We start from the raw sequence: 56799 nt of genomic DNA, 5'->3' as shown, positions 1-56799 counted from the left end.
GTCAGCCTGATGATCGAGCACTATACGGGATCGCCGCCTTCCTTTGATCCTTTTGTAAGCGACATCTCGCTGGTGGTGGCGATGCTGCTGGCGCTGTTTGCGGTCCTGTTCGGCACCCGCCACGCCGACGCCACCGAGCACCAGGACGGGCTGGTGCTGGCGGTCGCGGTCGAGACGGTGGTCAAGCTCGCCGCCTTCCTCGCCATCGGCCTTATGGTCACGTTTCTCATCTTCGGCGGCCCCGGCGACATGCTGGCGACGCTCGGGGCGAATGCCGAGGTGCGCCAGGCGATGGGCTACAACACGTCCTTGGTCACCTGGCTTGTGCTGACGACCTTGAGCGGCTTCGCCATCCTGATGCTGCCGCGCCAATTCTACGTCACCATCGTCGAGAATCGCAGCGAGGCCGAGCTGCGCACCGCGACCTGGGTGTTTCCGCTCTATCTCGTGGCGATCAACCTGTTCGTCCTGCCGATCGCCTTTGCCGGGCTGTCGCTGGTCGGCGCAAGGACCAGCAGCGACCTCTACGTCCTGTCGCTGCCGCTATTCAGCGGCCACGACGTGCTGGCGATGATCGCCTTCATCGGCGGCCTGTCGGCGGCCACCGCCATGGTCATCGTCGAGAGCGTGGCGCTGTCGATCATGATTTCCAACGACCTCGTCATCCCGCTGTTCGTGCGTCGATTGCTCAAGACCACTTCTTCGGAGAACGAAGACTGGTCGACGCTGATCCTGAACGTTCGGCGAGCGTCGATTTTCATCATGTTGTTCATCGCCTTCCTCTATTACCGGGAGAGCACCAACAGCGCGCGGCTGTCCTCGATCGGGCTGATGTCCTTCGCAGCGATCGCGCAATTCGCGCCCGCCCTGATCGGCGGGCTGATCTGGCGCCGCGCCAATGGCCGGGGCGCCGCGCTCGGCATGGTCGCCGGCATCGCGGTCTGGGGCTACACGCTGCTGCTCCCTTCGCTTGTCGGTCCCGGCTCCGACTTTGTCGTCCATGGACTGTTCGGCTTCGAGGCGCTGAGACCCCAGGCGCTGTTCGGCACCGTCGGCGAGCCGCTGAACCACGGCGTGCTGTGGAGCCTGTCAGTCAACACGCTGTTCTTCGTGATGGGTTCGCTGTCCCGCGCATCGGTGCCGCTGGAGCGCATCCAGGCGGCGATCTTCGTGCCGCGCGAGGCGGGGCCGATGCCAAGCCTGCGCCGCTTCCGCACCGCGGTCACGGTCAACGACCTCAAGGATACGATTTCCCGCTATCTCGGCGTCGAGCGCACCGAGCGCTCCTTCCAGTCCTTCGAGAAGAACGCGAACGTCTCCCTGCACGGCAAGGAACAGGCCAGCATGGACGTCATCCGTTTCTCGGAGCAGTTGCTGGCGAGCGCCGTGGGCTCGTCGTCGGCGCGGCTTATCCTGTCGCTGCTGTTCCGCCGCAACGACCGCGACTCCAAGGACGCCTTCCGGCTGCTCGACGACGCCACCGAGGCGCTGCAGCACAACCGCGACCTGCTGCAGATCGCGCTCGACCAGATGGAGCAGGGCATCACCGTCTTCGACCGGGATTTGCGGCTGATCTGCTGGAACCGGCAATACAGGGCGCTGTTCGATCTGCCTGACGAGATGGGCCAAGTGGGCGTGTCGCTCGACCAGATCCTGCGGCATCTGGCCGAGCGCGGCGATATCGCCGCCGACCAGCGGGTTACGATGCTCAACCGGCTGACCAGCTTCGTCGGTCCTTGGCAGATGGAGCTCAGGACCAGCGGCCGCATCCTGGAGCTGCGTTCCAACCCGATGCCCGACGGCGGCATCGTCGCCACCTATGCCGACATTTCCGGCCGCGTCGAGCAGGACCTGGCGCTGAAGCGGGCCAATGAATCGCTGGAGCAGCGGGTCAGGAGCCGCACCGCCGAGCTCACCCGCGTCAACGAGGAGCTGGCGCAGGCGCAGATGCTTGCCGAGGAAGCCAATCTCAGCAAGACGCGCTTCCTCGCCTCCGCGGGCCACGACATCCTGCAGCCGCTCAACGCCGCCAGGCTCTATTGCTCCTCGCTGATCGAGAAGGCCGGCAAGGGGCCGGCCGGCAGGGCCGCGACCAACATCGAATCCTCACTGGAATCGGTCGAGACCATCCTCGGCGCGGTGCTCGACATATCGCGGCTCGACGCCGGCGCGTTGAAGCCCGAGGACACCGCCTTCAGCCTCGGCGGGCTGCTTGGCCAGATCGGCAACGATTTTCGCCCGCTCGCCGCCGAAAAGAAGCTCGGCCTGAAAATCATGCCGTCGTCGCTCGGCGTGATGACCGACCGCAATTTGCTTCGCCGGCTGATCCAGAACCTCGTTTCCAATGCGATCAAATACACGCGCGAAGGCCGCATATTGGTCGGCGTGAGAAGGCGCGGCGAGCTGGCCGAGATCCAGGTGATCGACACCGGCATCGGCATTGCCGCCGACAAGCTCAACACCGTCTTCCACGAATTCACCCGGTTGGACGAGGGCGCGCGCGAAGCCGAAGGCCTTGGCCTTGGCCTTTCCATCGTCGACCGCATCGCCAGGGTTCTCAGGCTCGAAATCCGCATCTTCTCCAACCCCGGCAAGGGCACGCGTTTTTCCGTCATCCTGCCGGTCGCCGCGATCGCGGCGCCGCCGCGCGAGACGGGAAAGGCCCCCGCCCGCGCGCCATCCTCACTTGCCGGACTCAATGTGCTGTGCATCGACAATGACGCGCGCATCCTCGACGGCATGCGCCTGCTGCTCGAAGGCTGGGGCTGCAGCGTCGAGACCGCTTCGGGATCGCAGGACCTGATGCGCCCGGGTGCGGCAAGGCCGGATGTGGTGCTCGCCGACTATCATCTCGACGGCGGTACCGGGCTCGACGCCATCGCCAGGCTGCGCGCCGCCTACGGCAAGGATCTGCCCTGCGTGCTGGTCACCGCAGACCGCTCCAGCGAGGTGCGCACTGCTGCTGGTCTGCTTGATGTGCCGGTGATCAACAAGCCGCTGAAGCCTGCCGTGCTGCGCTCGATGATGGCAAGGGTCAGGGCACTGGCGCCCGCGGCGGAATGATCAGCTCACCGGCTGCAGCGGATCGCCGCCGATCTTGGAAAGCTGGATGACCGCCTGGGTGCGGCTGTCGACGCCGAGCTTCTGCAATATAGCCGAGACATGCGCCTTGATGGTGGCTTCGGAGACGCCGAGCTCATAGGCGATCTGCTTGTTGAGCAGGCCTTCGGCCAACATGCCGAGCACCCTCGTCTGCTGCGGCGTCAGCGCCTGCAGGCGCTTGATCAGATCGGAAATCTCCGGGTCGCGCTCGACGCCGAGCTCGATGCCGGCGGGTGCTGCGATATCGCCGGCAAGCACAGTCAGGACGGCGCTGCGTATCTCCTCCATGCTTGCCGATTTGGAGATGAAGCCGGACGCGCCGAGATCGAGCGCGCGGCGGATGGTGGCTGGATCGTCATGAGCCGACACCACCACCAGCGGCACCGAGGCATGGATGCCGCGCAGCGAGATCAGTCCGGACAGGCCGCTGGCGCCGGGCATCGACAGGTCGAGCAGCACCATGTCGATGTCTTCATTGGCGACGACCAGCGCCTTGGCGCTTTCGAAATCGCCGGCCTCATGGATGGCGGCAACGTCGCCTATGCCGGCCAGCGCTTCCTTTAGCGCGCCGCGAAACAGCGGATGGTCGTCGGCAATGACGAAAGTGTGGCCCGACGGCAAATACTCCTCCCCGTCCCATTTGCTGATTTATGTGCTTTCTTACGGGATCGGAACGATTATGCGGCGGCGCGGCGCGTTTTCAAGCAGCAAAGGCCGCGCGCGCGGGCTTTTTCCCGGGAGCTCAGGTCTTTTGCGGGCTGGGCTTCGTGCCACCGTCGCCTTCTTGCCTGTCGATGTCCTTGACGATATCCATGAAGCTGCGGAAGAAGCGCTCCATGTAGCTCATCGTCTTGTTGAAATCCTCCTCGCTCGGCAGTTGGGACTCCAGCCGGGCCGAGAGCGAGTTCTCAAGCTTCGCGACGCGCTCGTCGAGTGCCTTCACCGTGCTCTGCAGCCGGTCGATCTCGTCCTGGAAGGCGGAGCGCTCGTCGGCGGCCAACTTGCAGACGAGCTGGCCGGAGCGCTCCTCGCAGATCGACATGGCGCCGGTCTGGGTGTCCATGCGGACATAGCCGTTGGCGGACTTTTCGAGCCGATAGCGGTCGGTCTCCTCGGAATAGGCCGATGCGGCGACCAGCGAGCAAAGCGCCGCCGGGATTAGAATGTGCTGCAGACGCATGTTATCCTCCATGAGCCGTTGTGCGAACAATATCACAGGTTTGCGCCTGAAATGGGGAAGAGTTCGCAAGCACCCTTTCCCCCATGGATCGTTCGGACTATAGCGCGCCAATGTCTCAGTTTATCTACAAGATCGCGCCTGAAGCCATGTGGCGCGAAGCGGAACGGAACGGCCGCTTCACCGGGGCGCCGATCGACATCGCCGACGGCTTCATCCATTTCTCCACCGCTGCCCAGGTGCGCGAGACGGCGGCCAAGCATTTCGCCGGCCAGGCGGACCTGCTTCTCATCGCTGTCGACGCGGCAAAGCTGGGCAACGCGCTGAAATACGAGGTGTCGCGCGGCGGCGCCCTGTTCCCGCATCTCCACGCCGCACTCGCCCTCGACGCCGTGCTCTGGGTGAAGCCATTGCCGCTCGGCGCCGACGGCCACGAATTCCCGCTGCTGGAGGGCGAATGAGCGTGCTCGACCGGATCGGCCAAAAGTTGCTTTTCTCGTTCGACCCGGAAACGGCGCATGGCCTGTCGATCGCGGCTTTGCGCTGCGGCCTGCCGGCCGCCTCGCCTCCCCCGCGCGACGCGCGGCTCGAGGTCAGCGTCTGCGGGCTCGATTTTCCGAACCCGCTCGGCATGGCGGCCGGCTACGACAAGAACGCCGAAGTGCCGGACGCGCTGCTTGGGCTTGGCTTCGGCTTCGCCGAGGTCGGCACCATCACGCCGCTGCCGCAATCGGGCAATCCCCGGCCGCGCATCTTCCGGCTGACCGCGGACGAAGCGGTGATTAACCGGCTCGGCTTCAACAATGAAGGGCATGCGGCCGCCGAAAGACGGCTTGGCGCGCGCAAAGGGCGGCCGGGTATTGTCGGCGTCAACATCGGCGCCAACAAGGACAGCGCCGACCGCATTGCCGACTATGAGCGCGGCGTCGCCCGCTTCGCGGCTCATGCCAGTTATCTGACGGTCAACATCTCCTCGCCCAACACGCCGGGCCTGCGCAACATGCAGGCGCGCGAGCAACTGGGCGAACTCGTGTCGCGCGTGATTGCTGAACGCGCCAAGGCTTCGGCGCAGCCGCCCATCTTCCTCAAGATCGCGCCGGACCTCGTCGAAGCGGAACTGGAAGACATCGCCGCCGAAGTCATCGAGAAAAGGATCGACGGGGTCATCGTCTCCAACACGACGCTTGCCCGGGTCGGGTTGCGCAGCGCAAGTCTGGCCGGCGAAGCCGGCGGGCTGTCAGGCAAGCCGCTTTTCGAGCGCTCGACGGCGGTACTCGCCCGGATGCGCAAGCTGCTCGGCCCACAAGTGACGATCGTCGGGGTCGGCGGCGTCGACTCGGCGGAAACCGCGCTGGAGAAGATCCGCGCCGGCGCCGATCTCGTCCAGCTCTATACCGGCATGATCTATGCCGGCCCGGCGCTGCCTGGCCGCATCGTTGCCGGCATGGCGCGGTTTGTGGAGCGCGAGCGGCTTGGCTCGATCCAGGATTTGCGCGACTCGGCTTGCGAGCGCTGGGCTTCAAAGCCGATCAGCTGAACGCCGTGCGCATCCTGAGCCTCAGCACCGCAAGCAGGCTGAAACCCCGCACCAGCAAAAAGACGTGCAGTGCGGCCCATAGGCCGTTGTTGCCGAAGGCGGGCGCCAGCGTGATCAGCGCCGCGGCGAAGGCCAGGAAGGACAGGAGCATCATGTTGCGCATGTCGCGCGACCAGGTGGCGCCGATGAAGACGCCGTCCATCTGGAAGGCAAGCACGCCGCTCAGCGCGGTGAAGGCGGCCCAGGGCAGATAAATGTCGGCGACCGCGCGGACCTCCGGAGCGGTCGTCACCATCGCCACCAGCTGTGCGCCCGCCGTCAGCAGGGTAAGACTGGCGACCGCCGCCAGGCCAAAGCCCCAGATCAGCGTCAGCCGTACGGCTTGCCGGAAAGGGGCGGCCGCATGCGCGCCGATGGCGCGGCCGGCCAATTGCTCGGCCGCGGTGGCGAAGCCGTCCAGGAAATAGCCGGCGACGAGGAAGAAGTTCATCAGCACGGCATTGGCGGCGAGCGTCACCGTGCCGAACTGGGCGCCCTGCCTAGTGAACAGCGCGAAGGCGGCAAGCAGCGAGAAGGAGCGGATCATGATATCGCGGTTGAGCGACAGCATGCGTCGGTAGGCCGGCAGGTCGAGGATGCGCCGGCGCGACGGCCGCTCCAGCTTGCGGAACCGCCTCAGCACGATGGCAAGGCCGAGCAGCATGGCCAGGAACTCGCCGGTGACGGTCGCCCAGGCAACGCCCGCCACGCCCCAGCCGAGCTCGAGGCCGAGCAGGAAGCAGAGCAGGATGTTGATGCCGTTGAGCACGGCCTGCAGCATCAGCCCTATCCCGCCCTCGCCACGCCCCAGCACGTAGCCCAAGATGGCGTAGTTGATGAGCGAGAAGGGCGCGGCAATGAGCCTGATGCGGATATAGACCGACATCGCCGCGCTGACACGCGGCTCGGCGCCCATGAACCACTGGCCGCCTACCGCAAACAGCGGCGCAAGTGCTGCAAGCACCACGCCGGCGACGACCGCGATCAGCACGGCCCGCCAGAGCACCGCCTGCTCCTCCAGCGGATCGCCGCGTCCGAAAGCCTGGGCGACGAGGCCGGTGGTGCCGGAGCGCAGGAAGTTGAAGGTGGTGAAGACGACGTCGAAGACCAGCGCGCCTGCCGCCAGTCCGCCGAGAAGAGCCGCATCGCCGAACTGCCCGATCACCGCGGTGTCGACGATGCCGAGCAGCGGCGTCGTCAGATAGGCAAGCGTCATCGGCACCGCGATCGCCAGCACCGACCGGTTGGTGACGATGAAGGTCCCGGCGTTGATGTGGGTCGCACCCTTGTCCAAGGATTGCTGCCTTGCTCATTGCGGCTTGCTAGAATGGCCGATGTGCCCCAGTTTGCCGCTGCCGCGCAATCGCCATCGGGTGACGGCTAACCGAATTCCAGCTCTGGCGCAGGCCGCCCCATCATGCCTTTGCAGATCGTCCACCATCCCGACTATGACGCCGGCTTTGCCGTCAATCACCGCTTTCCGATGAGCAAATATCCGTTGCTAATGGAGGCTTTGCACAGCCGCGGGCTGGCAGCAGCGGGAGCGCTTTCGATGCCGGAACGGGCGCCGGCGGCGTGGCTCAAGCTCGCGCACGAGGCCGGCTATGTCGACCAGGTGCTCACTTGCGAGGTGCCTGAAAAGATCGAGCGCGAGATCGGCTTCCCGGTCAGCCAGCGCGTGTCATTGAGAGCGCAGCTAGCAACGGCAGGCACGGTGCTGGCGGCGCGGCTGGCGCTGAAACACGGCATAGCCTGCAACGCCGCCGGCGGTAGCCACCATGCCAGGCGTGCCCAAGGCGCGGGCTTCTGCACCTTCAACGACGTGGCCGTGGCTTCCCTGGTCCTGCTTGCGGAGGGCGCCGTCGAAAACATCCTGGTCGTCGATCTCGACGTGCATCAGGGCGACGGCACGGCGGACATTTTGAAGGATGAGCCGCGCGCCTTCACCTTTTCCATGCATGGCGAACGCAATTATCCGGCGCGCAAGATCGCCTCCGATGTCGATATCGCGCTGCCGGACGGCACCGGCGACGCTGCCTATCTCGACCGGCTCGGCGCCATTCTTCCAGAGCTTTGCGCAAGGCGGCGCTGGGACATCGTGTTCTACAATGCCGGCGTGGATGTCCATGCCGAGGACCGGCTTGGCCGGCTGACATTGACCGACAACGGCCTGCGCAGCCGAGAGGAGCTGGTCATCAGCTATTTCCGCAAGGCCGGCATCCCGCTATGCGGCGTCATCGGCGGCGGCTATTCGAGCGACGTGCCGGCGCTTGCCGCGCGCCACGCCATTCTGTTCGAGGTCGCGGCCGCGTATGCTGACGCTCGCCAGGCTACTTCCTGTAGCTCGCAATCCTGAGCAGGATAAAGGCGGGCACGACGATCGCGGCGCCGAGCAGGATATAGCCCAGGAAGCGGTCGAGAGTATGGAAGCCGAGGTTCCACAGGTCGATGAAGAACTGGCGGATGCCGTAGAGCACGTCCATCGGCGACCAGCCGAAAGCGTGCATGACGAGGCCGACGAGAAAGGAAACCACCAGCAGCTTTACAAGCACCCTGAGTGGCGTATCGCCGAGAAAGCGTGTCAGTGCGGACAAGGCCGTTCTCCGGTTCGAGCTGCCCGATTCGGGGCGCGACCTCAGAAATACGCACTCGGATACCCGGCATCAAGCCGAAGCCCGCAGCGCAAAGCTATCCTGCTGGCGGCCTTGATAGCCCAATCCGGCCGGCACACGTGGCTCGCACGGTCAGATTCGCCATCGGAAGATGCGGGCCCAAAGCGGCCGGTCGCGGTAGACTTCCCTGGAGCGCCACAGCCTGTTGTAGCGGTTGCCGCCGCCGATACCGAGGTGCGATATCGGCTTGCCGCCCCGCTTGCGCTTGATCGCGACCGGCTCGCCATCATGGCTGAGGCAATGGCCAAAATCCGCGGACGGCTGAAGAGGCGCGGCAGACGGCACCGACCTGAGGGCTTCGCCGACGATGAGGTCTTCCGGCTCGCAGGTCAGCGCGACGGCCTTGCCGAACAAGGTCGGGCCTGTGGGGCAGAGCGCGGTCGGCCCGTAATATTCCCGTTTCACATTGGCGCAGACAAGCTCGATCGCCTTGGCGAGCGCCTTGTGGCGAGGCGGCGCGGCAACAACCCCGATGCTGGTGTCCCACGGGGTCGAGCTGAGGAAATCGCGAAAGATCGACAATTTTCCATCAGCGCGAGGCACTCCGCGCAGGAAGAAATAGGAAAGATCGGCATAAAGGCCGCCTTGCTCATAAAGCAGACAATATTTGGCGAGGTCCGCCTTGTATGAATAAGGTCGCAGCGTCCTGAAAGCCGAAAGCACCTCTGCTCCGAAATGCGTCGAAATGAACTCCGCCAACGCCGCTTCCCGGAAAAGGCGGTGCTCTTCGCCAGGATGAGCAGCCGTGAGCGAGTGGATGTTTTCGGCAACGAGCCCGGAAAGGTGCTCGCTGCCGTCGTCGGTGATCAGAATGCTGAAGAGAGGCATCCGGCTTCCGTCTCGATCAGGGTGCCTTGGTGAGCCTTCAACTTGCCCCAGTCGCGCCACTGGTGGGGACTGGCCTTCAGATAGGCCAGGTGCCGATCGGCGAAGTCTTGCGCGGCGCTCTGGATCAGTTCGGCCTTGTCCTGGCCGCGATCAAGATCGATCGGATTTTCCACAGTCACCCGTATCTTGCCTGTGCTGTCGTCACGAACGACGAAGACCGGCAGCAGGGGAGCGCCGGCGATCCTGGCCAAGCGGGGCGCGCCGCCGGCAAATTCAATGGCCGACTGGCCGATCCGCGCGCGCACCAGCAGCTCACCCTCCCAGGCGCCAGCGGTGATGGACGCAAACTTGCCCTGGCGAAGCAACCGCCTCGCCTCGTTCATGCTGGCGGCGGGATTGGCGCGGTCTATCACGATACGGCCCGCCGCATATCTGAGCTCGACGCAGGTTCTGATCGGGTTGAGGAACCGGATGCCGAAGCGCGATTTCGAGAAACCATGCTCCGGCCTGCTGACGTGAGAGACGTCGAAGCCGGCTTTGGCGAAAACCATCTTCGCCGCAAGCGCGTTGAAGGCGAAATGCGCAATCCACAGGACGGCGCCACGGCCCTGTTCGCGCGCCGCATCGAGATGCTCGGCGCCGAGGAGTTCGATCTCGGGTCGCCAGCCGACGAGCCACTCGCGGACGATCTGGATGTTGTGTTCACTGCGCATCGCGTCGACTCGGAGCCGGTCTTCCCGGCCGGCTATGCCAAAGGCGGCAAGATCCGATTGCGCACCGACGTCGCGCTGAGACTCAGGCGCCCGTTTCAGCCGCTCCAGCCAAAGGCAGACACTGCGCCATCTCTTCTCAGGCATGAAAAGAGAGACGAATACAAAAACAGGAAGCCTCAGCAGGAATCCGAGATCTTCCACAGCATCGCCGATTGCTAGATGCGGGGCCATCATGGTAACGAGGCTGTTGCGCGGGTATGATGTAATGGTAGCCTGTCAGCTTCCCAAGCTGAACGCGCGGGTTCGATTCCCGCTACCCGCTCCATCCCTCGCTACAGTGCCACCCGGCCCGCTGCGATCAGGCAGAGCGTCCTCAAGCGGCCGAAGGCGAATGCGATCGTTGCCGTTAGCGGTCATGCCAGCACGCCGCAGAGGGGAAGATGCTTTGCGGCCTCGGCGGCTTCCATCCGCACGATGGTGTGCGACAGGCCGCCGTGTTCCTCGATCCACAGGCGAACCCAGTCGGGATATTGCGAGATCAGGTAACCGGCGGCGATTGCGTTCTCATGGGCGCCGACGCCGTAAGGCAGATGGAAGCCGAAGGATGCACGCGGCGTGATGCAAAGCTGCTCGGCGGGCAAAGACAGATAGAGCGTGCAGGCGCTGTCGCAGGCACCGTCAAATTCCACAGGCTCGTTCGCGGCGCGCAGCTCGGCGACGTGCAAAGCGAAGATCACGATCTGACCGCCGGGATTTTCCTGCACCGTTTCGGCATCTGCGGGCAGCGTTGTCAGGGCGGCGGCGAGGAACGCTAGCGCCTTGGCTATCAGCCTCCGCTTAACCCGCGCGCGCGGCAGATCGGCGTGCATGTTGGTGACCTCGCTCATCCGGCGAGACCAAGGCTAACATTGCGATGGTTAACAACAGGCAGCTTTGAAAACATCGAACATCCAGATCGCCCAACTGCCCGCATCCTCTCAACAGCAGGGGGACTGGAAAATCAACGTGCTTTTTGACCGCACTCCGAAGGGAGCCACCTCGTTCGGCGAAAGCGCGCAAACGAAAGAGCCGCTCGAAAGGCGAGGGGCTTGGGCCCTAGAAGAGGATCGCCGCGCGATCTATGGCGAAAAAGAAGCCAGCCACCTTGCGGCGGCCGGCTCTGGACCGGTTGAGCAATCCAGGACCACGTCTCGGTCCGGAATTCCGTAAAAACAGTTCTTTACTGCGGGTGAGCGGCTCTTATCCAAAGCTGAACCGCTATGGACCCCTAAAGCCAAAAGCCAATCCAAACACGTTCGCGCCAGCAGCGGCGACGCCAGCGGCCACGACGCCAGTAGCGGCGGCAAACACGTCTCCAAACGCGGCGCCGTCTGCGGCGGCGACGGCCGTGATGCCAATGACGATGGTAAACCTGCTCCACTTCAGCCCGTTCGTCTCCATCCTCGAAGACGGCGGTATCGGGCTTATCGAGTTCATCGAGAATTCCGTTGCCGCTTGGAATTCCGGCAACCGCCCTACTGGGGCCAGCCAGGGTTGCAATTGCCGCTGCCCCCGCAACGCCAAGGATTCCAGTTAGAAACAAGCGACGTTCCATCAAAGACCTCCCGATAGTTCAGCATCGGCAGGTGGTTCCCTCACCCAAACGGGCTCCAGCGAACTGCCGATCTGTTTGAACGCACAGGTAGCATTCTCGTTCCATTACCCCACTTCGCGCAGGATGAAGTCGTGCAGCATCTTGGCGGCGGGCGAGAGCGCCCGGTTCCTGACCGTGATCAGGCTGTAGGGCCGGACCTCGATGTCGAACTCGGTCTGAACGACATCGATCGCTCCGGACAGCCCGTCGCCGCTCTGGATGAACTTGGCCACCTGTACTGAAACGGGGGCGATGGCGTCAGATTGCGCCACCATTACCAGCGTCAAGAGCAGCGACGAGGTGTTGAGGATGCGGTCGGGAAGCGGGATGCTGCGGTTCAAGAAATTGCTTTCCATCGCCTGGCGCAGGGGCGAGCCGCCGGACTGGAAGACCCAATCATAGGCAGCCGTCTCCTCCAGGCCGACCATCCCGCCGCCGGCAAGCGGATGGCCGCGGCGCACGATCAGGCAGGCCTTCTCGATGCCGATGACGCGCGATTCGAACAGCCGCGGATTGAGGTCGTCGGGGATGCGGGCGATGATAAAGTCGTGGCGGGAGGCGATCAGCTCGCGGGCGAGCACGTTCGAGGTCTCGACCTGCATGGTGATCTCGATGCGCGGATAGATGCGGCGGATCTCGCGAATCGCCGGCACCGCCAGCTCGATCGCCGGCGCGGTCACGGCGCCGAGAAACACCGAGCCGCCTTTGCCTGCCTTGAGCTCCGAAATCTCCCGGTCGGCTTCGCGCATTTCGAGCAGGATGGAGCGGGCGCGCCTGGCGAGCGCCTGACCGTAAGGGGTCAGCGTCACGCCGCGCGGCAGCCGCTCGCATAATTTCACGTCGAGCACCGCCTCCATCTCGGCAATCATGCGCGAGGCCGCCGGCTGGGAAATATTCATAACCTGGGCGGCGGCGCTCACCCGTCCGTGATCGTCGAGCGCGGCGATCATCCGCATATGGCGCAGGCTCAGGCCGCTGCGCAGCAGCGTTTCACCGTCCCCCGGAAGCTTCTCGTAATTTCCTGAAATCGTATCAGGATCGCGCAGCGCCGCCATGATTTCCCAGCCTCTCCGGCAGTTCTCTGCGCTACGCTAAATCATACCAGTTTCGGTATAGCAACCAGCAAAGATCGCATTTGACAGTTATGTCAAAGGGACACACCCTTCGCGCGTTCCGAGACGCAGCGATCGGCAACGAGCAAAATCGTATCGATTGAAACTGCGTCGCGGGGCCGATTGGGAGGATACCGGAGATCGATAAAGCCGACAGAGGCGCGATTGCGCTCCTGTTCGACTGCGCGGCCCGCGAAGCCCCGAGGTGTCGCGTCCATCAACCAGGGAGAGTAAATGTGAAGATCATCAAGACGCTGGCCGCCGTCGCGGCCCTTGGCATTGCCGCCACGACCTATTCGGCGCACGCCGCCGACAAGGGTCTCGTCGGCGTGCTGATGCCGACCAAGACCTCGCAGCGCTGGATCAACGACGGCGACGCCGTCAAGTCCCAGCTCGAAGCGCTCGGCTACACGGTCGACCTGCAATACGCGCAGGACGACATCCCGAACCAGCTCAGCCAGCTGGAAAACGAGATCACGAAAGGCCCGAAAGCGCTGATCATCGCTTCGATCGACGGCACCACCATGGCCGATGCGCTGCAGAAGGCCAATGACGCAGGCGTCGTCACCATCGCCTATGACCGGCTGATCAAGAAGACCCCGAATGTCGACTACTACACCACCTTCGACAATTTCGGCGTCGGCGTGATCCAGGCGAATTCCCTGGTCAAGGGCCTCAAGGAGCGCTTCCCGAACACCAAGCCGTGGAACGTCGAGCTGTTCGGCGGCTCGCCCGACGACAACAACGCCTTCTTCTTCTACAACGGCGCGATGTCGGTCCTGCAGCCGCTGATCGACGACGGCTCGATCAAGATCAAGTCCGGCCAGATGGGCATGGACAAGGTCGGCACACTGCGCTGGCTCGCCGCCACCGCCCAGGCCCGCATGGACAACCTGCTCTCGGCCAACTACTCGGACGGCAGCCGCGTCGATGGCGTTCTGTCGCCCTATGACGGCCTGTCCCGCGGCATCACCGCCTCGCTGCGCGCTGTCGGCTACGGCACGGATGCTCAGCCCTGGCCGATCGTGACCGGTCAGGACGCCGAGACCGCCTCGGTCAAGCTGATCATTTCGGGCGAGCAGTATTCGACCGTGTTCAAGGACACCCGCGAGCTGGCCAAGGCCACCGTGCAGCTGGTCGACAAGGTGCTCTCCGGCGGCAAGCCCGACGGCCTCGACACCAAGACCTACAACAACGACGTCAAGGTCGTTCCCTCGATTCTCTTGACGCCGCACGAGGTCGACAAGTCGAACTACAAGGCGCTGGTCGTCGACTCCGGCTACATCAAGGCCGAAGAGCTGAAGTAATCCAGCCTTTAAGGGAGGGGTCCTGCGCGACGCAGGGCCCCTTTTCGTTCAGAAGCGACCCCGGTATTGTTTTTGCCGGCTTCTGCAGCGCCATGCGCCATCGCGGCGCGAGCCAGACTGCAGTATGTTGATTTCGCGCATAACGTTTTCCGGAAACGGAAGGCCTGCGCCAGGGAGCGGAATTCCTGATGAGCTCGACGATTTTGGAGATGCGCGACATCACCAAGACGTTCCCCGGCGTGAAGGCGCTGTCGAACGTGAACCTCAGCGTCGAGGAAGGAGAGATCCACGCCATCGTCGGCGAGAACGGCGCCGGCAAATCGACCCTGATGAAGGTGCTGTCGGGCGTCTACCCGACCGGTACCTATGAAGGCGAGATCGTCTTTCGCGGTCAGGAATGCCACTTCAAGGGTATCCATGACAGCGAGCATATCGGCATCGTCATCATCCACCAGGAACTTGCCCTGGTGCCGATGCTGTCGATCGCGGAAAACATCTTCCTGGGCAACGAGCACTCCAGCTACGGCGTCATCGACTGGAACGCCAACGAGAAGCGCACCAAGGCCCTGCTCGACAAAGTCGGCTTGAAGGAAGATCCCAAGACGCTGATCACCAATATCGGCGTCGGCAAGCAGCAACTGGTCGAGATCGCCAAGGCGCTCAGCAAGGAAGTGAAGCTGCTGATCCTTGACGAGCCGACCGCCTCGCTCAGCGAAAAGGACAGCCAGGCGCTGCTCGATCTTCTGCTCGAGTTCAAGCGCCAGGGCATGACCTCGATCCTGATCTCGCACAAGCTCAACGAGGTGAACCGCGTCGCCGACAAGGTGACGGTGATCCGCGACGGGCGCACCATCGAGACCCTGCCCAGGAAGGACATCAGCGAGGACCGGATCATCACTTCGATGGTCGGCCGCTCGCTCGACGACCGCTACCCGCCGCGCGAGCCGCAGATCGGCGAGGTTATTTTCGAAGTGAAAAACTGGTCGGTGTACCATCCGATCCACGCCGAGCGGCAGGTGATCAAGAATGTCAACCTCAACGTGCGCAAGGGCGAGGTGGTCGGCATTGCCGGGCTGATGGGCGCCGGCCGCACCGAATTCGCGATGAGCCTGTTCGGCCGTTCCTATGGCCGGCATATCAGCGGCGAGGTCCTGCTCAGGGGTAAGCCTCTCGATCTTTCGACGGTGAGCAAGGCGGTGGAGAACCGGATCGCCTATGTCACCGAGGACCGCAAGACCTTTGGCCTCAACCTCATCGACCACATCAAGCACAATGTGACGCTGGCCAATTTGGGAGGCGTCTCCAGCCGCGGCGTCATCGACGACATGCGCGAGATGAGCGTCGCCAACGACTATCGCAAGAAGACCAACATCCGCGCATCCAGCGTCTATCAGCTGACCGGCAATCTTTCGGGCGGCAACCAGCAAAAGGTGGTGCTGTCGAAATGGCTGTTCGCCGACCCGGAAGTGCTGATCCTCGACGAACCGACGCGCGGCATTGACGTCGGCGCCAAGTACGAAATCTACACGATCATCGCCCGCCTCGCCGCCGAGGGAAAGGCAATCGTCGTCATCTCGTCGGAAATGCCGGAATTGCTCGGCATCACCGACCGCATCTATGTCATGAACGAAGGGCGTATCGTCGGCGAAATGGCGGCAAGCGACGCCAGCCAGGAAAAGATCATGCGCGCCATCGTTCGGGGAGAAGGAAAAAAAGCCTCATGAGCACAGAAAGCGCTCCCGCGCCGCAGAGCGGCGTCGCCGAAGACGTCAAGCATGGTCCGCGCGTCGCCGTTTCGGCGCTGACGACGAACCTGCGCGAATACGGCCTGATCATCGCGCTGATCGTCATCATGCTGTTCTTCCAGTACACGACGTCCGGCACGCTGTTCAAACCGGTCAACCTCAGCAACCTGGTGCAGCAGAACTCGTTCATCATCGTGATGGCGCTTGGCATGCTGCTGGTGATCGTCGCCGGCTATATCGACCTCAGCGTGGGATCGGTCGCCGGCTTCATCGGCGCGCTTGCCGCAATGATGATGGTCATCTGGCCGCTCGGGATATTCAGCAATCCGCTGGTGGTCTCTATCGTTTGCCTGATCGTCGGTGCGCTTATCGGCGCGGCGCAAGGCTACTGGATCGCCTATCACCGAATACCGAGCTTCATCGTGACGCTGGCGGGCATGCTGATCTTCCGCGGCATCTGCCAGGCACTGCTTGGCGGCGGCTCCTCGGTCGGCCCGCTTCCCGACAGTTTCAAGGCGCTGAGCTCGGGCTTCATCCCGGACGTCATCGGGCCGCTGACGCTCATTCCGCCGACGGTGAATGCGGCCGGCAAGACCATCGTCGGCAGCGGCCTTACGCTGCACATGACGACGATCGTGCTCGGTCTGGTCGCGGTGCTCGCCTATGCCTATTTCGGCTTCAGAACACGGCGTAAGCGCGAACGGCATGGCTATGAGGCGGAGCCCTTCCCGCTGTTCGTCGTCAAGACGCTGGTCGGCAGCGCGCTGGCGCTGTTCCTGGTCTTCCAGTTCGCCAGCTACAGGGGCCTGCCGGTGGTGCTTCTGGTGATGGGCGTGCTGATCTCGCTGTTCGTCTTCGTCACCAAGCGCATGACCATCGGCCGCCGCATCTATGCGATGGGCGGCAACGCCAAGGCGGCGCAGCTGTCGGGCATCAACACCGAACGGCTGACGCTGCTCGTCTTCATCAACATGGGCGTGCTGTCGGCGCTCGGCGGCCTGATCATCGCCGCTCGCCTCGGCCAGGCCGTCCCGGCCGCAGGTCTGGGCAGCGAACTCGACGTGATCGCCGCCGTCTTCATCGGCGGCGCTTCGGCGATGGGCGGCGTCGGACAGGTCATCGGCGCCGTGGTCGGCGGCTTCATCATGGGCGTGATGAACAACGGCATGTCGATCATGGGCGTCAATGTCGACTGGCAGCAGGTGGTCAAAGGCTTGGTGCTGCTCGGTGCCGTCATCTTCGACGTCTACAACAAGAACAAGGCGTAGAGGCCGGAGGCAAGGACTAAGGAGGCATACGGGTTCTAGATCGCGAAGCTGCCGGCAACCCGTCGGCGCGAAGAAGTCTTGGAAGGACCAGGCTCGCGAGTGCAATCCGGACAAAGAGTTTCAACCGTGGCGCGGATCGGTTCCGGGCCGCGCCGGTCAGGGCTTGCCAATCGGCAGCCGGGCCAAGGCAAAAGAGAGAGGGTTCATCATGCTGATTTCCCAGATCCTCGATGACGCCGAGACGATCCGCGTCGTTGCCCGCAGCGGCGGCAAGACCCGGATCATCAACGGCGCGCGCAGCGTCTATTCGCTGGCGATGGAGGCAGCCCGCACCGGGACCGGGCTCGAGGCGCTGATCGAGCGCAAGGGCTATGGCGAGACGGTCGACCTCGACGCCGTCTACAAGAAGGGACGCCTGGTATCGCCAATCAACCATCCCGACCCCGCGCATCTTCACCTTACCGGCACCGGGCTTACACATCTCGGCTCCGCCGCGACACGCGATTCCATGCACAAGAAGCTCAGCGACGGCGAGGAGCAACTCACCGATTCCATGAAGATGTTCCGCATGGGGCTGGAGGGCGGCAAGCCGGCAAAGGGCGAGATCGGCGTGCAGCCGGAATGGTTCTACAAGGGCAACGGCACGATGGCGGTGGCGCCCGGTGCCGCGCTGATGTCGCCGGCCTTCGCGCAAGACGCCGGCGAGGAGCCGGAGATCGCCGGCATCTATGTCATCGGCGACGACGGCGCGCCGTTCCGCGTCGGCTTCACGCTGTCCAACGAGTTTTCCGACCATGTGACCGAGCGCGTGAACTACCTGTTCCTCGCCCATTCCAAGCTGCGCAACGCCTCGTTCGGACCGGAAATCCTGATCGGCGAGCTGCCCGCCGACATCAGGGGCTCTTCACGAATCTGGCGCGACGGCAAAGTGCTTTGGGAAAAGCCGTTCCTGTCCGGCGAGGCGAACATGTCGCACACCATCGCCAATCTCGAGCATCACCACTTCAAATATTCGGCCTTCCGCCAGCCTGGCGACGTGCATGTGCACATGTTCGGCACCGCCACGCTCTCCTTCGCCGACGGCGTAAGGACCGAGGAAGGCGACACGTTCGAGATCGAGGCCAAGGATTTCGGCCTGCCGCTGCGCAACCCGCTCGAGATCGAGAAGCCGGTGAAGGTGGCGGTGAAGGCGCTGTGAGGTTAGAGCGTGATCTCCCCCACGAGGGGGGAGATTGGCAGCTTCAACCTCAATAAATATCGAAATCGAAATACTTCGACTGGATCTTCTCGTAGGTGCCGTCGGCAACGATGGCGTCGATTGCCGCGTTGAGGCGGTCGCGCAGAGCGGTGTCCTCCAGGCGCACGGCGATGCCGGCCTCGGTCTCGGTGCCCTTGACGTCGCCGACCAGCTTGCAGCAGCCGTCGCTCGCCTTCTTCATCCAGTCGACCAGCACGAACTTGTCCGAGATGACGGCGTCGAGACGGCCGTTGAGCAGATCGGTCACCGCCTCTTCCTGGGTCGGGTAGAGCTTCGCCTCGGCGCCGGCCTTGGCGTAGACGTCCTGGGCGTAGTTGGCCTGGGTGGTCGAGGCCTGGGCACCGACCGTCTTGCCGGCAAGCGAGGCCGGCTCGGTCGAGGCGATGTCGGCGTCCTTCAGGGCGACCAGCGCAAGCGGCGTCGTGTAGTATTTATGGGTGAAGGCGACCTGCTTCTTGCGTTCCTCGGTGATGCTCATCGAGGCGATGATGGCGTCGAATTTCTTGGCCTGCAGGGCCGGAATGATGCCATCCCAATCCTGGGTGACGATCTCGCATTCGACCTTCATCTGCGCGCAGAGCGCATTGGCGATGTCGATGTCGAAGCCTTCGACCTTGCCGTCCGGCGTGATGGTGTTGAAGGGCGGATAGGCGCCCTCGGTGCCGATCTTGATCTTTTCGGCCGCGTCTACCGAACCGACGCCGAGCGCCAGCATGGCGGCGGCCGCAGCCGACAGGATCCATCTGGATATCTGCATTTTCATCCCCTTGGCTTCAGTTGCTACATGGTCGGACGCAGCCAAGCACGGCGCGCCAGGCCGGGCAAGCACAGCCTGGTTGGGCGATCAGCGCGCGGCGCGGAAATGCTTGGAGAGCTTCAGCCCCTGCGCCTGATAGTTGGAGCCCAACTCGCTGCCATAAAGCGCCTGCGGCCGCTTCAGCATATGCTCGTAGACGAGGCGACCGACGATCTGGCCGTGGTCGAGGATGAACGGCACCTCGTGGCTGCGCACTTCAAGCACCGCGCGACTGCCGCTGCCGCCGGCGGCGGAATGGCCGAAGCCCGGGTCGAAAAAGCCGGCATAGTGGACACGGAACTCGCCGACCAGCGGATCGAAAGGCGTCATCTCGGCGGCATAGAGCGGCGGCACGTGCACGGCTTCGCGAGAGACCAGGATGTAGAACTCGTCCGGGTCGAGCACGAGCTCGCCGGCCCCGCTCTTGTAGAGCGGTTCCCAGAAGTCGACCACATCCTGAGCGGCGCGCTTGTCGACGTCGACGAGGCCGGTGTGGTGCTTGCCGCGATAGCCGACCAGGCCGTCCTTGTCGCCGTCGAGATCGATAGAGAGCGCAATGCCGCCGCCGGAGATGTTGGGCGGCTCGGTCGCAACCAGCATCTCGGCGTGATGGAGGTCACGCAACTCATTCTCCGACAGCACCGCGTTGCCGGTGCGGAAGCGGATCTGCGACAGGCGCGAGCCGGCGCGCACGACGATCGGGAAGGTGCGCGGGCTGACCTCAAGATAGAGCGGGCCATGATAGCCGGCGGCGATCTTATCGAACTCATGGCCGCGGTCGGTCATGACACGCGTGAAAATGTCGAGTCGTCCGGTCGAGCTCTTCGGGTTGGCCGAAGCCGAGACTTCCGCCGGCAGCGCCAGGCCTTCCTGCAGCGGCACGATGTAGACGCAGCCCGTCTCCAGCACCGCGCCCTCGGCGAGATTGATCTCATGCAGCTTCAGCCGGTCCAGCTTGTCGGCCACCAGATGATCGGGACCGGGCAGAAAGGAGGCGCGCACGCGAAAGGCCTTGTCGCCCAGTCTGAGATCGAGGCTGGCCGGCTGGATCTGGTTGGTGTCGAGCGCGCGCGGCGACTTCAGCGCGCCCGACTGGAAGAGCGCCGCGATGTCCTGATCGGGAAGAATGCCTGTCTGCCGCAATGTCTGGCTCCGGGCGAAGTCATTGTCGTCGCAGTTTCCTGTCGCAAAACCGCGGGACACTTTTGCGGAAGCTGCCTGGTACAAACCTCTTAATCAAGCCGGCAATTGACGCAAGCGCGGTGCGGGTCTAAAGGGTCGTTATCCCGTGGTGATTTGGCCGGTCGGCTTGCAGCCACGTTAAACAAGTCGCTAAAGGACCGTCGGGCCGCAAGGCCGTATGGACCGGTTGCGACGTCGCGGCCGGTTTTTTTGTGTTTGGAAGCAGGGCGATGACCAAGACGCGTAACTGGAAACCTCAGACGGCACTCGTGCATGGCGGGACGCTGCGTTCCGGCTTCGGCGAGACCGCCGAAGCGATGTATCTCACCCAGGGCTATGTCTACGAGACGGCCCAGGCAGCGGAAGCCCGCTTCAAGGGGGAGGAACCCGGCTTCATCTATTCGCGCTACGCCAACCCGACCGTCGATATGTTCGAGAAGCGCATGTGCGCGCTGGAAGGCGCCGAAGACGCACGCGCCACCGCTTCCGGCATGGCCGCCGTGTCCGCCGCTCTGCTCTGCAGCGTCAAGGCCGGCGATCACATCGTTGCGGCGCGAGCGCTGTTCGGCTCCTGCCGCTGGGTGGTCGAGACGCTGGCGCCGCGCTATGGCATCGAGGCGACGCTGATCGACGGCACCGACATTGCCAATTGGGAAAAAGCGGTCAGGCCGAATACCAAGCTGTTCTTCCTGGAAAGCCCGACCAACCCGACGCTGGAAGTGGTCGATATCGCCGCTGTCGCCGCTTTAGCCAATTCGATCGGCGCGCGCGTGATCGTCGACAACGTCTTTGCCACGCCGCTGCAGCAGAAGCCGCTGCAGCTCGGCGCCCATATCGTGGTCTACTCGGCGACCAAGCATATCGACGGCCAAGGCCGCTGCCTCGGCGGTGTCATCCTGTCGGACAAAAAGTGGATCGACGAGAACCTGCACGACTATTTCCGGCACACCGGCCCGAGCCTGTCGCCATTCAACGCATGGACGCTGCTGAAAGGCCTCGAAACGCTGCCGCTGCGCGTGCGCCAGCAGACCGAAAGCGCCGGCAAGATCGCGGACTTCCTGGCCGGCCGGCCGGAGATCGCCCGCGTCATCTATCCGGGCCGGGCCGACCATCCCCAGGCGGATATCGTCAGGAAGCAGATGTCGGGCGGCTCGACGCTGATCTGCCTTGACGTCAAGGGCGGCAAGCAGGCGGCCTTCGCCTTGCAGAACGCGCTCGACATCGTGCTGATCTCGAACAACCTCGGCGACGCAAAGAGCCTGATCACGCATCCGGCGACGACGACGCACAAAAACCTCAGCGACGGGGCGCGCGCCGAGCTCGGCATCGGACCAGGCACGCTCAGGCTCTCCGTCGGGCTGGAGGATACCGACGACCTGCTCGCCGACATCGAACAGGCGCTCAAGGCGGCGAAGGAATGAACCGCCACGGCGGCAAAGAGCGCGCTTGAGCCGCAGCCGGCTCAAGCAATCTCTTCGAGTTCAGTCATCCCGCTGTTGCGGATGGTCATTGCGTTGCCACGCCATTCGACGGCTCCGCCAAGCCAGCCGCGCGCCCAGATGGCGGGAAGCATCGCGTCGCGCACGATCATCGCGGTGACGCTGCGCGGCGACAGATACCAGTCCTTTGACCAGGCGAGCATGCATTCGGGCACATAGGCGATCGCCAGCACGCAGAGCGCGGTCGTGGGCAGGCTGACACCGGCGCTTGCCGCCGCAATCAGCGCCATAAGCAGCGGCGCCACCACACCGGTCAGGATTTCGGGCGCGAAGAACAATGGGAAGGTGACGCGGCGCAGCCGCGCCCAGCGCGCCTGGCGCGACCAGATTTCGGCGAGCGTGCGCTGGCCGAGCGGTTGCTCGAAGGGCGCGGCTACGAGATTGACCCGAAGGCCAAGGCTGTTGACCAGCTTGGTCGCCGCCGCGTCCTCGGCGATCTCGGCGGCCAAAGCCTGGATGCCGCCATTTGCATCCAGCATCGGCTTGTTCCACAGCATGCTCTTGCCCTGGGCGAAGCCAAGGCCGAGCGCTTCGCCGGCATATTGCCAGCGCGCCTGCAGCGTGTTGAGGAAGGCGCATTCGACCTCGGCCCAGAAACCGTCCGGCCGCGAGCCGATCGGCGTCGAGCAGACGAGGCCGGTGTCCGGCCGCCAGGCCGCCATCAGATGCTGGACATAGTCCTTGGGCATCAGGACGTTGGAGTCGGCCAGGATCACCCAGTCGTGCCGCGCCGCCCGCCAGCCCTTGATGCAGTTGTTTAGCTTGGGATTGGCGCTGATCCTGTCATCGCCGACGAGGAGCCGCGCCGGAACATTCGGAAATCTCGCGATGGCGGCGTTGATCAGCTTGACCACGGGATCTTCGCCGTGCGCGACGCAGAAGATCAGTTCGTAGCGCGGCCAATCGAGCGAGAAGGCGCGGTCGAGCGTCTCCTGCGTGAACGGCTCCACACCGCGCGACGGCACGACGATCGAGACAGGCGGCTGTTTGCTGGAAGGCGGAGGAATGATCCGCCTGGGCTTCAGCCGCGACGATGCGAGCAGGATGCTGGCAAGGTTGCAAAAAAGAAGGGCCGAGGAGGCAAAGACGGCTGCGAGGGTCAGTTCCATCGAGATCTGGTCACTCCGGAAAGGCCGCCCGCGGCCGTTTCATCACTCGACAGAGCGCCCGAGTCGCCCGCACGGTTTGTGCACACCAACATTGTCATGTGTCACTTAAATGACATTGTTTGTCGGCACGTGCGGTGGAAAAGCCGGCAGGCTGGCGACGCTGCGGAGGTAGAACCGCGACGCGCGACAAAATGTTCCCTGCGCGGCACCGGAGTGGCTCATGTATCGCGCCGTGACGCGCAACATCGAAGTGCAGGTCAGGCCGTTCTATCTGGAGGACCGTTCCGATCCGTCCGAAAACCGCTATGTCTGGGGCTACCAGGTGACGATCGACAACCGGTCGGACGAGTTCGTGCAGCTTCTGTCGCGCTACTGGCACATCACCGACGGGCGTGGCCGAGTCGAAGAGGTGCGCGGCGAGGGCGTGGTCGGCGACCAGCCGGAGCTCAACCCCGGCGACAGCTACCAGTATACGTCGGGATGCCCGCTCTCGACGCCATCCGGCATCATGGTCGGCCACTACACGATGCGCAACGGCCGCGGCGAAACGTTCGACGTCGCCATTCCGGCTTTCTCGCTCGATATGCCGGGGACGAAGAGGACGGTGAACTAAAGAACTCGAGTTCCCCGCCTCCGCAAAGCGGGGGCGAGGAACCGGAGCTTTCTCACTCCGCCGCAAACTCCGCCGGATCGAAGTCGTACTGCGTCGAGCAGAACTCGCAGGCGACATGGATGCCGCCGTCCTCGGTCGAGTCCTTGATCTCCTCGGCCGAGAAGCCTTCGAGAATGCCGCGGATTTTGTCGCGCGAGCAGGAGCACTGGTCGGCAACCGGCACACCGCGGAAGACGCGCACGCCGTGCTCGTGGAACAGCCGGTAGAGCAGCCGCTCGGCGCCCACCGTCGGATCGATGAGCTCGGTCGGCTCGATGGTGCCGAGCAGCGCCAAGAGTTCCCGCCAGGAATTGTCGGCCGGTTCGTGCGTCACGTCTCGTGGATCGCCATCCCCGCCCGAAATGTCGGGCACGCGCATGCGTTCGGGCGCCTGCGGCAGGAACTGCGCCAGGATGCCGCCGGCGCGCCATTGCTCGCGGGCCCCGCCCGGGCCCGGGGTCACCAGCTTCGCAACCGACATCCTCAGATCGGTCGGGATCTGCTCCGACTGGCGGAAATAGGTGCGCGCGGCTTCTTCCAGCGATGTGCCGTCGAGTTGGACGATGCCCTGATAGCGCTGCGTGTGTGCGCCCTGATCGATGGTCAGGGCCAGGACCCCGGTGCCGAGCAGCTTCTCCTGCGAGATCCCGCCCGCGGCAATCAGCGCCTGCAGCCGGTCGGCGTCGAAGCGCGCATAGGCGCGCAACGAATGCGGCGTGGTGAAGTCCGCCACCAGCATGTCGACCGGTCCGTCGGTGCGGGTCTGCAGGATGAACTTGCCCTCGAATTTCAGCGACGTGCCGAGCAGCACGGTGAGCACGCAGGCCTCCGCCAGCAGGCGCGCGACCGGCTCGGGATAATCGTGGCGGCTGAGAATGGCGTCGAGCATCGGCCCGAGCTGCACCGTGCGGCCGCGCACATCCAAGGGCGCTACTTCGTAAGGCACGACATGGTCGTCGCCGGCGAAGCCGAATTCGCCGAGTTTGGGTTGATGCTCAGCCAAGGAAAGCGTTTCCAGCATGACAAAACTCCGGGGCGCATCCATCCCGCTTTCCAGGCGGCATGGGTCGAAGCGCGTTCGATTTCAGTGATGGCCCGCAAATAGGCATCACACATCCCCGGATCAAGTTGGCGCGGATCAAGTCGACCCCGGTCAAGCGCCCAGGCACCAGGCCAGCACCGCCTTCTGGGCGTGCAGCCGGTTCTCGGCCTCGTCGAAGACCACCGAATGCGGTCCGTCGATCACCTCGTCGGTGACCTCCTCGCCGCGGTGCGCAGGCAGGCAGTGCATGAAAAGCGCGTCGGACTTCGCCCTGGCCATCAGCGCGGCGTTGACCTGGTAGGGCAGGAAGACGTTATGGCCGCGGGCGCGATGCTCCTGGCCCATCGATACCCAGCTGTCGGTGACCACGCAATCGGCCTGGTCGACGGCCTCTTCGGCCGAGCCGGCAAACCTCACCTTGCCGCCATTGGCCTTCGCCCAGTCGACATATTTCTCGAACGGCTCGCTGCCCTCCGGCACGGCGACATTGAGGTTGAAGCGGAACCGCGCCGAGGCTTCCAGAAGCGAGTGCAGCACATTGTTGCCGTCGCCTGTCCAGGCGAAAGTCTTGCCGGCCACCGGACCGCGATGCTCCTCATAGGTCATGATGTCGGCCATCAGCTGGCAGGGATGGGTATCGTCGGTCAGCCCATTGATCACCGGCACGGTCGCGTTTTCGGTGAGTTCCAGCAACCGGTCATGCGAAGTGGTGCGGATCATGATGGCATCGACATAGCGCGACAGCACCTTGGCGGTGTCGGCGATGGTTTCAGAACGGCCGAGCTGCATCTCGGTGCCGGTCAGCATGATGGTCTCGCCGCCGAGCTGGCGCATGCCGACGTCGAAGGAAACGCGCGTGCGCGTCGAAGGCTTGTCGAAGATCATCGCCAGCACCTTGCCGTCGAGCGGCTTCGAACGCTCGCCGGCCTTGAGCCTGGTCTTTCGCGCCATCGCATCGTCCAGCATGATGCGCAGATCGCCTGCGGAAACGGCGGACAGATCGGTGAAGTGACGAACGCTCATCGGCAGATTCCAAAACTACTTCGCGGCTTCGGCCGCGATCGCGTCGGTCAGGCCCTTGGCGCCCGACCGAATGCGCTTCAGCGCCTCGCCGATCTCCTCGTCGGTGACGGTGAGCGGCGGCAAAAGCCGAATGACGTTGTCGCCCGCCGGCACCGCAAGCAAGTGCTGGTCGCGCAGCGCCATGTTAACCTTGGCGTTGGGCATGGCGCATTTCAGCCCAAGCATCAGGCCGGTGCCCCGGATGCCTTCGATGACCTCGGGAAATTCGTCGGCGACCGCCGCCAGTCCCTGCTTCAGCAGCAATGCCTTGCGCTGAACGTCCTCGAGGAAGCCGTCGGCCAGCACGACGTCGAGCACGGCATTGCCCACCGCCATCGCCAGCGGATTGCCGCCAAAAGTGGTGCCGTGCACGCCGGCCGTCATGCCGGCCGCCGCTTCGTCGGTCGCGAGACAGGCACCCATCGGAAACCCGCCGCCGATGCCCTTGGCGATCGCCATCAGGTCAGGCGTGACGCCCGCCCACTCATGCGCGAACAGCTTGCCGGTGCGCCCGATGCCGCACTGGACCTCGTCGAAGATCAGAAGCAGGCCGTGCCGGTCACAGAGCTGCCAAAGCCGCTTCAACGACTGCGTAGGCACCGGGCGGATGCCGCCCTCGCCCTGCACGGGTTCGATCAGGATAGCCGCGGTTTCCGGTGTGATCGCCTTCTCCGCGGCGTCGATATCGTCGAACGCGACCTGGTCGAAACCCTCGACCTTCGGACCGAAACCCTCGAGATATTTGTACTGACCGCCGGCTGCGATCGTCGCCAGCGTGCGGCCGTGGAAGGCACCCTCGAAAGTGATGATGCGGAAACGCTCCGGATGGTCTTTGACGAACTGATAGCGCCTGGCCGACTTGATGGCGCATTCCAGAGCCTCGGCGCCCGAATTGGTGAAGAACACCTTGTCGGCGAAGGTTGCATCGACCAGCCTTTCGCCCAGCCGGCGCTGCTCCGGGATCTCGTAGAGATTGGAGACGTGCCACAGCTTGGCCGCCTGCCCGGTGAGCGCCGCGACCAGATGCGGATGGCTGTGGCCCAGCGAGTTCACGGCGATGCCGCCGGCGAAGTCGAGATATCGCTCGCCCTTGTCGGTGACCAGCCAGGTCCCCTCCCCGCGGTCGAAGGCCAGGGGTGCGCGAGCAAAAGTCTCGTAAAGCGCCGAACCGCTCATTATATGCGTCTCCGGAACCGGAAATCAAAAAAGCCGCCAATGCGGCGGCCTTTGCGGCTTATCATGTTTTTCGACCATGAAGTCAACGAAAAGGTCGCGCAGAAGCGCGCGGCAAGGCTCCAGCGCCACGCCGGCCCATCAGCGGTTGGGCAAGTTGGGGAAAACCGTAAAAACCGAATCGGTGTTGCCCTGGGGACTCTTGTCACCGAGTCAGCGCATAAGGTAATTGTAGTCGAGAAATAACTAGATTTCGTGCGGCGGATCTAATCACCCGGTACATGTGGTGTCGTTTGCCCGGCGAGAGCCGGCTCGGGAAAGGATTCTGACCGCCGCACGCCTCAGCAGGAGCGCGGTCTCATGAACTGGACTGACGAGCGGGTCGAACTTCTCAGGAAATTGTGGTCGGAGGGTCTCAGCGCCAGCCAGATCGCCGCGCAGCTCGGCGGTGTGAGCCGCAATGCCGTCATCGGCAAGGTGCATCGCCTGAAACTGTCGGGCCGCGGCCGCGCGACCGCGGCGCCGGCACGGCAGAAGAAGGCCACGCAGGGCGCCTCGATGCAGAAGTCCGTGGCTCGTGCCGCTAGCGCTGCCCGTCATGTGACGGCCTCCATCGGCGCGACCGCTCTGCAGGTGCAGTTCGAGGCGGAGCCGGTGGCGCGCCACTATATCCGCCCGGTGGAGAACGTTGTCGTGCCAATCTCGCGCAACCTGCAGCTCGTCGAGCTGACCGAGCGCACCTGCAAGTGGCCCAACGGCGATCCGCTGTCGGAAGACTTCAGCTTCTGCGGCAACGACGCTGGCGAAACCGGGCCGTACTGCAAATACCATGCAAGGGTGGCGTTCCAGCCGGCGGCGGAAAGGCGCAGAAGCCGCTAAGCGAATAGCGAATAGCGAATAGCGAACGAAATAGGAATAACATCGGTATTCGAGTCCGGCACAAGCTTCTTTATCGCTATTCGCTATTCGCTATTTCACAGCCATCCATTCTTCCTGAACCGCCAATACAGAAACGCGCAGATCAGCGCGATGGCGGCCAGCACGGTGGGGTAGCCGTATTCCATCTTCAGTTCAGGCATGTCGTCGAAATTCATGCCGTAAATGCCGGCGAAGGCCGTCGGCACCGCCAGGATGGCCGCCCATGAGGCCAGCTTCTTGGAGATGGCCGTTTCCTGGCTCTGTCCGACCAGAAGGCTTGCCTCGAAGGCGAAGGCGAGCACCTCGCGCAGGCTGTCGATCTTTTCCTGCACGGTGCGGATGTGGTCCGTCACGTCACGGAACAGCGGATGCATGGCGGCATGGATCTGGGGCAGCTCGGCGCTGGTCAGCCGGCGGCATACCTCGACCAGCGGCAGCGCCGCGTTGCGCAGCCTGAGCAGATCGCGGCGCAGCATGTAGAGCCGCTCTATGTCGCCACCGCTCATCGGCTTCAGCAGCACCTTGTCCTCGATCTGCTCGACCTCGTCCTCGATCTGCTCGAGCACAGGCATGTAGTTGTCGACGATGAAGTCGAGAATGGCATAGAGGACGAAATCCTCGCCCTTGGCGAGCGAGGACGGGCAGCTTTCCCAGTGCTGGCGCACCGCGGCGTAAGAGGTCGACGGGCCATGCCTGACGCTGACGATATAGCCAGTGCCGACGAAGAGATGCGTCTCGCCGAAGGTGACCCGGCCATCGATCAGTTGCGCTGTGCGGGCGACGATGAACAAGGCATCGCCATACTGTTCGATTTTCGGCCGCTGATGCGGATGTTCGGCGTCTTCGATCGCCAGATCATGCAGGTGGAACTGCGCCTGCACCCTAAGCAGCAGGTTGCGGTCCGGCTCGAGCAGGCCGATCCAGACGACGTGGCCGGGCTTTGCCGCCCATATGCCGGCCTCTTCGATCGTAATGTCGGCGACGCGCTTGCCGGCGGAATAGACGCTGGACGCAACAATGCCGGATGTCGGCTGCAGGGCCGGGGTCAGGTTTCGAACTTGTTCCATCGCAAACCTCCCGAGCCGGCGACTGACAAAATTGCTGCACCTGGAGGAGCTTAGCCTAAATTAGAAGGCCGTTCGAGTGGCCGCCCTTCACTTGGCCGATCTTGGGTCGCCGATACCGCGTCACCCGGCCGATACGTGGCCAGGCAACACCACCTGGTCGGTCTTGTCGCCCTTCGGCCGCTCGGCCGGCATCTGGTCGCCGGTGACGATGTAATAGATGGTTTCGGCGATGTTGGTGGCGTGGTCGCCGATCCGCTCGATGTTCTTGGCGCAGAACAGCAAGTGGGTGCAGGGGGTGATGTTGCGCGGATCTTCCATCATATAGGTCAGAAGTTCACGGAACAGCGAAGTGTACATGGCGTCGATCTGGTCGTCGCGGTCGCGCACGAAGCCGATCTTCTCGACCGAGCGCGAGGCATAAACGTCGAGCACTTCCTTAAGCTGCGTCAGCGCCAGATCGGCTAGCGCCTTCAAGCCGCGGAAGAGGCTGCTCGGCTGGCGGCCGTCAATGACCGCCGCGACGCGCTTGGCGACGTTCTTGCCGAGATCGCCGACGCGCTCGATGTCGGCCGAGATGCGGATGGCGCCGACGATCTCGCGCAGGTCCGTCGCCATCGGCTGACGCCTGGCGATGATGACGATCGCCTTGTCGTCGATCTCGCGCTGCCCCTCGTCGAGGACGAGATCGTCCTGGATGACTTTCTGTGCCAAGCCCGGATCGGCGTTCACGAGGGCGGCGACAGCCTGCTCGACCATGCGCTCGGCATGCCCGCCCATGGCGGCGATGCGCTTCGACAGGAATTTCAGTTCTTCGTCATAGGCACTGACAATGTGGACGGACTGCATCGATATGCCTTCCCGGTTTCTGCCGGCTGGTGCGTTCCCTCAATCTGCCGCTGATACGCGAGCCGGATGACAGAAAAAAGAAAATGCCGGTTGCCAACCAATATAGGATCATTGAGCCGGCAAATGAACCGTGAACGCCGCGCCCTTGCCGACTTCCGACTTGATCGACAGCCTTGCGTTATGACGTGTCAATATATGCTTGACGATCGAAAGGCCAAGGCCGGTGCCTTTCTGGGTCCGGCTGTTTTCCAAGTCGACGCGGTAGAAGCGCTCCGTGATGCGGGGGATGTGTTCCTCGGCAATGCCTGGACCATAGTCCCTTATGGTCACGTCGATGCCTGGGTCGTGGCCGTCCTCGGCGTGTGCTATCGACACGGTGACACGCCCGCCCGACTGGCCGTATTTGCAGGCATTCTCCAGCAGGTTCTCGAAAACCTGGAAGAGCTCGTCGCGGTCGCCCGGCACGGAAATCGGCCCATCGATGAAGTCGCGCTCGATGGCGATGCCGTTCTCGTTGGCCAGCGGCGCGAGCGAGTCGATGACGCTGTCGATGGTCTGTCGAAGGTCGACTTCGGTTCCCGGCCGCAGATAGGGCTTCATCTCCAGCCGCGACAGCGACAACAGGTCGTCGATCAGGCGCGCCATGCGGCCCGTCTGGTTCTGCATGATCTGCAGGAACTGGTCGCGCGCCGCCGCGTCGTTGCGGGCAGGCCCGCGCAACGTCTCGATGAAGCCGGCGATCGAGGCGAGCGGGGTGCGCAGCTCATGGCTGGCATTGGCGATGAAGTCGGCGCGCATGCGGTCGATGCGGCGCGCCTCGCTCTGATCCTTGAACACCAGCACGTAAAGATCGGTGCCATGGCCGACCGAGGACGCGCTCACCCGGTATGTGCGCTCGACCGGCAGCTTTTCCGTGTAGTCGACGACATCGGACGCCATAGTTCCCGAGACGATCCCGTCAAGCAAAGCCTGCATTTCCGGCGCGCGGAATTTGAGCGACAGCGACATGCCGGGGGCCAGCCCACCGAAGGCGGCAAAGGCGGCCGCGTTGGCGTGGACGATAGTGGCGGTCCGGTCGAAGATGATCAGCGGATCGGCAACGGCGGCGGCCAGATATTCGCCGGACAGCCGCTGCAACCCGCCGACTTCGATGGCGGCAGTCCCGCCGGCTGACTGGCGCTCGGCGGCGGTCGGCAGCATTGCGGCCGCGACCAGCAACGCCACGGCCAGCAGAGGCACAAAGATCGAAAGGCCGCCGAAACCATAGACGCCGAGGACCGCGACCAGGGCCGCGGCCAGCGACCAGCGGCTGCGCCGCAGCCGGGCTATGGCTGCCTGCGTTGCGCCTTTCTGGTCTGCGCCCTTATCGACCATGCGCTGCCTCGTATCTCCCGTCGGTGAAAGATCAGCCGACTGGACCCGCGCATGACCCCCAAAAATCGGAATCGATTTTCTCGAACGTTCATGCGCAAAATCAAAGTGCTACCGCGCGTCCGGTCGGACGCAACGCCTCAGAGGCTCCCATAGCACGAGTCCGCAAGCTGAAAAGGTTCGTCCCGATGAAAAAAGCCGAGGGAAATGCCGACGCGGCGCCTGCCGCAGGACCGATCAAGATGAGGATAGGCGGTAAGGAACGCGAGTTCGACATCGACAACCCGGTGCTGCCGGACTGGATCGAGGACAACAAGCTGACCGCCGGCGGCTATCCCTACGACAAGAAGATGAAGGGTGAAGAGTACGACGAGGAACTTGAGCGGCTGCAGATCGAATTGGTCAAGGCGCAGGCCTGGCTGCAGGCGACCGGCAAACGGGTGTTGGCGCTGTTCGAGGGGCGCGACGCGGCCGGCAAGGGCGGCACGATCTTCGTCCTGCGGCAGTACATGAACCCGCGCACGGCGCGCAACGTGGCGCTGACCAAGCCGACGCCGACGGAGCATGGCCAATGGTACTATCAGCGCTATGTCGACCATTTCCCGACCTCCGGCGAGTTCGTCACCTTCGACCGCTCCTGGTATAACCGCGCCGGCGTCGAGCCGGTCATGGGATTCTGCACCCCCGACCAGCACGCGACATTCCTCGACGAGACGCCGCATTTCGAGCGCATGATCTGCAACGAGGGTATCCACTTCTTCAAATTCTGGCTGAACATCGGTCGCGAGACGCAGCTCGAACGGTTCCATGACCGCCGCTGGTCGCCATTGAAGAACTGGAAATTCTCGCCGATCGACATCGCCGGCATCAGCAAATGGGACGACTACACCAAGGCGCGCGACCTGATGTTCGAGCGCACTCACAAGGAGTTCGCGCCCTGGATCATCGTGCGCGCCAACGACAAGCGCCGTGCGCGGCTTGCGGTGATCCAGCGTATCCTTCTGTCCTTACCCTATGATGGTCGCGACCTCGACGCCGTCGGCAAGCCCGACAAGAAGATCATCGGCGAAGGCCCGTCGTTCCTGGAGAAATAGCTTGCACCGTGCCCGCGGCCGGCGGCCAACATTACAGCGCCGCGCACCTTCTCGGGTACGCGGCGCTGAGACTTTCCACCAAGGTGTCACGCCGCGAGGCGGGCGATCCGCTGCAAACGCTTCAGCGTGGCGTCGTCCTGCAGCGCTTGCTGGAACAGCGATATCTCATGATCGATGCGGTCGCACAGAACGTCCGTATCCCCCTTGAGCAGGCCGCGGGTCTGCAACAGCGCGGCAACCGGCTTCTTGGCGAGCTGCCTTGCCCGCGCCAAGGCCATTTCCTCGGCGCTGCCTTCCACGATCTCGCCGACAAGGCCGAGCGCCTTGGCGTCGTCGACGCCCAGCGTGTCGCCCAGGCAGAAGAAGCGGAAGGCGCCGGCATAGCCGAGCTTCTGGGGCGCCAGGATGCTGGTCGCCGCGTCCGGCACCAGGCCGAAATCGACGAACGGCACCCTGAACGTGCTGCCCCTGGAAGCAATCACCATGTCGCAGTGGAACAGGATGGTGCAGCCGACGCCGACGGCGTCCCCGTCCACGCAGGCAAGGACCGGCTTGGGAAAGGTCGCAAGCCTGCGAAACATATCGGTGACGGCGGCAATCAGCTGCTGGTGCTTGGCGGCGTCGAGGAACTCCGAGAAGTCGCCGCCGAGGCAGAAGCAGCCGGCAAGGCCGCGCAGCACGACCACGCGAACCTCGTCATTGACGGCGGCCTCGTGGAAGGTCCTGGCGAGGCTCGCATAGGCGTGCCTGTCCAGCACCGGCCGGCCGTCATGCGAGGACACGGTGACGACCAGCGTGTGGCCGCGCAGCTCAGGTTCGGGGTGGAAGCTCATGACAACCTCCTCACGAAGCCTGTCTGAGGCCGAGCTGGCCGGGATAGCCTCTCATCAGCACCGGCGGGAAGTGGTTGCGGCGCTGGCGCACCACCTCCAGCGTATGCTCGGAAAAGGTGAGCAGCGTCGCCACCACCTGCTGGTTGCCATAGGTGCGCTGGTAACCGAGCGGCGTCGCCAGGAAGTGCAGCTGCAGCGCGCGCAGCACCCACATCGGTTCGAACTCGATGATGACCTGGTTGACGTTGCGCTTGAGGCCCCATTCGACGAAACCTGCGATCAGCTCGGTGCCGACCGTCGAGACGCCGCGCTTGCCATCACGGAAGCCCGGCGCCACCGCATAGCGGGTCAGCTCCCAGACTCGCGGCCCCGAGGGGGGCGTCCCCTCATAGAGGTCCGTCAGCACATCGGTCAGTAGATGCGGCCGCGTCGTCGGCAGCATGCGCTGATAGCCGGCTAGCTCGCCGTTGCGGATGACGAGGTGATGCTCGGCCTCGTCATGATCGAATTGGTCGATCTCGAGGCCGTCCGGGCGGTCGAGATCGGTCCAGCCCATCTCCTCGACGAAGATCTTGTAGCGCAGGCGGTGAACCGCTTCCCACAGATCGGGGCGCTCCATCAATTCCTGAGTTGTGAGGGAAAAAAGCATTAGCCGTCTCCTGGGCTTGAGAGGAAGATACGGCCGGGCTCTCCGGAAAATATTACGCGATCGCGTAGGCAAGAATTTTTAGGTCGGCACCGACCGACCCCGCCAATATAGCCGCGCCTAACCGCCTCCGCGACCGCCTGCACGCGGTTGGCGACGCCCAGTTTGCTTTGGCGTTAAGAAAGTATTAGCCGTCTCTTAAGAGAAGGATACCGCTCGCCCTTGCTTAAAATATTACGCGAATGCGCATGGGACTGTTTCTGGGCCAGCACCGGCCGATTTAGCTAATATAGCCACGCCTGATCGCCTCGGCGACTGCCTGCACACGGTTGGCGGCGCCCAGTTTGCTCTTCGCGTTGAGAAGGTGCTTCTCGGAGGTATGCTCCGAAATGCCGAGAATCTGCGAAATTTCCCACTCGGACTTTCCGACAGCTGCCCATTGCAGGCATTCGCGCTCACGCGGTGTGAGTTCGATGTGGTCGACGACCTTGCCGGCCATCGTGTGAAGCTGCATGGCGCGGCCGATGGCGTAGGTGGACACCAGCGAGACCATTCCGAATTCGACGTCCGACAGTTCAACGGACTCGCCACCCAGCGAGACCATGACGATCTGGCCGTCGAGCGTGACCAGCGGGAAGGCGAGGCCGTCGCGCAGCTTGAACTCGCGGGCGTCGCCCATGACCTCGTCGCTGCTCTTGTCGATGACGATGGCCTGGGAAGCCTCCCGCCACTGGAACGGGGCCTGCAATTGCTTCATGTGGCTGACGACCGGATCATGGTCGACATAGTTGCGCGCCACATAGCGCTCCAGCCACTCGCCCGGCCAGTCGCAGAGCAGCACATGGTCCTTCTGCTGGCCGCGCGGCGTGCCGGGTTGCGGGACCGTTCCGGCCATCAGCGCCGTCAGCCCGAAACTCGAGGTGACGCCGAGCAGCCGCTCGCACACTGCCGCAGCAGTGTTGGCGTGCTGTAATTGGTCGATGTATTCCAGAGTTCTATCGAACATGCTCATCGCAACATCTACCCCATGTTGCTTCTGCTTTTCGTACCGATCGTAGATGCCCGAACCACCCTTCGCCATCAACCCCGGACCACAAGTTTCTTCGCGACACCTGCGACTCCCCCGTTGCGGGCGCGCGCTGAAACTTGCAAACGTGCTAAACCATACGCCGAATTCACCCGTTTGAAATCAAAAACAATTGTGCCTGCACTGTTTTCGTACGAAAAGCCGAAGACATGATTGGGCGGAGCGCTATCGTGACATTCCGGTGGATATTTCTGGCCCTGCTGTCGGCGCTGATTGGAGCGTTGCCATTTGCCGACGCGACTCGCGCGGCGGAGCCGCAGGTTCCGGTGCTGTGGGATGCCAAGGAGCGGCTGCCGAAGCCCGATCTTTCGGCGTTGCCAAGGCTGAGGTTCCTCACCACCACCGATTTTCCGCCTTTCAACTTCCTCGACGGCTCCGGCCGGCTGTCGGGTTTCCACATCGACCTGGCGCGGGCGATCTGCGCCGAACTCGGCATCGTCGAGAAATGCCAGATCCAGGCGCTGCCCTGGAACGATCTCGACGACGCGCTGCGGAAAGGCGAAGGCGAGGCGATCATCGCCGGCATCGCGGCGACGCCGGAAAGCCGCGAGAAATACGCCTTCTCGCGTTCCTATCTGCAGTTCCCGGCGCGCTTCATCATGCCGAAGGCCAAGGCGTTTACCGAGCCGATCCTCGACAAGCTGCGCAGCAAGCGGGTGGGCGTCATCGCCGGCTCGGCGCATGAGAAGATGCTGCGCGACTATTTCAGCACGGTGCAGGTCGTGCCTTTCGACAAGCCCGAGGACCTCTACGCGGACCTCAAGGCCGGCAGGATCGACGCCGCCTTCGGCGACGGCATGCGATTCGCCTTCTGGCTCGGCGGCTCGGAAGCCGCCGGCTGCTGCCGCTTCGCCGGCGGCCCTTATCTGGCGCCCGAATATCTGGGCTCCGGCATGGCGATCGCCACCAGGGCGGGCGACCCGGCGCTGGCCGCCGCCTTCGACTATGCGCTGCAGGAAATCTCGATCAAGGGAACCTTCGCCGAGTTCTATCTGCGCTATTTTCCGGTGAGCTTTTTCTAAGTCAGTGTGCGCAGGCGGGCCTTCGCCGCACGGGCGATCGCCGCTACGGTGAGCGTGTCGAGATCAAGCTCCCGTCGGATGAGCTGCAGCACCCTCAACTCCTCCATGCGCATTTCGAGATCGACTGCCGCGACCTCGAAAGCGGCGGCATAGGCGGTGTCATGCAACCGCTCCGGCAGCGCATCGGCGACGCGCGCGAGGACGCCTTCCAGCCCGTCCTTGTCGTGCAGGGCCTGCTGGCAGGCTTGAGCCACGCCGACCAGGCTGTCGCTGTTGAAATCGACAAACACAGGCCAAGAACGGACGACGTCTCCGATCCGCGCCAGTTCGACATCGGTCATGTCGCGGTCGGACGCCGAAGTGATGACCATGAGATAGATCAGGGCTTCGTGCGGCGTCAAAGGCATTCAAAACTCCTTGATGGTGAGGCTTCAACGTAGGATTGCCATTGAGGCGCCGCAAGGAAAAGCGCCGCAAATCGTTGACGCTCCGGCCCGTCGCGCCTAGAGACCGGGTGAAAATCTTTACGCGCCCAAGCCGACACATCTGGCCGGCAGATTACCTGGAAAGTGACATGACGGGATCAAACATCATCGATCTCAATGCCGAGATGCTTGCGGCCGCCGCCGAAAGCAAGGCATGGCCGTTCGAAGAAGCCAAGAAGATCATTGCCCGCTACAAGAACAAGGACTTTCCCGATACCGTCCTGTTCGAGACCGGCTACGGCCCGTCCGGCCTGCCGCATATCGGCACCTTCGGCGAGGTGGCGCGCACCACGATGGTGAGGCACGCCTTCCGCGTGCTGACGCAGGACAAGGTCAAGACCAAGCTTTTGTGCTTCTCCGACGATATGGACGGCATGCGCAAGATTCCCGACAACGTGCCGGATCGCGCAGCGCTCGAGCCCTACCTGCACAAGCCGCTCACATCGGTGCCCAATCCGTTCGGCGGCGGCTATGCGAGCTTCGCCGACCACAACAACGCGATGCTCTGCCGCTTCCTCGACACGTTCGGCTTCGACTACGAGTTCGCCAGCGCGACCCAATACTACAAGTCCGGGCGCTTCGACGAAGTGCTGTTGCGCGCCGCCGAGCGCTATGACGAGATCATGGCGGTGATGCTGCCGACGCTCGGCGAAGAACGCCAGGCGACCTACAGCCCATTCCTGCCGATCTCGCCGAAAAGCGGCCGCGTGCTCTACGTGCCGATGAAGCATGTCGACGCCAAGGCCGGCACCATCACCTTCGACGACGAAGGCAGCGAGACCACGCTGCCGGTCACCGGCGGCCATGTGAAGCTGCAGTGGAAGCCGGATTTCGGCATGCGCTGGGCAGCGCTCGGCGTCGATTTCGAAATGTTCGGCAAGGACCACCAGACCAACGCGGCGATCTACGACCGCATCTGCAACATCCTCGGCGGCCGCGCGCCGGAACATTTCGTCTACGAGCTGTTCCTCGACGAGAACGGCCAGAAGATCTCGAAGTCGAAGGGTAATGGGCTCACCATCGACGAATGGCTGACCTATGCGCCCACCGAGAGCCTCGGCCTCTACATGTACCAGCGGCCGCGGCAGGCCAAGAAGCTCTATTTCGACGTTATCCCGAAGGCGGTCGACGAATATTACGCCTTCCTGTCCGCCTATCCGCGCCAGGAATGGAAGGAGCGGCTCGGCAACCCGGTCTGGCACATGCATGACGGCAATCCGCCGGCCATCGACCTGCCGGTCCCCTTCGCGCTGCTGCTCAATCTGGTCAGCGCCTCCAACGCGCATGACAAGGCGGTGCTGTGGGGTTTCATCTCGCGCCATGCGTCCGGGGTGACGCCGCAGACGCACCCCGAGCTCGACCGGCTGACAGGCTATGCCATCCGCTATTTCGACGACTTCGTGAAGCCGACCAAGGTCTATCGCGCCGCCGACGAGGTTGAGCGCGAGGCGCTGGCGAAGCTTTCGGAAGCGCTCGGCGCGCTGCCGCAGGGCGCGGACGGCGAGGCGATCCAGAACGCGGCGCTCAACGTCGCGCGGCGGATCGAGCGCTATCAGGACCATTCCAAGCAGAGCCCGGAAGGCGGACCCGGCGTGTCGGTCGCCTTCTTCCAGATGATCTATCAGGTGCTGATCGGACAGGAACGGGGGCCGCGTTTCGGTTCTTTCGCGGCGCTTTACGGCATTACGGAGACGCGCGCGCTCATTGAGCGGGCCCTGGCTGGTCAGTTGGCGGCGTAACGTCGCCATCTTCCGCCGGCAGGATGGAGCTCGGCGCGGCGGGCGCCGGGCCGGTGGCGGCCGGCAATGCCGGCAGGCCGCCGAGGTTCGGAGCGGCGCCGAAAATGCCTTTCCTCGCCGCGCGCGCCTTGTCGCCCGCCTCGACATAGGGACCGCCTCGCGCCGCGCGGGCCCAGCCGTTTTCCACCAGCCACAGACCGACATCCTTGTTGCCGACCCAGCACTTGACCGCTATGGCCTTCTGCCCGCCTTGCGGCGGCACGGAGCAGACCAGGGTCCGGCCACGCAGGAAAGCGCGGAATGCCGTCCTGGCGCGAACCCCGCAGTCCCATGACTTGCCTTCGTCGCTGCAGGTCTCGTCCTCTTTGACGATGTCGATGCCCGACACGGCGATGGAGTAATCCTTGGCCTTGATCAGGCCGGCGGCGGTGGCGACGGGCTGGAGCAACTTGGTGCCCTCCTCGCCATCCGGCAGTTTCGTTTTCCGCGGCCTGGGCGGACCGGCCAGCGCCAGATCGCTGAGCGGCGCGCGCGGCTCGACCCGTTCCAGTTCCTCGGCAGGCACTTCGGGTGGCGCCACCACGTCGGGATCGATTGCCCGCGAATGCGCCACCGGCTTCGGCGGCTGCGGCGCGGCAGGCGCCAGAATGGCGGACCTCGCCGGTTCCGCAGTTATCGGTTCCCGAGGCACCACATCGGCGTCTTGCCCCGGAAGTGCACTGGCCGGATCGATCTGATCGACCGCGACGACGCTTTCGCTGCCCTTCAGCGAGTGGCCTCCGGCGACGACCAGCGCCGCGATTGCCGGAACCGCCGCAAGCGCCAGGGCAAGATGGAGGACCCGCACCAGCCCGGACCTACTGGCTTGCCCAGACGATCCGCGCCACCCACTCGACCTCGCTCATCGGGATGTCGCGGTCCGGGTGAGCGGGGTTAAGCGAGACCAGCACGACCGACTTCGCGGTCTGCCGGTCGAGCACCTTGGCCATCACCTCGCCGGCGGTGGTCTTGACGACGACGCGGTCGCCCTTGCGCGTCGGCGCGCCCGGCTCGACGATCAGCACGTCGCCATTGCGGTAGAGCGGCAGCATGGAATCGCCCTGGACCTTCAGCGCATAGGAGGTTTCCGCCGCCCGCGCCGGAAGCTCGACCAGATCCCAGCCCTGCCCCGAGGGATAGCCGGCATCGTCGAAGAAACCGCCGGCACCGGCCTGGGCGAAGCCAAGCAGCGGCACGGCCATACGCGGCGGCGGCACGGCGGAGGGACCGTGACCCTCAACCAGCACGGTGAATTCTTCCAGCGAGGCGCCGGTGGCCTCGATGATCTTGGCCAGCGATTCGGTCGAAGGCCAGCGCGGCCGGCCGTCGGAGGACAGGCGCTTGGATTTGTTGAAGGCGGTCGAATCGAGGCCCGCGCGGCGGGCGAGACCGGAAGCCGAGAGCGAATAGCGCTCGGCAAGAGCATCGATTGCGGCCCAGACGCGATCGTGTGAGAGCAAGTCCGCTCTCCTTCGAAAAACAGGAAAAAATGCCTCACTGCTGTCTAGCGCGCGACCATTCAATTGTCCACCGGCGCGAACAGCGGATTCGAGAGAAAGTCGCCCGCTTCCGCAGGATTGATGGGACTCGATCCTGTGCCGGGCGCCGCACCGACATGTCGCCGCGTGCGCAATGCATCGTTCGACCCCGGCCGAAACGTCTCGGTGCGCAAGCTTGGTAGGGTACGGTTCTCGAATTGCGAAGGACTGCTCATGTTGCCGAACCACCAATGCATCGCCCCATCCGTTCTTTATTTTGGGACGCCTGTCGTCCTGATGGTTACCCGAAACCATGACGGCGCCGCCAACATTACACCCATGTCGTCCGCGTGGGCCTTGGGTTCATGCGTGGTCCTCGGCTTGAGTTCGGCGACCCAGGGCGCCAGCAATCTTCTGCGGGATGGCGAATGCACCCTCAATTTTCCCGCGGCCAGCCTCTGGGCGAATGTCGAACGGATCGCGCGCACCACGGGTGCGAATCCAGTTCCACCCCACAAGGCCGAATTGGGGTTCATTCATGAGGCCGACAAGTTCGCTCTAGGCGGCTTTGCGATCCAGCCCAGCGAATTGATCCGGACGCCGCGCATCGCAGAATGCCCCCTGCAGTTCGAAACACGCCTGTTGACCTGCCATCGCAGCGCGAAGCAGCAAGGCGCATCCTCGACGCACCTCATCATGGAGGTAGACGTGCAGCGGGTTCATGCGCACCGCAGCATCGTCTTGCCGGGAACGAACCACATCGACACTGCGCGATGGAATCCGCTGTTCTATGTGTTCCGGCACTATTTTGGCGACGCGGTCGATCTGGGCAAAACCTTCCGGGCCGAACATTGAACGCTTGCTCGATCAGGCCCGCTTGGCCTGCTCGCGGAGGTTCCGGTGCGAGATCATGAATGCTTGCTCGGGCTCGGTCGGCGGGCGCGGTTGCGCCGAATGGCCGAGCGCCGCGACGACTGCCTCAATCTCGAGAAAGCGGCGGCCGCGCCGGTCATAGACGCCGCCGGTGGTCAGGATCAGCGCCGCTGTCTCGCCATTGTCGAGGACGAAGCGGTGCTTGCCGATCACCGAAGTGCCTTCCCAGGTCTCGATCGACGACACCACTTCGAAGCGGCGCCACAGCCTGATCTCGCGCACATAGGCCGATTGCAGCCCGCCGATCATCGGCGCCCAGCCGTTCCGCCGCGCGAGCGCGACAAGACCGGCGCGAAGAAAAACGTCGATACGGCCAAGATCGGCCAGCATCATGTAACGGGCATTGTTGAGATGGCTGTTGAAATCGATGTCGGTCGGCAGGCAGCGAAAGGCCAGCCGGCTCTGATCGCCGATTTGATAAGGGCCACGGCTACGCGCCGTGGCCATCATGCGCGCGAGGCGCCCCCAGACATACATCGGAGTTCGTCAGGCGGCCTTCTTGACCTCGCCCTTCTGGTAAGGGTCGAAGCGCTGGTAGAAAGTCTCGCCCTTCTCGGCCATGTCGAGCAAAAGCTTGGGCGCCTTGAACTCGGCCCCGTATTTCTTCTGCAGGCCCTTGGCGATCTTGACGAAACGCTTGGCGCCGATGCCGTCGATGTAGGAGAGCGCGCCGCCGGTGAACGGCGCGAAGCCGAAGGCGAGGATCGAGCCGACGTCCGCCTCGCGCGGATCGGTGACGATGCCCTTCTCCATGACGCGCACCGCCTCCAGAGCGATGGTGACCAGCAGGCGCTCTTTGAGCTCCTCGTAGTCGACCTTCTCGGGCTTCAGTTGCGGATAGAGATCCTTGAGACCCGGCCACAGCTTCTTCTTCGCCGGCTTGGCAGGATAGTCGTAGAAGCCCTTGCCGTTCTTGCGGCCGAAGCGGCCATGGGTGTCGACCATAGTGTTGATCAGCGCCATCTGCTTCGGGTCGACGGCTTTCTCGCCTAGATCCTTGATGGTCTGCTTCATGATCTTCTGGGCAAGGTCGATCGCCGTCTCGTCGGTCAGCGCCAGCGGGCCGACCGGCATGCCGGCGGCCTTGGCGGCGTTCTCGATCATCGCCGCAGGAACGCCTTCGATCAGCATCTTGTAGGCTTCCGACATATAGCGCAGCACGCAGCGATTGACGTAGAAGCCGCGCGTGTCGTTGACGACGATCGGCGTCTTCTTGATGGCGCGTACGAAGTCGATCGCGACGGCGAGCGCCTTGTCGCCAGTCTTCTTGCCGAGGATGATCTCGACCAGCATCATCTTGTCGACGGGCGAGAAGAAATGGATGCCGATGAAGTTTTTTGGCCGCGCCGAGTTCTTCGCCAGCGAGGTGATCGGGATGGTCGAAGTGTTCGAGGCAAAGATCGCCGAGGACTTTAGCGCCGCTTCCGCTTTCTCGGTGGCGAGCTTCTTCACGCCTGAATCCTCGAACACCGCCTCGACGACAAGGTCGCAGCCGGCAAGATCGGCATAGTCGGCCGTCGGCGTGATCAGCGACAGCAACCTGTCTTTCTCTTGGGGCTTGGCGCGGCCCTTCTTCACCTGGTCCGAAATCAGGCCGTCGGAATGCGCCTTGCCCTTCTCGGCCGACTCCATGTCGCGGTCGAGCAGCACGACCGGAATGCCGGCCTTGGCCGTGACATAGGCAATGCCGGCGCCCATGAAGCCGGCGCCGAGTATGCCGATCTTCTTGAACTTGGTGTCCGGCACGCCGGCCGGGCGGCGCGCGCCCTTGTTCAGTTCCTGCAGCGACACGAAAAGCGAGCGGATCATCGCCGCCGCTTCCTTGGTCTGCATGATCTCGGTGAAGTAGCGCTGCTCGATCCGGAGCCCGGTGTCGAAGGGCACCAGCAGGCCCTCATAGACGCATTTCAGGATCGCGGCGGCCGCCGGATAATTGCCAAAGGTCTCGCGGCGCAGGATGGCGATGGCCGGCGGCCAAAGATTGGCGCCGGCCGTCGAATAGATCGGACCGCCGGGCAGCTTGAAACCCTTTTCGTCCCACGGCGCCACCGGCTTCAGGCCGTTTTTGATCATCGCCTTGGCGGTCTCGACAAGCTTCTTCGGCTCGGCGATCTCGTGGATCAGGCCCATCGACTTCGCCTTTTGCGGCGTCAGATTCTGGCCGCTGGTCAGCATCTGCAGCGCCTGCTGCTGATCCGTCAGCCGCGGCACGCGCTGGGTGCCGCCGGCGCCCGGGAAGATGCCGATCTTCACCTCGGGGAGTGCCATCTTCACCTTGTCGGAATCGGCCGCGACGCGGCCGTGGCAGGCGAGCGACATCTCGAAGGCGCCGCCCATGCAGGTGCCGTTGATCGCCGACACCCAAGGCTTGCCGCAGGTCTCGATCTTGCGGAACAGGCCGGTCATATAGCCGGCATTGTCGAACAGGGCCTTGGTCGCCTTTTCGAGGTCCTTTTCCTTTTCGACGGCGAAGGTGGCGAGCATCTTCTGCAGCATGGTGATGTCGGCACCGCCGGAGAAGCTGTCCTTGCCGGAGGTGATGACTGCGCCTTTGATGGCGGCGTCGCCCGCCACACGATCGACGATGGCGTTGAGCTCGCGCATCGCCTCTTCGGTGAAGACGTTCATCGAGCGGCCCGGCATGTCCCAGGTGACCAGCGCGATCCCGTCGGCGTCCACGTCGAGGGTGAAATTGGTGTAGCTCATCTTTTCTCTCCCCGTCAGACGCGTTCGATGATGGTGGCGGTGCCCATGCCGGCGCCGATGCAGAGCGTGACCAGCGCGGTGTTCAGGTCGCGGCGCTCCAGCTCGTCCAGCACCGTGCCGAAGATCATCGCGCCGGTGGCGCCGAGCGGATGGCCCATGGCGATCGCGCCGCCATTGACGTTGATCTGGTCATGCGGGATGTCGAACGCCTGCATATAGCGCAGCACAACGGAAGCGAAGGCCTCGTTGAGCTCGAACAGGTCGATGTCCGACAGCTTCATCTTGGCACGCTTCAAGAGCTTTTCGGTGACGTCGACCGGGCCGGTCAGCATCAGCACCGGCTCGGAACCGATATTGGCGAACGAGCGGATGCGCGCGCGGGGCTTCAGGCCCATGGCCTTGCCGGCCTTCCTGGAGCCGAGCAGTACAGCAGCGGCGCCGTCGACGATGCCGGACGAGTTGCCGGCATGGTGGACGTGGTTCACTTCCTCGACCTCCGGATGCTTCTGCACGGCCACCGCATCGAAGCCGCCCATTTCGCCCGGCATGACGAAGGACGGATTGAGCGAGGCCAGCGACTGCATGTCGGTCGACGGCCGCATGTGCTCGTCACGGTCGAGGATGGAGAGGCCGTTCTGGTCCTTGATCGGGACCACCGAATTCTTGAAGCGGCCGTCGTCCCACGCCTTGGCGGCGCGCTTCTGGCTCTCGACGGCGTAAGCGTCGACGTCGTCGCGGCTGAACCCGTATTTCGTCGCGATCAGGTCGGCCGAGATGCCCTGCGGCACGAACCAGCCGGGAAGCCCGACGGAGGGGTCCATGAACCAGGCGCCGCCGGACATGCCCATGCCGACACGCGACATGGATTCTACGCCCCCGGCGATGACGATCTCGTCCGCGCCTTGCGCGATCTTGGCGGCGCCGAAATTGATGGCATCGAGTCCGGAAGCGCAGAAGCGCGATATCTGCATGCCGGGCGCCTTGGTGTCGTAGCCGGCCTCGAAGGCGGCGGCGCGCGGAATGACCGAGCCCGCTTCGCCGACCGGATCGACGCAGCCGAAGATGATGTCGTCGACAGTGCCGGTGTCGAGCGCGTTGCGGTCACGCAGCGCCTCAAGCGTCTTTGCCGCGAGCCGCACCGCCGGCACCTCGTGCAGCGAGCCATCCTTCTTGCCTCTGCCGCGCGGCGTGCGCACGGCGTCATAGACGTAAGCTTCGGCCATTTTCGTGCTCCTTGGGTTTGCCGGTCGCTGCGCTCACAGAGAGCGCCCGATCAGCAATTTCATGATCTCGTTGGTGCCGCCGTAGATGCGCTGGACGCGGGCGTCGCGGAACATGCGGGCGATCGGATATTCGTTCATGTAGCCATAGCCGCCATGCAGTTGAAGGCATTCGTCGACGACTTTGCCCTGCAGGTCGGACAGCCAGTATTTGGCCATAGAGGCGGTGACCGGGTCGAGGCCGCCGTCGATGTGGCGGGCGACGCAGTCGTTGTAGAAGACGCGGCCGATCGTGGCCTCGGTCTTCAGCTCGGCCAGCTTGAACTGGGTGTTCTGGAAATCGATGATCGCCTTGCCGAAGGCCTTGCGCTCCTTGACGTAGTCGATGGTCAGCGCCAGCGCCCGCTCGATCATGGCGATCGCGCCGGTGCCGATCTGCAGCCGCTCCTGCGGCAATTGCTGCATCAGTTGGACGAAGCCCTTGCCTTCCTCATGGCCGAGCAGGTTGGAGGTCGGCACGCGCACGTCGTTGAAGAACAGCTCGGAGGTGTCGTTGGCCTTGAGCCCTATTTTGTCGAGGTTGCGACCGCGTTCGAAGCCCTCGACCTCGTCGGTCTCGACGACGATCAGCGAGGTACCCTTGGCGCCCTTGTCCGGATCGGTCTTGGTGACGACGATGATCAGGTTGGCAAGCTGGCCGTTGGTGATGAAGGTCTTGGAGCCGTTGATCTTGTAGTGATTGCCGTCCTTCTCGGCACGGGTCTTGATGCCCTGAAGGTCGGAGCCGGCGCCGGGCTCGGTCATGGCGATGGCGCCGATCAGCTCGCCGGTCGCCAGTTTCGGCAGCCATTTTTCTTTCTGCTCCTCGGAGCCGTAATGCAGGATGTATGGCGCGACGATCGAGTTGTGCAGGCCGATGCCGAAGCCGTCGACCCCGACGTGGCCGATAGCCTCGATGATGGCACTCTCATGCGCGAAGGTGCCGCCGGAGCCGCCATATTTCTCCGGCATAGAGGCGCAGAGCAGGCCGGCGGCGCCCGCCTTCAGCCAGCTCTCGCGGTCGAAAATCTCGTTCTTCTCGAACTCTTCGTAGCGCGGCGCGATCTCCTCCGACATGAAGCGGCTCGCCATATCGTAGAGCATGCCGACTTCGTCCGCCGCCCAGGCGGGCTTCGGCAGGCCAAGAACTTCGGCTGGATTTGTCATGCTGTTTCCTCCACTGCGCCGGCGTCCCCCTCCCCCTTGAGGGGAGGGTGGCCGCGAAGCGGCCGGGAGGGGTCGCCGATGAGGTGCTCGGCCTTGTCCTTAACAAACTGCGCCACATGCCATGCACTGTTAATGACATCAGGCTCATCAATCCTGACAACGACGTACCCGAGTGACCGCAAATAGGCGTCGCGGTTCACATCATGACGTCTGCCAGCTTCGGTTTCGTGCAGGTCGCCGTCGACCTCGACGATCAGTTTGACCTTCGGGCAGACGAAATCGACAATGTACGGGCCGATCAGCGATTGCCGCCTGAACTTCAGGCCATCAGCCATCAGCTCGCGCAATTCGTACCACAGCAGGGACTCGGCCTTCGTCGTGTGCAGACGAAGCGAGCGCGCTTTCTGTCGCATCTCGAAACTGACCCGCGTGCGGGGCATTGTGTTAGTCCTTCTCCCAGGGTGCGTCGCCAGAATTGGCGTCGAGTTCGTCGCAGGCGACCCCTCCCGGCCCTTCGGGCCACCCTCCCCTCAAGGGGGAGGGGGACGCCGAGCATTTCTAGAACGCTTCCGCCGGCAGCGCCATTAGCGTATCCGCGCCACTGGAAATGCGGGCGAGGCGCATCGCGGTCTCCGGCATGATCCGCTCCATGAAGAAGCGCGCCGTCACCAGCTTGTTGTCGTAGAACGACGAGGCCCCATTGGCACCTTCGGCGAGCTTCGTTTGGGCGGCCTTGGCCATCTGGCCCCACATGTAGCCCAACGCGACAAGCCCGAAGAGATGCATGTAGTCGGTCGAGGCGGCGCCCGCATTGTCGGGCTTGGCCATGGCATTCTGCACCAGCCACATGGTCGCCGCCTGAAGGTCGTTGAGGCCCTTCTTCAGCGCCTTGGTGAAGGGCGCCATTTTGTCGTCGGCGCGGTTTTCCTCGCAGAATTCGCCGACCTCCTTGAAGAAGGCCTGCACGGCGCGGCCGCCATTCTGCGCCAGCTTGCGGCCGACCAGATCAAGCGCCTGAATGCCATTGGCGCCTTCATAGATCATGGCGATGCGGGCATCGCGGACGAACTGGCTCATGCCGTGTTCTTCGATGTAGCCGTGGCCGCCGAACACCTGCTGCGCCATCACGGCGTGATCGAAGCCCTTGTCAGTCAGCACGCCCTTGACCACCGGCGTCAGCAGACCGGTGTAGTCGTCGGCCGACTGGCGGTCCCTGTCGTCACCGGAGCGGTGCGCGACGTCCGACTTGATCGCCGTCCACAGCGCCAGCGCTCGGCCGCCCTCGTTGAACGCCTTCATGGTCATCAGCGAGCGGCGGATATCGGGATGGACGATGATCGGGTCGGCCTTCTTGTCCGCCGCCTTGATGCCCGACAGCGACCGCCCCTGGAGGCGGTCCTTGGCGTAAGCCACCGCGTTCTGATAGGCGATCTCCGAGACCGAGAGCCCTTGCAGGCCAACGCCCAGGCGGGCCTCGTTCATCATCGTGAACATGGCTTTCAGGCCGCCGTTCAACTCGCCGAGCAAAGTGCCTTCGGCCTCGTCATAGTTCATGACGCAGGTCGAGTTGCCGTGGATGCCCATCTTCTCCTCGATCGAGCCGCAGGAGAGCGCGTTGCGCGCGCTGACATTGCCCGAGCCGTCGAGCCTGAACTTCGGCACGATGAACAGCGAGATGCCTTTGACGCCTTCCGGCGCCCCCTCGACGCGGGCCAGCACCAGATGGACGATGTTGTCGGCCATGTCGTGCTCGCCGGCGGAGATGAATATCTTCTGGCCGGAAATCCTGTAGGTGCCGTCGCCATTGGGCACCGCCTTGGTGCGCAGCAGGCCGAGATCGGTGCCGCAGTGCGGCTCGGTCAGATTCATGGTGCCGGTCCAGGCGCCCTCGATCAGCCTGGGCAACCAGGTGGCCTTCTGCTCGTCCGTGCCATGGGTGACAATGGCCGCGATCGCGCCCTGCGTGAGGCCGGGATACATCATCAGCGCCATATTGGCGGACACCATGTATTCGGAGACCGCGGTGTGGACCGTATAGGGCAGACCCTGGCCGCCGAACTCGGCGGGTGCCGCTAGGCCCATCCAGCCGCCCTCGCGATACTGGTTGAAAGCGTCCTTGAAGCCCTTGGGCGTGGTCACCGTACCGTCGTCATGGCGCACGCATCCTTCCATGTCGCCGACCCGGTTCAGCGGATGCATGACGTTTTCGGCGAGCTTGGCGCCTTCGGCAAGGATCGCCTCGACGACGTCCGGCGTGGCGTCCGAGAAGCCCGGAAGATTAGAATAGCGCTGGTAGCCGAGCACGTCGTTGAGCACGAACAGCGTGTCCTGGACGGGCGCCCTGTAGATCGTCATGCCTTCCTCCACCCTTGCGGTCCGGCCGGCCAGCAAGCTCCCGATCCGGATGGGGATGGGAGGCCGAGCCAATGTCGATGCCCCCGATAGCAAATATTGACGTTTGCGTAAACGTCAACTTCGTCGCAGCCCGAAATTTTTGATGAGCGCTGGCTCAGGGCAACAAAAAAGCCGCGCGGCTGCAGCCACGCGGCTTTCTCTATCCTGGGCTATGCCGTTCGCGTGAGATCAGCCGGCGGCGCTTGCCTGCGGCGCAGCCCGCTCGGCCAGCATCTGGCGAACGATCGCCATCGAATTGCTCAAGTCGCTGATAGCCTCATCGATCAGCGCGCGCTGCTTCTGCAACCGGGCAAGCTGCTTCTCGGACTTGTCGAGCGCCAGCCGCAACTGCTTGGTGTTGGATCCGGTCGGATCGTAAAGATCCATCATCTGCTTGACGTCCCGCAGCGAGAACCCGACCTTGCGGCCGAGCAGGATCAGCTTCAGCCGGGCCTTGTCGCGGCGCGTGTAGAGACGGGTCGAGCCGTCGCGCTTCGGATTGAGCAGGCCCTTGTCCTCGTAGAATCGCAGCGTGCGCAAGGTCACGCCGTACTTCTTGGCCATCTCGCCGATGCGGACGAATTCTTCGTCGGTCTCGACCGATATGTGATTGCTATTGGCCGCGGCTTCGCCGGGCGAAACAAGTTTCATGGTCACTGGCTTTCCCCTGATGGCGTCGCGGTCACGGACCAAACGTCGCCTGAGTGGAAGCGGGGGCGTGCTTCCAATCGTGGTTTCGACACTTCAATCGCAAGAGGCACGGCTTCGCACCTTTTACGTTTACGTCAATTCTATACCGACAGCCGGCACCTGACGCAAGGGCGTTGTCGGAAACACAGCTTTATGCCGCACTCGGAAGCCATCGGGCCGGCGGGTCAGGATTATGCGCCATTTCTTAAGGTTGGTTAACGCCTTGTTTACCACGTTGGGCGAAATGTGCGCATGTCGGTCACCCGTGTTTATCCTGTAGCGAATTTTTCACGGTTTTCGAAGCGTGGGTGAGAAACCCGGGAAGCCCGTCTTCCTCCGCAGCAAAACCGCGCGGACGCCTTCGTTCCCGGCAGACTCTGGGAAACCGGTCTCAGCCGGTCATTCTGAACACGGGCGCATCGATGAACAGCAAGCGGTCCTATCTCGATACACTCAACGCCGGTAGGCAGCGCCGGTCGCAGACCTCGCTGGAGGATCTGAGCCGCTCGCTCGAAACGCTGGAGCAGCGGCTGGAGCGGACGCGCAGCGACACGCCCGAGCGCCCCGATCCGCGGCGGCCGGCCCCCGAGCCGCGCTATGCGGCCGCGCAACCTTATGGTTCGCCCCGCTGGTACGAGGAACCCTACACGACGCAGAGGGACCAAAATCGGGGACCGCAAAACCGCGGGCCGCAGAACCCGGCGGCCGCAGCTTCCGACTTCGGCCCCAATTATCAGGCCATTGCCCGCGACATCGACCGGGTGCGCGGACAGGAAGACGGCGTCGCGATGGTTGGCAAGATCGCGGTCGAATTGCGCGGACTGCGCGAGGAGTTGCGCCATCAGATGACCGCCGGCCTGCAGCGCGAATTCGACGCGCTGCGTCAGGATATCGATCGCGCCATGCAGGCGGCGAGCCAGCATGGTGCCCCCGCCGACAAGAACAGCGCCGAGCTCAGCCTCGAGTTCGAACGGCTTTCCGGCGCCATCCACACGCTTGCCGAAAAAAGCGACGATCGCAGCGTCAACCTGCTGCGGCTGGAGTTGGAGCAGGTCAAGGCGGCGCTCGACACGCTGGCGCGCGAGGAAAGCGTGCGGGCCGTCGACCAAAGCGTGCAGGCCGTCGACCGCCGCTGGGACGATTTCGATCGCCGCTGGAGCGCCTTCGAGGATCGCGTCGACGCCGACCAGCGCCAGCGCGCCGAGGGTCCCAATCTTTCGGCGCTGACCGACCGCCTCGAACAGATCAGCAGCGCGGTCAACAACCTGCCGCAATCGCTGTCGCTCGCCTCGCTGGAGGAAAAGGTGCGCACCCTCGCCGGCGCGGTCGACCGTTTCGCCAGCCAGCAGACGATGCGCGGCGGCGAGACGCTTGCCATGATCGACGAGCGGCTGGACGAGATCTCGCGCGCCATCGTCGCCTCGACCGTGGCCGCGCAGGCCAATGCCTTCGATCCGGAAACCTTCGGGCGAATCGAGAAACGGATCGCCTCGCTGGCGGAGCAGATCGAGGAGGTCGCGCAGTCACGTCCCGGCGCCGAGGTCATCGACCGCCTCAACCTTCTGTCCAGCCGTGTGGACGAGCTCGCCGGGCGCGCCAACCTGCCGGAGCAGGCGATGGAGCGTCTCGGCAAGCAAATTGCTTTGATCACCGACAAGATAGACCGCGCGCCGGCGATGCCCGACGCCGACCACATCTTCCAGGGCCTGGAGCAGCGCTTCGACGCGCTGTCCACGCTGCTCGAGCGCCGCCAGGGCGATGCCATCGAGCAGAGCAACCTGCTGTTCCGCGACCTCGAGCGGCGGCTGGACGAAGTCGCCGACAGGCTCGACCAGCGCATGCGACAGGACGACGCCACCGGTATCATGGAGGCGATCGACGCCCGCTTCACCGCGCTTGCCAAGCGCATCGAGACGCGCGCGCCCGATCCCGCCAACGAGATGGCGATCCGTGGCCTGGAAAGCCGGCTCGAGGACATTTCCAGCCGGCTGGAATCCTCCGCCGCGCAGGTCGCCGGCATTGATCCGGCACTGATCCGCAGCCTTGAGTCGCAGGTGACCGCCCTTTCGGCGCATCTTTCGAAGCCGAGCGCACCGCTGCCCGACTTCGAGGACATCAGCCCGCGCCTCGACGAGATCGAGAAGTCGCTGGCCGGCACGCGCGATTCCATCCTCACCGTCGCGCGCGAGGCTGCGGAGAACGCTGTGCGGTCGCTGGGCGAATCGAGTTCCGGCACGGCTGCTTCCAACGCAGCCGCCGTCAGCGGGCTCGCGCAGGACCTGAAGACGCTCGAAGCGCTCACCCGCCGTTCCGACGAGCGCAATTCGCGCACGTTCGAGGCGATCCACGACACGCTGCTCAAGATCGTCGACCGGCTCGGCTCGCTGGAGGCCGAAGGTCCCAGTGAAGCGGTCAGCGAACTGATCGACCCGCAGCCGGGCGGCAAGCGGGCCGCCCGCACCGGCAAGATCGCCGTCCAGGACGCGCCGTCGATGGATATCGACCAGCCGCTGCCACTGACCGGAGACATCGCCGATCTCGATGCGCGCGCCGCCTCCATCCTGCGCCACGATCCGGTTTCGCGAAACGAGCCGGCTGCACCGGGCGAACCTGTTACGCGTGGCGAACCTGTTACGCGTGGCGAATCTGTTACGCGTGGCGAACCTGTAATGCGCGGCGAAGCTGCCGCTCGCACGCCCGCCGAGGCCGCGGCCGCCGCCGCAATGGCTGCGCTCGGATCGGACGAAATCGGCGAGAGGGCCGAGACGACCGGCCGCAAGAAGTCGATGTTCAGCGGACTGGCGCGCGCCTTCAGGGGCAAGAAGAACGAGGACACGCCGCCGCTTGCCGGCTCGGCACCGGCCGGCGACGTTCCGACCGTCGACATCGACGAACCGCTCGATCCCAGAGCCGCCAACCGGCCGCTCGAACCTGGATCCGGCGCGCCGGACCTCAACGCCATCATGAAGCGCGTGCGCGACGAGCGCGGCGGTCAGCCGGCCAAGCGCAGCGAGACAGATGCCGCCAAATCCGATTTCATCGCGGCCGCCCGCCGCGCGGCGCAGGCCGCCGCCGCGGAAGCCGACGCGCTGAAGCGGCAGTCGACGATGACCGGCCCGGTGAAGGCGCTCAGAATCGGCGATCTGCTCAAGGCGCGGCGCAAGCCGATCCTGATGGCGGCGGCCGCGATCATGATGGCACTGGCCGGCCTGCAGCTCGGCAAGGCGTTCTTCTCCGACCCCGCGCCGGTCGCCAGCAACGACGTCGCGCCGATGGTCTCCACCCAATCGGTCGAAACCGCCTCGCTCGATGTCAGCACGCCCAAGCCCGACACGGGCACTGCGAAGCCCGAGAGCGCGCCGGCGCGTGCCGTCAGGCAGGCCGAGCCGTCGAAGGACGATCCAACGCCACAGGCCGCCTTTCAGCCATCCGCACTCGAAATACCCGCGGCCGCGGCGCCAGCCGAACCGGCGCCTGCTCCGGCGACTCCGTCCGCGCCAGCCCGGCCCGCGCCGATGGCTTCGGCGACACCGTCGGAGCCAGTCTCTCCGGCTGCGAACGGGCCTGCCATGGACACGGACGGCGACGCGCAGCCCACCATCGGCCCGCCGCCGGCGAGCACAGCAATGCCCGGTGCCGCCGCAGCCGGCGCTTCCTCGGCCGGCACGCCGGCAAGCACGTCCGCCGACACCACGGGCACCGTCCCGCCGGACGGCGGCCAGACGGCAAGTTCGGCCGCCAAGGTCGATGTCCCGGCCGATATCGGCCCGGTGGCGCTGCACGACGCGGCCGCAGGCGGCGACGCCAAGGCGCTGTTCGAGATCGGCTCGCGCTACGCGGAATCGCGCGGCGTCAAGGAAGACATGGCGGCGGCCGCCAAATGGTATGAGAAATCCGCCGAACTGGGCTTCGCACCGGCCGAATACCGCATCGGCAATTTTTACGAGAAGGGCATCGGCGTCGCGCGCGACATCAAGAAGGCCAAGACCTATTACCAACTCGCGGCGGAACAGGGCAACGCCAGCGCCATGCACAATCTGGCGGTTCTGTTCGCCATGGCGGCGGACGGCGTGACCGACAATGAGTCGGCGGCGCACTGGTTCCAGGAGGCGGCCGACCTCGGCGTCAAGGACAGCCAGTTCAATCTCGGCATCCTTTCGGCCAAGGGCGTCGGCATGAAGCAGAACCTGGAGGAATCCTACAAATGGTTCGCTCTCGTCGCCAAGACCGGCGACAAGGACGCTGCGGCCAAACGCGACGAGATCGCCAATGCGCTGAGGCCCGAGCAGCTCGAGCGGGCGCGCGCCGCCACGGACCTGTGGAAGGCAAAGCCGCTCAACGCGGCCAGCAACTCGGCCGACATTCCCGAATCCTGGCAGGACAGCACGCCGCAGACGACCGCCGGCATCGACATGAAGAAGGCGGTGAAGAACATCCAGCTGATCCTCAATAAGAATGGCTATGATGCCGGCGGCGCCGACGGCGTGATGGGCGACAAGACCAAGAACGCGATCATGGCCTTTCAGACCGACAACAAGATGAAGCCCACCGGCGAGATCGATGCGCCGCTCGTCAAGGCGCTGCTTGCGCACAAATAACGGCAGGCGCGTCGCTTCCGCGACGGCTTGCCACAGATTTGCCTGTTAACTGATTGAGACGGTTTTCGTTTCGGCGCGGCGCCGGGGTTTGACCCCGGCGCCGCGCCGCGCAAGAAAAAATTGGCTTTTTGGTGCGAAACTGCCGGGGACGGCGGCATTCGCCGACAGGCAAACTGATCGAGACAGACGGGTGGGCATCTATCTCCCGATCGCGGAAATTTCCGTCAACGTGTTCGTGCTGCTCGCGATGGGCGCGGCGGTGGGCTTCCTGTCGGGCATGTTCGGGGTCGGCGGCGGCTTCCTGATCACGCCGCTCCTGATCTTCTACAACATCCCGCCGGCGATCGCGGTGGCCACGGGGGCCAACCAGGTCATAGCCTCCTCCTTCTCCGGCGCGCTGTCGCACTTCAAGCGCGGCACGCTCGACTTCAAGCTCGGCGGAGTGCTTCTCGCCGGCGGCATCGTCGGCTCGACCGCCGGCATCTATGTCTTTGCGCTGCTGCGCCGGCTCGGCCAGTTGGACCTCTTCATTTCACTGCTCTATGTGGCGCTGCTCGGCACCGTCGGCGGGCTGATGCTGGTCGAGAGCGTCAACGCGCTGCGCGCCTCGCGCAGCGGCGCGGCGCCGGTGCTGAAGAAATCCGGCCAGCACAACTGGATTCACCGGCTGCCGTTCAAGATGCGCTTCCGCGCCTCGAAGCTGTTCGTCAGCATCATCCCGGTGCTCGGCCTCGGCGCGGCAATCGGCTTTCTGTCGTCGATCATGGGCGTCGGCGGCGGCTTCATCATGGTGCCGGCGCTGATCTACCTGCTCAAGGTGCCGACCAACGTCGTTATCGGCACCTCGCTGTTCCAGATCATCTTCACCTCGGCCTACACCACGCTGGTGCATGCCACGACCAACCAGACGGTCGACGTGATCCTGGCCTTCCTGCTGATGGCGGGCGGCGTTGCCGGCGCGCAATATGGCGCCAAGGCGGGCCAGCGGCTGCGCGGCGAGCAGTTGCGGGCGCTTCTGGCGCTGTTGGTTCTGGCCGTCGCCATCCGCCTGGCCATCGACCTTTTCGTGACGCCTCCCAATCGCTATTCGCTCGCGGGCCTGACCTGATGGGGCCGTTGAGAGCGTTCGCAGCCGCCATCCTGTCGCTCGCTGCCGCAGCACTGCCAGCGGCGGCACAGACGCCGGCGACGGAAAGCATCCAGATCGGCCTGTCGACCGACGCCATTTCGATCACTGCCGGGTTTTCCGGCGCTGACCTCACCATTTTCGGCTCGCTGGAAAATCCCGATCCGCTGATCGCGCGCCAGGGACGCTACGATGTCATCGTCGTGCTGGAGGGTCCCGCCCGCCCCGTCGTCGTGCGCCGCAAGGACAGGGTGCTCGGCGTCTGGATCAATCTGGAATCGGAGACTTTCGAGAACGTGCCGGTATCCTACTCGGTGGCGACGACCCGCCCGCTGCAGGACATCACCGAGCCGAACAGCTACAAGCAGCTGTCGCTCGGCGCTTCGAACCTCTACATGCAACCGGCCGAGCCCAGCGACAGCCCGATCACGATCGAGGAATTCACCTCGGCACTTCGCGAGCGCAAGACGGCGACCGGCCTTTACAGCGAGAATGTCGGGGGTGTCCAGTTCCTGTCGCAGAACCTGTTCCGCGCCACCGTCCGGCTCGCGCCCAACATCCCGGTCGGCACCCATAAGGCACGCGCCTTCCTGTTCAAGGGCGGCATGTTCGTGAAGGAGAGCTCGGCCCAGCTCGAAATCCGCAAGTCCGGTTTCGAACAGTCGATCTTCCGCGTCGCGCACGACTATTCCTTCCTCTACGGCGTGTTCGCCGTGTCGCTTGCCATGCTCACCGGCTGGCTCGGACGCATCGTTTTCCGCAAGGATTGACGTTTTTCGCGGAATGAGGGTTCCCCTTTTCCCGGATTTGGGATAAGTCGCCGCCTCCCAACTCGGGGACAAGCACACATTCAATTCGGCAGAGCGGTCCGGCGACCGGGTGACGGCGCGTTTTTCGACGCCGGCGATGCGCTGCGACGAAACCAATGACAGGAGGCTGCTATGCATCCAGCATTCGGCGGCATCGATTTCGGCACGTCCAATTCCACAGTGGGCGTGATCCGCCACGGCCGGGCGCAACTGGTAGCACTGGAGGGCGAACAGCCCACCTTGCCGAGCGCCGTCTTCTTCAACTTCGAGGACGGCCACACCTATTTCGGCCGCCGCGCGATCGCCGACTACACCGACAGCGTCGAGGGCCGGCTGATGCGCTCGCTGAAAAGCGTTCTCGGCAGCTCGCTCGCCAACGAGAAGACGCGCATCAAGGCGCGCCTGATCGGCTTCACCGACATCATCGGCTTATTCATCAGCCATTTGAAGAAGCGGCTGGAAGAGGATGCCGGCGGCCCGGTCGAACGCGTCGTGCTCGGCCGCCCCGTGCAGTTCGTCGATGACGATGCCGACGCCGACGCCAAGGCGCAAAGCGAGCTTGAAAAGGCAGCGCGCGCGCAGGGCTTCAAGCACATCGCCTTCCAGTTCGAGCCGATCGCGGCCGCACTCGACTACGAACAGAATGTCGCCCGCGAAGAGCTGGCGCTGATCGTCGACATGGGCGGCGGCACCTCCGATTTCTCGATCGTGCGCGTCTCGCCGGAGCGCGCCCGCTCGGACGACCGCAAGGGCGACATATTGGCCAATCGCGGCATCCATATCGGCGGCACGGATTTCGACCGGCTGCTCAGCATCGCCCATATCATGCCCGAGCTCGGCTATCTGACCCCGACCAAGGACGGCAAGCGCAATCTGCCGGCAAGTTATTTCATCGACCTCGCCACCTGGCAGCGCATCAATCTCATTTACACCGCGAAGGCGATGTCGGATTTGAAGCAGATCCGCTTCGAAGCCGAGCGCGCCGATCTCGTCGACCGCTTCATCCACATTGTCGAGCATCGTTACGGGCATGCGATGGCCGGCCTGGTCGAACGGGTCAAGATCACGCTGACAGAATATTCCTGGGCCGAGGTGAAGGTGTCGCTGCCCGGCGTACGCTTCGCGGCCGGGATCACGCGCGCCGGCCTGGAAGAGACGATCGGCGGCGACATCGAACGGGTGGCCGCGACGGTCAGGCAAACGATCGCCGACGCAGGCGTTCCCGCTTCGGCCATCACCGCCGTGTTCCTCACCGGCGGTTCGACGGCGATCCCGCTGGCAAAGCGGCGGATCCTTTCGCTGGTGCCGCAGGCCTCGGTCATCGAAGGCGATATGTTCGGCTCGGTCGGGCTTGGGCTCGCGCTTGATGCGCGACGCAAATTTGCCTGACGCTTCCTTGCTCTAGGACCAATCGACATTCAGGATTCAAAATCGCGTTGATGCATGATTCATAGGCTTCCAGATTCGATCTGGAGAGCGGTGGATGGCACGTCGATATGAACTGAGCAGCGCGCAATGGCAGCGTATCGAAGGACTGTTGCCGGGAAAGGCAGGTGATCCTGGCCGCAGCGGCGAAGACAATCGCC

At 64.1% G+C, this 56799-nt stretch carries 50 protein-coding genes, 1 tRNA gene, 1 pseudogene and 1 riboswitch (1 of these 53 only partly in view); of the genes and pseudogenes, 22 read left to right on the top strand and 30 right to left on the bottom strand.

Annotated elements, in window-relative coordinates; all coding sequences use genetic code 11:
- Positions 1-3063 carry the 3' portion of a PAS domain-containing hybrid sensor histidine kinase/response regulator gene (locus A9K71_RS14970; protein WP_066996822.1) on the top strand. Its footprint begins 423 nt before the window's first position, so the window shows 3063 of its 3486 coding nt (coding positions 424-3486); its start codon lies beyond the left edge, outside the window; the stop codon is at positions 3061-3063.
- Here A9K71_RS14970 and A9K71_RS14965 read toward each other — a convergent pair whose 3' ends face one another.
- Positions 3064-3723, bottom strand: a complete 660-nt coding sequence (locus A9K71_RS14965) for a response regulator transcription factor (protein WP_066996819.1) — start codon at positions 3721-3723, stop codon at positions 3064-3066.
- 121 nt (positions 3724-3844) lie between these two features.
- Complete coding sequence (locus tag A9K71_RS14960) at positions 3845-4282, bottom strand: hypothetical protein (RefSeq protein ID WP_066996874.1); 438 nt, start codon at positions 4280-4282, stop codon at positions 3845-3847.
- A gap of 110 nt (positions 4283-4392) precedes the next feature.
- Here A9K71_RS14960 and A9K71_RS14955 point away from each other — a divergent pair, with 110 nt between their 5' ends.
- A complete protein-coding gene (locus A9K71_RS14955; RefSeq protein ID WP_066996816.1) occupies positions 4393-4740 on the top strand; it encodes a DUF952 domain-containing protein in 348 nt (115 codons plus the stop codon).
- Positions 4737-5816, top strand: coding sequence for a quinone-dependent dihydroorotate dehydrogenase (locus A9K71_RS14950; protein WP_066996812.1), 1080 nt, complete (start codon positions 4737-4739; stop codon positions 5814-5816). Before A9K71_RS14955 ends, A9K71_RS14950 begins: the two co-directional genes overlap by 4 nt.
- Here A9K71_RS14950 and A9K71_RS14945 read toward each other — a convergent pair.
- Positions 5809-7149: an MATE family efflux transporter gene (locus tag A9K71_RS14945; RefSeq protein ID WP_066996809.1), complete on the bottom strand. Its 1341-nt coding sequence runs from the start codon at positions 7147-7149 to the stop codon at positions 5809-5811. The genes A9K71_RS14950 and A9K71_RS14945 overlap by 8 nt on opposite strands.
- Positions 7150-7272: 123 nt before the next feature.
- Between A9K71_RS14945 and A9K71_RS14940 the strand changes: the two genes are divergently transcribed.
- On the top strand, positions 7273-8211 hold the full coding sequence (locus A9K71_RS14940; protein ID WP_066996806.1) for a histone deacetylase: 939 nt from the start codon (positions 7273-7275) through the stop codon (positions 8209-8211).
- Here A9K71_RS14940 and A9K71_RS14935 read toward each other — a convergent pair.
- The 3 genes from A9K71_RS14935 to A9K71_RS31525 form a co-directional block, all read right to left on the bottom strand.
- Positions 8186-8449, bottom strand: coding sequence for a DUF6460 domain-containing protein (locus A9K71_RS14935; RefSeq protein ID WP_066996803.1), 264 nt, complete (start codon positions 8447-8449; stop codon positions 8186-8188). The genes A9K71_RS14940 and A9K71_RS14935 overlap by 26 nt on opposite strands.
- Positions 8450-8599: 150 nt before the next feature.
- Complete coding sequence (locus A9K71_RS14930) at positions 8600-9355, bottom strand: glycosyltransferase (RefSeq protein ID WP_066996800.1); 756 nt, start codon at positions 9353-9355, stop codon at positions 8600-8602.
- Positions 9334-10269: a hypothetical protein gene (locus A9K71_RS31525; protein WP_197504233.1), complete on the bottom strand. Its 936-nt coding sequence runs from the start codon at positions 10267-10269 to the stop codon at positions 9334-9336. Before A9K71_RS31525 ends, A9K71_RS14930 begins: the two co-directional genes overlap by 22 nt.
- 50 nt (positions 10270-10319) lie before the next feature.
- Here A9K71_RS31525 and A9K71_RS14915 point away from each other — a divergent pair.
- Positions 10320-10393, top strand: a tRNA-Gly gene (locus tag A9K71_RS14915).
- Between the two features lie 88 nt (positions 10394-10481).
- Here the strand turns inward: A9K71_RS14915 and A9K71_RS14910 are convergent.
- Positions 10482-10955: a hypothetical protein gene (locus A9K71_RS14910; RefSeq protein ID WP_082980527.1), complete on the bottom strand. Its 474-nt coding sequence runs from the start codon at positions 10953-10955 to the stop codon at positions 10482-10484.
- A gap of 233 nt (positions 10956-11188) precedes the next feature.
- Here A9K71_RS14910 and A9K71_RS31520 point away from each other — a divergent pair, with 233 nt between their 5' ends.
- Positions 11189-11644 (top strand): hypothetical protein, encoded by a 456-nt coding sequence (locus tag A9K71_RS31520; RefSeq protein WP_156752682.1) that lies wholly within the window; start codon positions 11189-11191, stop codon positions 11642-11644.
- Positions 11645-11766: 122 nt separating this feature from the next.
- On the opposite strand, the gene A9K71_RS14895 is transcribed toward A9K71_RS31520, so the two are convergent.
- Complete coding sequence (locus A9K71_RS14895; protein ID WP_066996786.1) at positions 11767-12756, bottom strand: LysR substrate-binding domain-containing protein; 990 nt, start codon at positions 12754-12756, stop codon at positions 11767-11769.
- Between the two features lie 293 nt (positions 12757-13049).
- Between A9K71_RS14895 and chvE the strand changes: the two genes are divergently transcribed.
- From chvE to araD1, 4 genes are all read left to right on the top strand, one after another.
- Positions 13050-14120 (top strand): multiple monosaccharide ABC transporter substrate-binding protein, encoded by a 1071-nt coding sequence (gene chvE, locus A9K71_RS14890; RefSeq protein ID WP_066996783.1) that lies wholly within the window; start codon positions 13050-13052, stop codon positions 14118-14120.
- Between the two features lie 188 nt (positions 14121-14308).
- A complete protein-coding gene (gene mmsA / locus A9K71_RS14885; protein WP_066996781.1) occupies positions 14309-15844 on the top strand; it encodes a multiple monosaccharide ABC transporter ATP-binding protein in 1536 nt (511 codons plus the stop codon).
- The gene (mmsB, locus tag A9K71_RS14880; RefSeq protein WP_066996778.1) at positions 15841-17133 is read left to right on the top strand and encodes a multiple monosaccharide ABC transporter permease; all 1293 of its coding nucleotides are present in this window, start codon (positions 15841-15843) and stop codon (positions 17131-17133) included. The genes mmsA and mmsB overlap by 4 nt, the downstream gene beginning before the upstream one ends.
- A gap of 208 nt (positions 17134-17341) precedes the next feature.
- Positions 17342-18331 (top strand): AraD1 family protein, encoded by a 990-nt coding sequence (araD1, locus tag A9K71_RS14875; RefSeq protein WP_066996775.1) that lies wholly within the window; start codon positions 17342-17344, stop codon positions 18329-18331.
- Between the two features lie 49 nt (positions 18332-18380).
- Here araD1 and A9K71_RS14870 read toward each other — a convergent pair whose 3' ends face one another.
- Together A9K71_RS14870 and A9K71_RS14865 are read right to left on the bottom strand one after the other, a co-directional pair.
- Entirely contained in the window at positions 18381-19148 is a 768-nt protein-coding gene (locus A9K71_RS14870) for an ABC transporter substrate-binding protein (RefSeq protein WP_082980530.1), read from the bottom strand.
- 87 nt (positions 19149-19235) lie between these two features.
- The gene (locus A9K71_RS14865; protein WP_066996865.1) at positions 19236-20330 is read right to left on the bottom strand and encodes a 2'-deoxycytidine 5'-triphosphate deaminase; all 1095 of its coding nucleotides are present in this window, start codon (positions 20328-20330) and stop codon (positions 19236-19238) included.
- 135 nt (positions 20331-20465) lie between these two features.
- Positions 20466-20543: riboswitch (SAM riboswitch) on the top strand.
- Positions 20544-20599: 56 nt separating this feature from the next.
- On the opposite strand from A9K71_RS14865, the gene A9K71_RS14860 reads away from it, so the two are divergent.
- Entirely contained in the window at positions 20600-21790 is a 1191-nt protein-coding gene (locus tag A9K71_RS14860) for an O-succinylhomoserine sulfhydrylase (protein WP_066996773.1), read from the top strand.
- Between the two features lie 41 nt (positions 21791-21831).
- Here the strand turns inward: A9K71_RS14860 and A9K71_RS14855 are convergent, their stop codons facing one another.
- The gene (locus A9K71_RS14855) at positions 21832-22977 is read right to left on the bottom strand and encodes a ceramide glucosyltransferase (protein WP_066996770.1); all 1146 of its coding nucleotides are present in this window, start codon (positions 22975-22977) and stop codon (positions 21832-21834) included.
- A gap of 220 nt (positions 22978-23197) precedes the next feature.
- Here A9K71_RS14855 and apaG point away from each other — a divergent pair, with 220 nt between their 5' ends.
- Entirely contained in the window at positions 23198-23590 is a 393-nt protein-coding gene (apaG, locus tag A9K71_RS14850) for a Co2+/Mg2+ efflux protein ApaG (protein WP_066996767.1), read from the top strand.
- A 52-nt stretch (positions 23591-23642) separates the two neighbouring features.
- Here apaG and A9K71_RS14845 read toward each other — a convergent pair whose 3' ends face one another.
- The 3 genes from A9K71_RS14845 to A9K71_RS14835 all read right to left on the bottom strand — a co-directional run bounded on the left by A9K71_RS14845 (position 23643) and on the right by A9K71_RS14835 (position 26909).
- Complete coding sequence (locus tag A9K71_RS14845) at positions 23643-24674, bottom strand: Hsp33 family molecular chaperone (RefSeq protein ID WP_082980525.1); 1032 nt, start codon at positions 24672-24674, stop codon at positions 23643-23645.
- A 108-nt stretch (positions 24675-24782) separates the two neighbouring features.
- Positions 24783-25694, bottom strand: a complete 912-nt coding sequence (argF, locus tag A9K71_RS14840; protein WP_066996763.1) for an ornithine carbamoyltransferase — start codon at positions 25692-25694, stop codon at positions 24783-24785.
- Positions 25695-25709: 15 nt separating this feature from the next.
- Complete coding sequence (locus A9K71_RS14835; protein WP_066996760.1) at positions 25710-26909, bottom strand: aspartate aminotransferase family protein; 1200 nt, start codon at positions 26907-26909, stop codon at positions 25710-25712.
- Positions 26910-27266: 357 nt separating this feature from the next.
- Between A9K71_RS14835 and A9K71_RS14830 the strand changes: the two genes are divergently transcribed.
- A complete protein-coding gene (locus A9K71_RS14830; protein WP_066996757.1) occupies positions 27267-27785 on the top strand; it encodes a GcrA family cell cycle regulator in 519 nt (172 codons plus the stop codon).
- Between the two features lie 95 nt (positions 27786-27880).
- On the opposite strand, the gene A9K71_RS14825 is transcribed toward A9K71_RS14830, so the two are convergent.
- The 3 genes from A9K71_RS14825 to A9K71_RS14815 form a co-directional block, all read right to left on the bottom strand.
- Positions 27881-28891 (bottom strand): magnesium and cobalt transport protein CorA, encoded by a 1011-nt coding sequence (locus A9K71_RS14825; protein WP_066996754.1) that lies wholly within the window; start codon positions 28889-28891, stop codon positions 27881-27883.
- A 120-nt stretch (positions 28892-29011) separates the two neighbouring features.
- Positions 29012-29737, bottom strand: coding sequence for a phosphate signaling complex protein PhoU (gene phoU / locus A9K71_RS14820; RefSeq protein ID WP_066996751.1), 726 nt, complete (start codon positions 29735-29737; stop codon positions 29012-29014).
- A 108-nt stretch (positions 29738-29845) separates the two neighbouring features.
- Positions 29846-31111 carry an ATP-binding protein gene (locus tag A9K71_RS14815; RefSeq protein ID WP_066996748.1) on the bottom strand — a complete coding sequence of 422 codons (1266 nt, stop codon included), beginning with the start codon at positions 31109-31111 and terminating at the stop codon, positions 29846-29848.
- A gap of 185 nt (positions 31112-31296) precedes the next feature.
- Between A9K71_RS14815 and ppk2 the strand changes: the two genes are divergently transcribed.
- A complete protein-coding gene (ppk2, locus tag A9K71_RS14810; protein WP_066996745.1) occupies positions 31297-32202 on the top strand; it encodes a polyphosphate kinase 2 in 906 nt (301 codons plus the stop codon).
- An 86-nt stretch (positions 32203-32288) separates the two neighbouring features.
- Here ppk2 and A9K71_RS14805 read toward each other — a convergent pair whose 3' ends face one another.
- The 3 genes from A9K71_RS14805 to A9K71_RS14795 form a co-directional block, all read right to left on the bottom strand.
- Positions 32289-33035 carry an enoyl-CoA hydratase-related protein gene (locus A9K71_RS14805; protein WP_066996742.1) on the bottom strand — a complete coding sequence of 249 codons (747 nt, stop codon included), beginning with the start codon at positions 33033-33035 and terminating at the stop codon, positions 32289-32291.
- Positions 33036-33045: 10 nt separating this feature from the next.
- On the bottom strand, positions 33046-33684 hold the full coding sequence (locus A9K71_RS14800) for an acyl-homoserine-lactone synthase (protein WP_066996739.1): 639 nt from the start codon (positions 33682-33684) through the stop codon (positions 33046-33048).
- Positions 33685-33961: 277 nt separating this feature from the next.
- Positions 33962-34693, bottom strand: coding sequence for a LuxR family transcriptional regulator (locus A9K71_RS14795; RefSeq protein ID WP_066996863.1), 732 nt, complete (start codon positions 34691-34693; stop codon positions 33962-33964).
- A 224-nt stretch (positions 34694-34917) separates the two neighbouring features.
- Between A9K71_RS14795 and A9K71_RS14790 the strand changes: the two genes are divergently transcribed.
- Positions 34918-35790: a transporter substrate-binding domain-containing protein gene (locus A9K71_RS14790; protein ID WP_095777463.1), complete on the top strand. Its 873-nt coding sequence runs from the start codon at positions 34918-34920 to the stop codon at positions 35788-35790.
- On the opposite strand, the gene A9K71_RS14785 is transcribed toward A9K71_RS14790, so the two are convergent.
- Positions 35787-36197, bottom strand: coding sequence for a tellurite resistance TerB family protein (locus tag A9K71_RS14785; protein ID WP_066996737.1), 411 nt, complete (start codon positions 36195-36197; stop codon positions 35787-35789). The genes A9K71_RS14790 and A9K71_RS14785 overlap by 4 nt on opposite strands.
- A 167-nt stretch (positions 36198-36364) precedes the next feature.
- Here A9K71_RS14785 and A9K71_RS14780 point away from each other — a divergent pair, with 167 nt between their 5' ends.
- Positions 36365-38014, top strand: coding sequence for a lysine--tRNA ligase (locus A9K71_RS14780; RefSeq protein ID WP_066996734.1), 1650 nt, complete (start codon positions 36365-36367; stop codon positions 38012-38014).
- On the opposite strand, the gene A9K71_RS14775 is transcribed toward A9K71_RS14780, so the two are convergent.
- Positions 37977-38861 carry a thermonuclease family protein gene (locus A9K71_RS14775; protein ID WP_066996731.1) on the bottom strand — a complete coding sequence of 295 codons (885 nt, stop codon included), beginning with the start codon at positions 38859-38861 and terminating at the stop codon, positions 37977-37979. The genes A9K71_RS14780 and A9K71_RS14775 overlap by 38 nt on opposite strands.
- A 10-nt stretch (positions 38862-38871) precedes the next feature.
- Positions 38872-39513 carry a helix-turn-helix transcriptional regulator gene (locus A9K71_RS14770; protein WP_066996728.1) on the bottom strand — a complete coding sequence of 214 codons (642 nt, stop codon included), beginning with the start codon at positions 39511-39513 and terminating at the stop codon, positions 38872-38874.
- Positions 39514-39633: 120 nt separating this feature from the next.
- Here A9K71_RS14770 and A9K71_RS14765 point away from each other — a divergent pair, with 120 nt between their 5' ends.
- Positions 39634-40386 carry a flavin reductase family protein gene (locus A9K71_RS14765; RefSeq protein ID WP_245299630.1) on the top strand — a complete coding sequence of 251 codons (753 nt, stop codon included), beginning with the start codon at positions 39634-39636 and terminating at the stop codon, positions 40384-40386.
- A gap of 12 nt (positions 40387-40398) precedes the next feature.
- Here A9K71_RS14765 and A9K71_RS14760 read toward each other — a convergent pair whose 3' ends face one another.
- The 7 genes from A9K71_RS14760 to A9K71_RS14730 all read right to left on the bottom strand — a co-directional run bounded on the left by A9K71_RS14760 (position 40399) and on the right by A9K71_RS14730 (position 48641).
- Positions 40399-40941, bottom strand: a complete 543-nt coding sequence (locus tag A9K71_RS14760) for a thioesterase family protein (protein WP_066996722.1) — start codon at positions 40939-40941, stop codon at positions 40399-40401.
- 9 nt (positions 40942-40950) lie between these two features.
- Positions 40951-43170, bottom strand: a complete 2220-nt coding sequence (locus A9K71_RS14755) for a 3-hydroxyacyl-CoA dehydrogenase NAD-binding domain-containing protein (RefSeq protein WP_066996719.1) — start codon at positions 43168-43170, stop codon at positions 40951-40953.
- 14 nt (positions 43171-43184) lie between these two features.
- Complete coding sequence (locus A9K71_RS14750) at positions 43185-44393, bottom strand: acetyl-CoA C-acetyltransferase (protein WP_066996716.1); 1209 nt, start codon at positions 44391-44393, stop codon at positions 43185-43187.
- A gap of 33 nt (positions 44394-44426) precedes the next feature.
- Positions 44427-45596 (bottom strand): acyl-CoA dehydrogenase family protein, encoded by a 1170-nt coding sequence (locus A9K71_RS14745; RefSeq protein WP_082980524.1) that lies wholly within the window; start codon positions 45594-45596, stop codon positions 44427-44429.
- A complete protein-coding gene (locus tag A9K71_RS14740) occupies positions 45593-46036 on the bottom strand; it encodes an endonuclease domain-containing protein (RefSeq protein WP_066996713.1) in 444 nt (147 codons plus the stop codon). Before A9K71_RS14740 ends, A9K71_RS14745 begins: the two co-directional genes overlap by 4 nt.
- 118 nt (positions 46037-46154) lie before the next feature.
- Positions 46155-47951: an acyl-CoA dehydrogenase gene (locus A9K71_RS14735; RefSeq protein ID WP_066996854.1), complete on the bottom strand. Its 1797-nt coding sequence runs from the start codon at positions 47949-47951 to the stop codon at positions 46155-46157.
- 228 nt (positions 47952-48179) lie between these two features.
- Complete coding sequence (locus tag A9K71_RS14730) at positions 48180-48641, bottom strand: MerR family DNA-binding transcriptional regulator (RefSeq protein ID WP_082980529.1); 462 nt, start codon at positions 48639-48641, stop codon at positions 48180-48182.
- A 461-nt stretch (positions 48642-49102) separates the two neighbouring features.
- Between A9K71_RS14730 and A9K71_RS14725 the strand changes: the two genes are divergently transcribed.
- The 5 genes and pseudogenes from A9K71_RS14725 to A9K71_RS32570 form a co-directional block, all read left to right on the top strand.
- Entirely contained in the window at positions 49103-53278 is a 4176-nt protein-coding gene (locus tag A9K71_RS14725) for a peptidoglycan-binding protein (protein WP_066996709.1), read from the top strand.
- Positions 53279-53468: 190 nt separating this feature from the next.
- Positions 53469-54386: a sulfite exporter TauE/SafE family protein gene (locus A9K71_RS14720; protein WP_066996707.1), complete on the top strand. Its 918-nt coding sequence runs from the start codon at positions 53469-53471 to the stop codon at positions 54384-54386.
- Positions 54386-55174 (top strand): TIGR02186 family protein, encoded by a 789-nt coding sequence (locus A9K71_RS14715; RefSeq protein ID WP_066996704.1) that lies wholly within the window; start codon positions 54386-54388, stop codon positions 55172-55174. Before A9K71_RS14720 ends, A9K71_RS14715 begins: the two co-directional genes overlap by 1 nt.
- Positions 55175-55345: 171 nt before the next feature.
- On the top strand, positions 55346-56602 hold the full coding sequence (locus tag A9K71_RS14710; RefSeq protein ID WP_066996702.1) for an Hsp70 family protein: 1257 nt from the start codon (positions 55346-55348) through the stop codon (positions 56600-56602).
- Between the two features lie 94 nt (positions 56603-56696).
- Positions 56697-56799, top strand: a pseudogene (locus A9K71_RS32570) (IS5/IS1182 family transposase); the annotation flags it as partial.

Source organism: Mesorhizobium sp. WSM3873, from assembly GCF_001672445.1.
In the GTDB taxonomy this organism is placed as follows: domain Bacteria; phylum Pseudomonadota; class Alphaproteobacteria; order Rhizobiales; family Rhizobiaceae; genus Mesorhizobium.
The sequence above is the reverse complement of the archived record's forward strand: the minus strand, read 5'-3'. Positions and strand labels throughout refer to the sequence as shown.

Excerpts from the sequence above, each read along its gene's own strand:
- A9K71_RS14960 (WP_066996874.1), bottom strand. The coding sequence starts at position 4,282 with ATGCGTCTGCAGCACATTCTAATCCCGGCGGCGCTTTGCTCGCTGGTC.
- A9K71_RS14955 (WP_066996816.1), top strand. The coding sequence starts at position 4,393 with ATGTCTCAGTTTATCTACAAGATCGCGCCTGAAGCCATGTGGCGCGAA.
- A9K71_RS14950 (WP_066996812.1), top strand. The coding sequence starts at position 4,737 with ATGAGCGTGCTCGACCGGATCGGCCAAAAGTTGCTTTTCTCGTTCGAC.
- A9K71_RS14940 (WP_066996806.1), top strand. The coding sequence starts at position 7,273 with ATGCCTTTGCAGATCGTCCACCATCCCGACTATGACGCCGGCTTTGCC.
- A9K71_RS14930 (WP_066996800.1), bottom strand. The coding sequence starts at position 9,355 with ATGCCTCTCTTCAGCATTCTGATCACCGACGACGGCAGCGAGCACCTT.
- A9K71_RS14910 (WP_082980527.1), bottom strand. The coding sequence starts at position 10,955 with ATGAGCGAGGTCACCAACATGCACGCCGATCTGCCGCGCGCGCGGGTT.
- A9K71_RS31520 (WP_156752682.1), top strand. The coding sequence starts at position 11,189 with ATGGCGAAAAAGAAGCCAGCCACCTTGCGGCGGCCGGCTCTGGACCGG.
- A9K71_RS14895 (WP_066996786.1), bottom strand. The coding sequence starts at position 12,756 with ATGGCGGCGCTGCGCGATCCTGATACGATTTCAGGAAATTACGAGAAG.
- mmsA (WP_066996781.1), top strand. The coding sequence starts at position 14,309 with ATGAGCTCGACGATTTTGGAGATGCGCGACATCACCAAGACGTTCCCC.
- mmsB (WP_066996778.1), top strand. The coding sequence starts at position 15,841 with ATGAGCACAGAAAGCGCTCCCGCGCCGCAGAGCGGCGTCGCCGAAGAC.
- araD1 (WP_066996775.1), top strand. The coding sequence starts at position 17,342 with ATGCTGATTTCCCAGATCCTCGATGACGCCGAGACGATCCGCGTCGTT.
- A9K71_RS14870 (WP_082980530.1), bottom strand. The coding sequence starts at position 19,148 with ATGCAGATATCCAGATGGATCCTGTCGGCTGCGGCCGCCGCCATGCTG.
- A9K71_RS14860 (WP_066996773.1), top strand. The coding sequence starts at position 20,600 with ATGACCAAGACGCGTAACTGGAAACCTCAGACGGCACTCGTGCATGGC.
- A9K71_RS14855 (WP_066996770.1), bottom strand. The coding sequence starts at position 22,977 with ATGGAACTGACCCTCGCAGCCGTCTTTGCCTCCTCGGCCCTTCTTTTT.
- apaG (WP_066996767.1), top strand. The coding sequence starts at position 23,198 with ATGTATCGCGCCGTGACGCGCAACATCGAAGTGCAGGTCAGGCCGTTC.
- A9K71_RS14845 (WP_082980525.1), bottom strand. The coding sequence starts at position 24,674 with ATGGATGCGCCCCGGAGTTTTGTCATGCTGGAAACGCTTTCCTTGGCT.
- argF (WP_066996763.1), bottom strand. The coding sequence starts at position 25,694 with ATGAGCGTTCGTCACTTCACCGATCTGTCCGCCGTTTCCGCAGGCGAT.
- A9K71_RS14835 (WP_066996760.1), bottom strand. The coding sequence starts at position 26,909 with ATGAGCGGTTCGGCGCTTTACGAGACTTTTGCTCGCGCACCCCTGGCC.
- A9K71_RS14830 (WP_066996757.1), top strand. The coding sequence starts at position 27,267 with ATGAACTGGACTGACGAGCGGGTCGAACTTCTCAGGAAATTGTGGTCG.
- A9K71_RS14825 (WP_066996754.1), bottom strand. The coding sequence starts at position 28,891 with ATGGAACAAGTTCGAAACCTGACCCCGGCCCTGCAGCCGACATCCGGC.
- phoU (WP_066996751.1), bottom strand. The coding sequence starts at position 29,737 with ATGCAGTCCGTCCACATTGTCAGTGCCTATGACGAAGAACTGAAATTC.
- A9K71_RS14815 (WP_066996748.1), bottom strand. The coding sequence starts at position 31,111 with ATGGTCGATAAGGGCGCAGACCAGAAAGGCGCAACGCAGGCAGCCATA.
- ppk2 (WP_066996745.1), top strand. The coding sequence starts at position 31,297 with ATGAAAAAAGCCGAGGGAAATGCCGACGCGGCGCCTGCCGCAGGACCG.
- A9K71_RS14805 (WP_066996742.1), bottom strand. The coding sequence starts at position 33,035 with ATGAGCTTCCACCCCGAACCTGAGCTGCGCGGCCACACGCTGGTCGTC.
- A9K71_RS14800 (WP_066996739.1), bottom strand. The coding sequence starts at position 33,684 with ATGCTTTTTTCCCTCACAACTCAGGAATTGATGGAGCGCCCCGATCTG.
- A9K71_RS14795 (WP_066996863.1), bottom strand. The coding sequence starts at position 34,693 with ATGAGCATGTTCGATAGAACTCTGGAATACATCGACCAATTACAGCAC.
- A9K71_RS14790 (WP_095777463.1), top strand. The coding sequence starts at position 34,918 with ATGATTGGGCGGAGCGCTATCGTGACATTCCGGTGGATATTTCTGGCC.
- A9K71_RS14785 (WP_066996737.1), bottom strand. The coding sequence starts at position 36,197 with ATGCCTTTGACGCCGCACGAAGCCCTGATCTATCTCATGGTCATCACT.
- A9K71_RS14780 (WP_066996734.1), top strand. The coding sequence starts at position 36,365 with ATGACGGGATCAAACATCATCGATCTCAATGCCGAGATGCTTGCGGCC.
- A9K71_RS14765 (WP_245299630.1), top strand. The coding sequence starts at position 39,634 with ATGGGACTCGATCCTGTGCCGGGCGCCGCACCGACATGTCGCCGCGTG.
- A9K71_RS14760 (WP_066996722.1), bottom strand. The coding sequence starts at position 40,941 with ATGTATGTCTGGGGGCGCCTCGCGCGCATGATGGCCACGGCGCGTAGC.
- A9K71_RS14755 (WP_066996719.1), bottom strand. The coding sequence starts at position 43,170 with ATGAGCTACACCAATTTCACCCTCGACGTGGACGCCGACGGGATCGCG.
- A9K71_RS14750 (WP_066996716.1), bottom strand. The coding sequence starts at position 44,393 with ATGGCCGAAGCTTACGTCTATGACGCCGTGCGCACGCCGCGCGGCAGA.
- A9K71_RS14745 (WP_082980524.1), bottom strand. The coding sequence starts at position 45,596 with ATGACAAATCCAGCCGAAGTTCTTGGCCTGCCGAAGCCCGCCTGGGCG.
- A9K71_RS14740 (WP_066996713.1), bottom strand. The coding sequence starts at position 46,036 with ATGCCCCGCACGCGGGTCAGTTTCGAGATGCGACAGAAAGCGCGCTCG.
- A9K71_RS14735 (WP_066996854.1), bottom strand. The coding sequence starts at position 47,951 with ATGACGATCTACAGGGCGCCCGTCCAGGACACGCTGTTCGTGCTCAAC.
- A9K71_RS14730 (WP_082980529.1), bottom strand. The coding sequence starts at position 48,641 with ATGAAACTTGTTTCGCCCGGCGAAGCCGCGGCCAATAGCAATCACATA.
- A9K71_RS14725 (WP_066996709.1), top strand. The coding sequence starts at position 49,103 with ATGAACAGCAAGCGGTCCTATCTCGATACACTCAACGCCGGTAGGCAG.
- A9K71_RS14715 (WP_066996704.1), top strand. The coding sequence starts at position 54,386 with ATGGGGCCGTTGAGAGCGTTCGCAGCCGCCATCCTGTCGCTCGCTGCC.
- A9K71_RS14710 (WP_066996702.1), top strand. The coding sequence starts at position 55,346 with ATGCATCCAGCATTCGGCGGCATCGATTTCGGCACGTCCAATTCCACA.